Raw genomic sequence first — 57,671 nt, forward strand, 5'->3', positions numbered from 1 at the left:
CTCGGGCATGCAAAAAGACCTCATCCCACGATCGAGTGGAGTTTGGAGCGCCAACGTCATCGGTCCGAAAGGCAGAGGAGCTCGGTCGACCAACTGGGAGCAACGCATCCTCGCCGAGCGCATCCACTGCCAACTCGGTGACGAGCTGATGATACTCAGACCAAAATAGCTTGAAGATCGACGACTGTGCACCCTGTTCGGCACCTGATAGAACGCTCGATAGCCAGCTATATCCCATTGCGCGAAGCGCGAAGAGTCTGGTCTGACAACCCATGAATCTGTCGAGCAGATCAGGATCATCGAACTTGCCTTTGACTGTCAGTAGATCACCAAGCCGATCGAGTTCAGCCTGGAATCTGATCGGAAGTGTCGCCGCCGTCTCGCCTCTCTCAAAGCCCAACAACGTCATGGCAACCGCCCATCCCTGATGAAGTCCACCGACCACATAGGAGAGTTTGGAGCGAGTGCCGGTAAAAAAGACCTCGTTGAACTCAGATTTCCCCGAGATCATACGAATGGGACGAATCTCTACACCGTTGTCGGTGGACGTAGGCATAGAGCTAGCATCAGCAGAGTCATCGGCGCCGGATCCGAGCGGAACCAGCACGAAGGAGATACCTCTATGTTTGGGGGCGTCGGTATCGGTGCGGGCCAGCACAAACATCCAGTTGGCCAGGTGCGCCTCCGAGGTCCAAATCTTTTGGCCATCGAGTATCAACTCTTGGCCATCTATGCGCCCACGGAGCGCCAACGCAGCAAGATCCGAACCAGCGTTCGGCTCAGAGTACCCCTGCGCGAATCGATAGCTACCGTCTACAATCCTTGGCAAAAAGTGGCTTCGCTGCTCCTCGGATCCATGCACTAGCAAGGTATTGCCGAGCATCTGAATCCCGAAATGATCATTTGGTCCACCGGTAGGTACGCCTGCGATAGCGCTCTCTTGGGCTATCACGATCTCACTTTCGACCGTCAGGCCACGACCACCGTACTCCTTGGGCCAGGAGACTGCAAGAAATCCATTTTCATAGAGACGCGTACGCCACCAGGCGATAAATTCGGGAACCGCCTCGATTTCGAGACCGCCAACCCCTACAAAATCCTTCGGAAGCTCGCGGGCTAAGAAGGAGCGGAACTGGCGCCGAAAATCCTCAGCCTCGCTAGATAGAGAGAGGTCCACTGCCAGTTACCCGGCTACCAATACAGGAGCGCAAACCAGGTCCAAGAGGCCGACAACCAAGCTACTGATCATCACCCCGAAGCTTCTTGCCCATCGACTTGAAGCCGCCCTGCTTGAACTGACGGGTTGAGAGATCCTGGAGTGAGGCACGACCTACCCGTCGAAGGTTGCGTTCGAAGTACACCGCAGAGCCCAGCATGATCAAGAAACCGAATGCACCTAGGACAACAGAGATGGTAAAGGTCAAGATAGTAAAGGCGAGGCCAACAACGAACCCAAGCGTGGCCCATTTGAGATTTCTGCCAGAATGTTTGTAGACGGTCTCAGAGCGAACCCGGTCTGCAAACTCAGGGTCGTTCTCGTAGAAGGTCTTTTCAATCTCTTGGAGAATCCGCTGCTCATCCTCATTTAGCGGCATGACTCCTCCTCTCCTCGCATCCAACCTTCACACGTTGTAACACCCATTATTGTAGTCGTTCGCGTTGCCACGGTCTCTAAAACATCGGCCGCATGGCCAGAATTCCAACGCTGGATGCTAGCTAATCTTGTAAATCCTTCAGGAATGGCCATCAACCACTACCCCTTGTTGTCGGAGCGCCTCTACCTCCTCTAAAGATAGTTCGTCAGCTGCACCATAGAGACCAAGTACATCAGCGCTAGCACGTAGTTCGATCACGGTTACCTCCTCAGGTACTTCGTTGATCAGCTCTTCGCTGGATGCCACTCCATGGAGACCCTCTCCAGAAAGCAGTACTCGAGAGGCACCCTGATCGAGAACGCCGGCGATGTCAGCGGCCAACCGCGGACGAATATCCATCCGCACCCATAGCTGACGGCCAGATGATGCAAGCACCCTTGTCACCAGCGCAGCTAGCTCTGATCGTTCATGATGGCCAGGTCCTCGAATCTCGAGCATCTAAGCACCTCCTCGCACCAATCGGAAAAGCTCCGCCTCTCCGGTCCCTCCAACCATTCTGGCCGCCTGACGCGCACGTTCAGCCACCACCCGATCGAGAGAGTCCTGATACCTAGCCAACTGTGCACGATGAGCACGCATAGCGGCGACCTTCTTGTCTACCAGCCCATCGATACCTATCCAAGTGTTTGGCTCCAGCGTTGCAGCGAGTAGCACCTCAAGCTCCTCAACCGGATCACCGGCCTCTGGAAAATAGGCACGTTGGCGCGCTGCAGGAAAGACGGCGTCAAGAACCGCCCATCCGAGTTGACGATGATCACGATGGTTGTAATAGAGATCACCAAAGAAGACCGCAGTCGGATCCCCGGTGAGTACTACCTCTGGACGAAAACTTCTCATGAGCGTTACCAGCCTTCGCCGAAACTCTATCGTATTCTCGAGCTCTCCATCCAGATAGGCGAGCTGGATCACGTCATTGACTCCGAGCACTCGGCCGGCCTCTAGCAGTTCACGAGTCCGCTCTTCAGAGAGACGTCCAGGATCATCGCCGTCCCCTCCTTTGTCCCCTTGGGTGGCCACCGCGAGGATAACATGACACCCTTCGCCCGCCCATCGAGCCAGCGTTCCTCCACAGGCGATCTCTGCATCATCTGGGTGCGCGAAAATAGCAAGCGCGGTATCCGGAATCTTGGTGTATGTGTGCATTCTGTCCTCGATAACTACAGACTCGCAAGAATGCGACTCGCGGCAAGTTCGATGGCGCGATCATCGAGATCATAATGCGTGACAAGACGGACATCACCGGCGGGCAGAACGTTGCAGAGTACGCCGTGCTCATGAAGGCGCGCTAGGTATTGGTGTGGCTCTTGCACCTTCAAAAGGACGATATTGGTTCGCACCCCAAGGACATCGGCAGTCGCGCTCGGCAGTTGAGTCTTTATCGACGCCGCAAGGCTCCTGGCTCGTCGATGATCGTCGGCGAGACGGGACATATTGTGATCGAGGGCATAGAGGCCACCTGCCGCCATGATGCCCGCCTGACGAAGACGTCCACCCAGCCTGGCTCGCTCTATGCGAGCGCGTTCGATAAACTCCTGGGAGCCGGACAGAACCGATCCCATCGGCGCCGCTAACCCCTTCGACAGACAGGTACTCACCGCTATCGCCCCTTGGCAGAGCCCGGCTGGGGTTACATCCAGAGCTACTGCGGCGTTCCACAGTCGCGCGCCATCGATATATATCGGCGTTCCATCAGCCGCCTCAATGATCGCGTTCATGACAGTCTGATCGATCGGAACCCCTCCGCTCGGCATGTGGGTGTTCTCAACGGCGATCAGTCGTATTGGATTATGGAGTCTGCGGTACTGCCTAACCAAGTCGGCCACCTGGTCGGGGTCTGGGTATCCGTGCCTATCGTCTACCGCGAGTAGCTGGATACTCGAGTTCTTCGCGGAGGCACCAGCCTCAAATTGGAGAAGGTGAGCGCGAGCAGACACGATGACCGGATCACCAGGCTGAGTCAACGTGCGCAGAGCAACCTGATTACCCATCGTCCCTGAGGCGACAAAGAGGCCAGCTTCGAAACCAGTGAGGGCAGCGACTCGACGTTCCAAGGCACTGACGGTTGGATCCTCACCATAACCGTCATCACCCACCTCGGCCTCGATCATGAACGCGCGCATCGCTGGGGATGGTTTGGTGACGGTATCGGAGCGGAGGTCAATCACTTGCATCATCCCCACTTTAGGCCCCTCGGCTACCAGCAAGGTGACTTATGCACTAACTTGGTGGGTGTGAATCATGAACTGCTACCACTGGCCCTCGACGCCCTCGCGGAGGCTCGCACCTCACTTGCAACCCAATCCCGACGGGTGATTGATACCAAGTCCTCAGACACCGACCCGGTTACAGCGGCCGACCGAGCGCTGGAACGAGCGATTCGTGAGACCATAGCCAAACAGCGACCCCACGATAGCTTCATCGGTGAGGAGTATGGGCTGACCAGACAAGCCCAGAGTAACACGCGATGGATAGTTGATCCCATCGACGGGACCGTGAACTATAGCTATTCGATACCCTCATACGCGATCTCCATAGCCGCAGAGGTCAACGGACGGATCGAGGTTGGCCTCGTCTTTGACGTCGGCCATAACGAACTCTTCCAAGCCGTGCGTGGCCAGGGAGCGACCTGCAACGGAGAACCGATACGCCCAAGCGACCAGACCGAACTGGCCCAAGCCCTCTGTGGGACCGGGTTTGGCTACAGCGCTGCGACCCGCAAGCTACAGGCACAAGTGCTACTAGAGGTCATAGATGAGATCCGTGACATTCGTCGCTTTGGAGCGGCAGCCATTGACATCTGCTGGGCGGGTGCAGGCAGAATAGACGGTTACTTCGAGACCGGACTCAAGGTATGGGACTACGCCGCCGCCTCACTCGTCGCCACCGAGGCGGGAGCTAACTTTATCACCGATCTGCCTGGAATCGGAGATGACGGACTCACCATCGTCGCCGGGCCAGCACTCTTCGAAGCGCTTCAGGCACGCATCGCTGGGCTCTATCGACAAGCTAACAGCTAGCGCGATGCTCTCCAGTGAGAGGCGGCATGCTCTTTTGCCAGTGGCCGACTCATAAACCGAACCATCGGTCAGCACTTGTGCTGTCACGCTCGGTTTGCACAAGCTCCGCAGCAAGCTAACTAGAGACCAACGTGAGTTCATGTGCGCGCAAGGACCCAAAGCGCAACCGCGTGCGACTTCGCACCGAGTCATCGCTCAGCGCCGACATCATCTCAGTCGAATTCTTATCCTTGGGCTTCGAAATGCTGCTTGAGTTTGGCCAGCGTCCGCACCATCGAGGTGAGGTTACGACTGGGTACACCGAAGAGTTCATAGAGGTACCGCAGTGGAGCCTTGCCCCATTCGAACGACTCAGTGACCCTAGTATCTCCACCGCCTAAGTCTTGGAGCTGGTATCGCCAGACATGACGGCCCGAATGTCGCCAGGCGATCTCGCTGTTCTCTGCAAAGGTCACGACAGTATTGGTGATCGTATAGGGCACGACCATATACATTTTCATCCGAAACTTCGCTCCCGGGTAGAGACGGTCAGGTCCAATCAGCACCTGTCGCACGGTGTTTGAGCCGTCGACGGAGACGTGATTAGCAGGACGGGCAAGGTAGTCAAAGAGCTCGGACGCCTGTGCGTGAATGATGATATCTGTACTCTTGACTCGGTTCACTCCCGGCCTCCTTGATCTTCCTTCTTACGCAAAGTAAAACTGCGATCGTCGATCTCCAAAACCTCGCGGCGAAAGTCATCGACTCCGTCAAAGTTCTTGTAGACACTGGCGAATCGAAGGTAACCCACCTCGTCGAGCGTCCGAAGTTGCTCGAGTATCCGCAGTCCAATCTCGGTCGAGGTAACCTCGGCGAGCGATCGCAACTGTTCTTCAAGTTCTGACACGATCCGATCAACCTCGGTAGCAGTTACCGGCCGATTCTTCAAAGCCGCCAGCATTCCGCGGACGATCTTCTCGCGATCAAACTCTTCGCGCTCGCCTGTTCGCTTTATCACCACCGTTTTGACGCCTGCATAGCGCTCAAAAGTGGTAAAGCGACGTGAACAGCTGCTACATTCGCGACGACGGCGAATCGCCTCGCCATCTTCGACTACTCGAGATTCAATGACTCGCGTATCGTCCGCATTACAATAGGGACATCGCACCTAATTCGGTTTCCTTTACTGGACCTACACCGCTCAGCTTAACCGCTGCGCAGCCGCAATAGCTGGTAAACATATGTACGAGAACATCTGCTACACTAGTGCTAACGAAAGGGGTCCACAAAGTGCCGCGTACAAACGATGATGTGAGGATCGAGATCGTTAGTTTCCTAAAAGAGACCCTCGATCAAAGAGGATACCCACCATCTATCCGTGAGATTGGTGCACACGTTGGCCTCTCCTCTCCTGCGTCAGTCCAACACCATCTTCGGCGGCTCGAAGCCGATGGACTGATCCATCGCGATCCCACTCGCTCTCGTGCGATCTCGCTCTCCAACGAGCCTCCGCGTGCGATCGAGATACCCCTCCTCGCCTCCGTCGGCGCCGGCTATTCGGTTGTCGCCGAGACAAGCGCAAGTGAGATGCTCGCCGTCCCATCTTCGATGCTTGGAAGCGGCGATCACTTCGCGCTCCAGGTTCGCGGCGACTCGATGATCGACGCTGGCATCTTCGATGGCGATTTTGCCATCGTTCGCCAACAGCCGGATGCCAATGACGGAGACATCGTTATCGCCACTGTTGATGACCAGTTCGGAACGATCAAGGTACTCCGCAAGGTCGGAAACAGGGTCCTTCTTGAGGCTCGCAACCGACGCGACCCTAATCTTCAAATCCCCTCTGAGATCACCCAACGTGGCAGAGTCCAGGGCAAGGTAATCGCGCTCTGGCGCAATCTCTGAGCCGCGCTGTCGCTCGGATAACAATCGCACCCTCTGCACTATCTAGCCACTTCAGCGGCTTGCACTCCATCCATGGAGACGGAATTGAGGCCAGATAGGCTGCCGCTGCGGTCTAACGTGCCTGGCACTCTTGCTTCAAACGGGCCGAGAAGACCAATAAGCGCTGATCACCCTCTCCAGGGGTCCTGCCTGCATCCTTTGACGAGTGTACGCCAGCCGCGACTCGCAGCTCACAGAGCACCTGATCTAGCAGATCTACGTCTTCGCAAGGCTAGAGCCACGACACCTAGTATCAGCAATAGCACGACAACCCCACCCAGAACAATGAGTGTCGACGTTAACCTACTACCAGTAGTACTAGATGTACTAAGCAGAACCGGACCCTTGTTCCCTCCCCCACCAGCCAAGCAGGTGGTGCTAGAGGGACAGGCGATGGTGTAGATGATACCAAGCCCTGAGCTATTGTGCTCCAGTCCTGGTGGGAGGGTGACCGAATCCCAGCTGGTGCCGCCATTGGTGGAGCGCAGGAGCACCGCACCTTTGGCGCCTTGGCCACCAGCCAAACACGTCGTGCTAGAGGGACAGGCGATGGTGCCGATCGCTCCAAACACTGACCTAGTGTGCGCATGGAGTCCCAGGTTTGATGGGAGGGTGACCGAATCCCAGCTGGTGCCGCCATTGGTGGAGCGAAGGAGCACCGCACCTTTGGGACCCAAGCCGCCAGCCAAACACGTGGTGCTCGAGGGGCAGTTTATGGTGCGGATCGCATCAAGGTTGTGCCTAGGGAGCTCCGGGCCTGGTGGGAGGGCGACCGAATCCCAGCTGATGCCAGTATCGGTAGAGCGAAGGAGCACCGGACCGTTGGTGCCTTGGCCGCCCGCCAAACACGTAGTGCTAGAGGGACAGGTGATGGTGTAGATGGCACCAAGCCCTGAGCTATCGTGCGCCAGGCCTGGTGGGTGGGCGACCGAATCCCAACTGCTACCAGTATCGGTAGAGCGAAGGAGCACCGCTCCCTTGGGGCTCAAGCCCGCAAGCAAGCAAGTGGTGCTAGAGGGACAGGTGATGGTGATGATCGCTCCAGCGTGGAGCCTACGGAGCCCCAGTCCAGGTGGAAGGGCCACTCGATGCCATGTAACTCCGCCATTGCCGGAGCGAAGGAGAGCTGCGCGCGTAGAACCACCCATACCCCCAGCCAAGCAGGTGGTGCTAGAGGGACAGTTGATCGTCAAGATCTGGGCACCATGACTCAATGGGAGACCGACCGAATGCCAGCTGGTGCCTGAATCGGTAGAGTTAAGCAGAACCGCACCCTTGGGGCCTTCACCTCCGATCCGGCAACTGGTGCTAGAAAAACAGTTGATCGTCGAGATCAGCCCTCCGAGTCCCAATGGGAGGGCAACTCGATGCCATGATGGTGCCTTCGCACTCACAAGAGTGATCGGAGACAGAGCGGCCAGTGACAGGAGCGCACTGACCAGAAGGATCAAGCCAACATCGAGCACCCACAGTAAGTAACGTGGCTTCGACAATGAGCTCTTGCCGGACCGACTAGGACTCCAAGACCCAACCCGCGTTCGATGCATTGAAGTGATTTTCATCTCCGAATTCCCCCATTTAGTCTTGGTACGAGATGCGCACCACGGTTGTGCACTGATCGGCGCACAACCATTACGTCGAGCCGGTTTGGGCTCCGATAATTGAGCGGTTAACCATCCAGGTCTGATTCCCACTCACATGTCCCCAACAAATGTCACTAAATAAGCTAGCGGCACCCGTCTTGAGGTCACATCAAAACTCGTCGAATTAGCTCCACTCACAACTCATCGAAATCTTCGTGCGTGGTCATGGTTCAAGCATGTGACCGCAAAGCTACGCTCGCTTGCTGCCGATAAAGGCGATGCCAGAGATGGGCGGATTAAGCACGTCCATTAGCTGCTCTGCCTTTACATTCGCGAGTGCCATCGCTATCCGCGGATCCTCGGCTGAGGCTCCGATGGCGTAATAGCTATGTTTGCGCTACTAACAGCGGACAGATAACTGTCTAGTTTGGAGCCGTTCTTCGCTCCGGGATCTCCGAGCCAAACGATCAGACACTAGCAGCAACGCTGTCAATCCAACTCGCTAGCGTCTCAAGTGAGCTATGTAGCTTCACCTTCTCGAGTCGCTCGTTGCCGCCATGAGCGAGCAGAGGGTCGCCCGGACCAAAGTTAACCGATGGAACCCCAAGTGAGGAGAGAAAGCTTACGTCCGTCCAACCGAGTTTCGCGCGAACCTGACCCGCCGATTCGATCAACGCCTCGAAACCTTCCTGCACTGGAGCAGCCCCCTCGACAACCTCCTCTGCCTCCAGCAAGTCATCATCACCTAACACCGGTCGCAGCCACTCAAACAGCTGCTCTAGGGCTTGTTCACCGGAAAGATCGGGCGCAAAACGGTAGTTCAACCAGAGCCTCGCTCGATCGGGAACGACATTATTGGCGACAAAACTCTCCACTCGCGTCGGCGACAACGACTCTTGAAAGTGGACACCAGCGAGCAACGGTCGACGACGTTCGAAGTCAGTGGCGCGCGCCAGCAGTTCGCCAACACGATCGATCGCATTGACACCCATCCATGGCCTTGACGTATGCGCACGCCTACCGGCTAGCTCCAATCTAAGCCGTAGGCTACCCTGACAGCCGAGCTCAACAACCCCATCCGTCGGCTCAAGCAGCACTGCGAGGTCGTGGTCGGCCACCATCGCCTCTGCCGGACCGAGAAGATGGAGCCCATTGCGTTCGAAGGCGACCTCCTCACATGGGTAGAAGACCATGGTCATCGGGAGTGCACAATGTCGATCGGCGAGCGAGAGCATCACCGCCAACCCACCCTTCATATCGCAGACGCCAAGGCCGTAGAAGCAATCTGTGTCCTCGTCAACGCCCTGGTCGCCCGGGACGGTATCGAGATGCCCACAGAGCAGCAGCCTCGGTCCAGGTCCTCCATCGCGGTGTGCTATCACGGTGTTTCCTACGCGATCCACTCGCCAGTCGGACTTGGTCGCCAGCCGCGCAACAACGTAGTCGGCGATCGCATCCTCCTCCCCTGAGACCGACGGAATCACCAGCAGGTCACGTAGCGAGGACTCTAGGTCACTCACAGCCCGGCGCCATGGTCACGCAGAATGGCGTTGAGTTCAGTCTTCTCATGGCGCCGACCAGGGTCTAGGCGTGAAACAATCAAGATACAGCTCATACCAAAAACGCCACCAGGCGTCTCGCGCATCCTGGTGCCGGTCACCGCCACCGACCAGGCTGGAATTACACCGCGACCAAGTTCCTCACCAGTGGACAGATCGAAGATCGGAATAGTGGGGGTGACGATAGTGCCGGCGCCGATCACCGCACCTTCACCAACACGGGCACCCTCGACGACCATGGCCCGCGAGCCTACGAAAGCGTCATCCCCAATCACTACCGGCACCGCCTGAGGAGGTTCGAGTACTCCACCGATTCCAACCCCACCCGACAGGTGTACCCGCTCCCCTATCTGTGCACACGAGCCGACGGTCGCCCATGTATCCACCATCGTCTCAGAGCCGACCCATGCACCGACGTTCACATAGCTCGGCATCAGCGTCACCCCTGGCCCAAGATACGAACCAAAACGCGCCGAGGCACCGGGGACGACACGAACCCCCGCTCGTGCATAATCGTGCTTCAACGGGAGTCGATCGACAAACTCAAATGGTCCCAGGTTGTAGGTCGTCAAACCGCGAAGTCGAAAGGATAGCAGGATAGCCTTCTTCACCCACTCGTGGACGACAACGGTGTCCGTCGACTGGTCAAGTTCGGCTACCCGCAACGACCCCTGGTCGAGTTCGGTGAGAACTTCATATACTTGGCGGCGTGCCGCAACATCCTCGGGCGAGAGCGAGCTACGCCGCTCATAGAGTGCCTCGATCTCAGCAGAAAGAACCATAACGGTAAACCTACCCGGCTCACCCCAGTCGCGACGCTAACGTCTCCATCTGTTTGGAGGATATCGTCGCCGATATACGCACGTAACGATGATCACCGTAGTCGGCTCCTGGCGCCGTTACGAGGCCAATCTTGCTTGCGAGCATGGTAGCCAATGCGGTCCCATCATGGTTAAATTCCTCAGTCGCTCGAACCCAGAGGTAGATTCCCCCGTCTGGAAGTGGAACCGGCGTCTCGAGCAAGCTACCAATCCATTGGGCGAGCAGTCGAAGTCGTTCGAGATAACGGCGACGCTGCTCTCCAACATGTTCTTCGTCCGCAAACATCTGCGTCGCCACCGCCTGTACCGGTCCCGGTGGCATGAGTCCAAGCCCACGTCTCAGCTCCGAGATCTCACGGACCAGATCACCATCGCCAGCGTATAGTCCCACCCTGAGTCCTGCAAGATTCGAACGCTTTGACAACGAAAACACGGCGAGGCGACCAGCGACGCCCAACTCAAGTAGCGACGAAGGGTCGCGAGTCCAACCGAAGTCGTGATAACACTCGTCGGAGGCGATGATCACTCCATTGCGCTCCCCGAATCGAGCTGCTCCCGCCAGATCATAGATCGCACCTGTCGGATTATTAGGAGCATTGACCCAGGCTATGAGAGCCCGTCGTGCAACCTCCTCAGGGACTGCCTCGAAATCGAGGCCCCCGTTAGCTAGCAGCGGAACTCGGTAGCTCTCAAGGCCTGCCCATGCTGCGCCAAACGTGTAGCTAGGGTACGCGATCGACGGCACCAAAACAACGTCACGATCTGGTCGACGTCGTACGAGGATCGAAGGAAGGAGCGAGATGAACTCCTTGGAACCGATGGTGGCACCAACTTGATGAAGGTCGAGATCGATCCCTACGAAGCCTCCCAACCACCCGAGCGCCGCCTCCTTGAAGGCCAACGACCCGTCAGAGCGCGGGTAGTGGCGTTCGGCGTCCGAGGATGCCAGGATGCGTGGGACCACTGCAGGGGGTGGATCAACCGGAGACCCGACCGCGGCATCGACCACCTCGAGGCCACTCTCATAGGCAATCTCACGCAGCTGGGCAACCGTCTTGGTTCCTGTCGATGCATACTCGTTCACGGCCCTACCCTAACAGCACCTAGTCAACAATGTTACCGGAAAATTAACAGCACTCAAGACAGCTCATCCGTATCCTCCACCGCCCGATCGGAGACGACACTCTCGATGTGTCTGCGCAAGAGGGCACGAGCGGCATCATCGGCGCGAACTCTAACCTCGATGCCATCATCTTGGTTCTCCTCGGAGAGCACTTCGGCCTCTCTATGGATCTCTGCGAGTATGTCACCGCGGTCGAAGGGGACTCGAAATACCTCGACGCGATTCAACGCCCTGAGACGATCTCCGACAACCGCGAGAAGGTTATTTACACCTTCGCCGGAGGTGACCGAGATGGCGATGCCGTCGGGCAGGTCATCGGAGGCATAGCCAAGATCGATCTTGTTGAGCACAACCAGCTCGGGCACCTCGCTCGCACCGATCTCCGCTAACGTCGCTCGCACCTCGCGCATCTGATCAAGAGCGTGAACGCTGGAGGCGTCGACGACGTGAATCAGGAGATCCGCCTCCGCGACCGCATCTAGAGTCGACCGGAACGCCTCAATTAGCTGATGTGGAAGCTTGCGGATGAAGCCGACGGTATCTGCGAGCAGAATCGTCTCACCACCAGGAAGTTTGAGACGCCTAGTGCGTGGATCAAGGGTTGCAAAGAGACGGTCCTCGACTACCACGTCAGCACCTGTTAGCGCATTTAGCAACGATGACTTCCCTACGTTCGTATAGCCCACCAGTGCAACCTGGGAGTTGCGCCCATGCAGGCGCGATTTGCGCTGCAGCCGGCGTTGTCGCTCGAGTGCCGCCAACTCACGCCGAAGTTGACCGATGCGCTCCTGAATACGGCGACGGTCCTCCTCTAGCTTGGTCTCACCTGGACCGCGGGTACCGATCCGTCCCACCTGCTGGGAGAGGTTGGTTCGCCGCCCGACCAGTCGCGGAAGCCGGTATCGCAAAAGTGCCAGCTCGACTTGAGCCTTCCCCTCTTGACTGCGAGCATTCTGAGCAAAAACATCGAGGATCACTGCAGTGCGATCGATCGCTGTCCGTCCCAATACCTTCTCAAGATTACGCTGCTGTCCAGGGGTAAGTTCGTCATCGAAGACGACAGTGTCGACATCAAAACTCTCCGACAAGACTGCGAGCTCGTCCACCTTGCCCTTGCCTATATAGGTGGCTGGGTCGGGACGCTCGCGAACCTGAATCTCGCGATGGACCACCAGTGCCCCGGCGGTGTCGACGAGACTGGCAAGTTCGTCGAGCTGATCGTTCACCATCTGTCGCTCGCGTCCACTGGTCGCGACACCAACAAGCAAGATACGTTCCTGGAAACTGCGTTCGATAAGGGTCACGAGGAGAACAACCACCCAGCTGGAGTCATATCCGCAATCAACAGTGAGGGGCCTCGCAACCACACCTCGTCGTCGCCACCGATATCGCTAGTAATATCTAACGGCGGCTGATGCGAATCGCTCACGTCCATCGTGAGACGAGTAGCTGGCCCTGGCACAAAGTGGACCATGAGTTCGCCACCGGGGTTCTCTACCGCAGCCAACTCCCTAACCCAACCCAGATGTCGGGCCACGCGAGCAACCGCTACCGACCCAGTCCCACAGGCCATCGTCGGTCCAACGCCGCGTTCGAAGACACGCATTACGCAACCATCTTCACTTCGTACCATCCACTCGACGTTGATACCATCAGTCTCGATCGCCTCCTCCTGATAACGCGCCCCCTCGGTAGCGATATCGACGTCCTCAAGCGCAGCGAGGCTATCGAGGACTATCACGCGGTGTGGATTACCGACGTCAACCAAGAAACTCCCATCGGCCTCTACCGTTAGCACCACGCTACCCATCGTGGTCTCGCCGACCCAGGCCCAATTACTCTTCTCGACGAGTCGATAGTGGCGCAACCCTGCATCGGTGACGATCGACTGAGATGGTGGAAGACCATGGCGAGCAACCAGATAGTGGCCGAGACAGCGCAGCCCGTTGCCACTCATCTCCGCACGAGAACCATCCTGGTTGAATAGATGCATCACTGGTCGATCCTTGTCGGCTAGATCTACCAAGATGAGCCCATCTGCGCCGATCCCATATGACCGGTCTAGCAACGCAGTAATAGCCTCGGCATCCGGCAAAGCACCAACGACCTCACCTATCAGGAAGTCATTTCCCGCTCCGGTAAACTTAACTAGCTCCAAAACTACGCTTCTCCTCTCATGCGTGTAGACCCACTGCTCGTCAACGCTGGACGGCCGCCGCTGGTTACCAGCCATTACTTGCGAATCCCTTCCAGCAGAGTCGGCCACCCCAGGTGGCGATGTCGATAGCCTCACTCCGTGGTCCCCGGTTGGAGCACAACCTTGACTAAGTAGTCGATCGGCGAGCTCGATCCCATGGTCGATACTAGGCACCCAAGTGATGCGCGGGTCCCGTCGCAACCAACTCAACTGCCGCTTCACCAGTCGGCGCGTCCGTCGCGCAATCGTCTCAATAGCCTCATCGAGTGTTACCTGCCCCTCCAGGTAGGCGGTGAGTTCTGCAACACCTATAGCCACACGTGCAGTGCGCGATGGGTTCATCGTTAGCACTCGTGCAACCTCATCGACCCACCCATCGGCGATCTGAGACTCGATACGCGCGCGGATCCGGCGTTCTAGAAGGTCAGCTGGAAGGGCGAGCCCGATCTGCGGATAAAGCTGTGGGCCATCGGTACCCAGCCGATTACCGGCAACGCTCTCTGTGCCGCCACTAGCTAGTGCCACCTCGAGCGCTCGCTGCAACCGACGGCGATTGCGCGGATCCACACCTTCGGTGGCGGCCGGGTCGAGCTGGGAGAGTAGATGGAAGGCGGAGCGGTCGTCGACCTCGTCTAGAAGCCGGGTCTCAAGCCATCCGCGTACGCCAGGCGCACCTCTTGGCGGGACGAATCCATTCACGATAGCGCGAATCCAGAGCGCAGTTCCGCCGACAAAGAGTGGCCTCTGCCACTGATCGCGGAGCCGGGCGAACTCAACCCCTAGATCATGAAGGAACTGGCCGAGAGAGTACTCCACATCCACAGGCACATGAGCCACACAGCGATAGCCGAGCTCCTCGATAACCGCAGCGGCAGGCATAGCTGTAGTTATGGGCAAGCCGTCATAGACGCTAAGTGCATCGACTGCAATCGGAACGAGATCCCGATGACGCAGGGCTATGGCGTTGGCGAGGTCAGTCTTTCCCGACGCCGTCGGCCCCACGATCGCCAACCCATCAATAGTGCCCGTCTGCCCACCAACCTCTGCGATCAAAGATCTACCACCTCTCCCCACCAGCCTAGCCATTAGGATGGATCCAAGACGAAGACCCGACCTCACGAGTCAATCCACAGAGCCCAAGCGCCTCACGGAGCAAGGGCGGAGCTTTAGCTCCAAAGGATTGAAGCAGCGAAGTCGCCGGCCCTGGAAGGAAGCCATGCAACTCAAGCCCGGAACAAGTTGGAATGAACTCTACGCCAAAGCAGCAGCCATCGCCCCACAGGCGTTTACAGACTCGGGTGTTGCAAACTATTGGGGTGGACGTTGGAGAGAGGAGGGTGAGGTCCATCCGGCCACCTCGCCGGTGGACAACTCGCGCATTCATGGACCACTCCTACTTGATACACATCAGGCTGCACACGCCCTCGATAGCTGTGTCAGCGACCACTTCAAGTGGATGAAGGTACCGCTTGCGGAGCGCAAGGCTCGCACTGAGCGTGCAATCGCCAAGATAGTTGAGCACCGCGAGCTACTCGCACTGCTCCTGACATGGGAGATAGGCAAGCCCTACCGTCAAGCCATGGTCTCGGTCGACCGAACGACCTCAGGAGTCGAGTGGTACCTTGGTGAGATCGACAGAATGTTAGAGGGGCGTGGCCCACTTTCGGGACCAGTTTCAAACATCGCTTCATGGAACTATCCATTGTCGGTACTCGCCCATGCCCTCTACGTCCAGATGCTTTCGGGCAACGCAGTTATAGCCAAAGCACCTACCGATGGCGGAGTGGCGGCACTGACGCTGGCGATGTCGTTCGCGATCGACGAGGGCATGCCGGTGACGCTGGTGAGTGGCCTCGGAGGCAAGCTCTCTTCAGTCCTGGTAAGGTCACCCGAGATCGGGGCATTAGCCTTCGTAGGCGGACGAGATACTGGTGGCAAGATCGCCTCAGATCTCGTGCGGACCGACAAGCGACACATGCTCGAACAGGAGGGGCTCAACGCCTGGGGGATCTGGGACTTCTCGCAGTGGGATCTCCTCGCCCCGATGATCAAAAAGGGTTTCGAGTATGCCAAGCAGCGATGCACCGCCTACCCAAGGTACGTCATCCAGCGTCAACTCTTTGATGATTTCCTTGCGATGTATATCCCCATCCTCTCCTCGCTCACCGTCGGTCATCCGCTGGCGGTAGCCAATCCAGATGACCCCATTCCTGACGTTGACTTTGGACCGGTAATCAACACCGCAAAGGCCGCAGAGTTGAGGACCAATATCGACGACGCCATCGAACGAGGTGGTATACCGATCTACCGTGGAAAGCTCGATCCAACCCGGTTCCTCGACGGTCAGGATACGAGTGCCTATGTGGCGCCGGTAGCGATTCTGGACCCTCCTCGCGCCTCCCCGCTCTATCACGCCGAGCCCTTTGGACCGGTGGACACGCTGGTGATCGTCGATACCACTGCCGAGCTGTTGGCCAAGATGAACGTCTCCAACGGCGCCCTGGTATCATCGCTGGCAAGCGATGACCTTGATCTCGCTGCTACCCTAGCCCAAGAGGTGAATGCGTTCAAAGTCGGCATCAACCAGGTCAAATCAAGAGGAGATCGTGAAGAACCCTTCGGAGGACGTGGAGCCTCGTGGAAGGGTGCCTTCGTAGGCGGCGAGTATCTGGTGCAGGCGGTAACTGAAGGTCCGAGCGAGTCTCGACTCTACGGCAACTTCCCTGAATACCAGCGCTATCCCGATCTCGGGTGATTCGACTCGAACGCCTTCGGCTATATAGCGCCGATCTCGAACTCCGCTCACCCTTTCGGTCCTCCGAGAGCACCCAGCGGAGCAAGAGAACCTATCTAGTCGAACTCGAGTCAGACGACGGCGTCACTGGCTGGTCGGAGATCAGCGCCCAGGAGGATCCCTCCTACTGGCCAGAGACCGTCTCTAGCTGCCTCGACGTCATCGAGCACCACCTCGTACCCAGGCTTGGGATCGCACTTGAGTCGCCATTTGACATCGCCCGAGTCTTCGCGTCGATCAGGGGCAACCAGATGGCGCGCGCAAGCATCGAGATGGCACTCTTTGATCTCTGGGCTCACCGCGAAGGAGTTAGCCTTTGGCAGCTCCTCGGAGCCGCCTCCGACCGGACCCACATCACAGCCGGTGTCTCGCTATCGCTCGCAGACGACATCGACGGGCTCCGCGAAGAGCTCGCCATCTACCAACAAGACGGTTATCGTTTCTTCAAAGCCAAGATCGCACCAGGGGCAGATGCGGCGATTCTCGAGCTTTGCGGCACTGAATTCGCGCTCGATCACCTCGTATTAGACGCGAACGGAAGTTACAGCGGCGCTCATGCAGGAGAGCTGGACAGGCTCGATAGCCTTGGGGTGGCGTTGCTAGAACAGCCGCTGACGGAGCGAGATTTCGCCGGCCTAGCAGATACTGCTCGTAGACTCCGGACACCGATCGGACTCGACGAGTCGGTTGGAGGAGTTGACGACATCGTAACGGCCCTGCGACTGGGGATGAGACCCACAATCAACCTCAAGCCGAGTCGAGTCGGCGGCTACGTTGAGTCGCTAAAGATTATTGAACTATGTAAACACGAGGGTCTCCATCTCCGCATCGGCGGCATGTTGGAGACCGGAATAGGGCGAGCGCACAACCTCGCCCTCGCCTCCCATCCAGCCTTTGACCGGGTCGGTGATCTTGCAGCTAGCGATCGCTACTTTGCAAATGACCTCACGGAACCCTTCGTATTGACCGCTAACGGAACGATCGAACGCCCAACTGGAACCGGCTTGGGGCGGGTGCCTGACCCAGCATGGATCTCATCAACCTCTTGTCTGGAGCTGCACATCGGCAGATCATGAGCGCTGCATCATGGCAATTGGACACCATCCAACGCAACGCTCATGATCTGTCAATCGTTTGCCAGGAGAGATACGTGGGCGGTACTGCGGTCTTCTCAACACGGAGGAATCAGTACGTTAACCCAGCTAGCTAGATCGAGGTCTCGTTCGGTTACGGTGCCGACGTCGTGGCTGCTGAGCTCCACTACGATGCTGCGATACTCGACTATTAGCGTAGGATGGTGGTTACGCCAAATCGCCAAGAGCGACACGGCAAGCCCAGCAACGACCACCTTCTCGTATGAGTCGAGTTCTATGCGGCGAACGAGCCTTGATCCATCAAGGCTCCAGCCCTCTGGAATCTGTACCACAAGCGCAGACTAGTCGATCGCCATGAAGCCTGTCTATGCGCTGCCGCGAGTCTACTGATCGTCTCCCATGCTTGCCCAACCACCTCCTGGTGGCCGATGACGCCCGCTCATGGACAAACTATCGAGTCTCGATAACTGGAGCCAGGAACACGTACATCGACAGATCCAGAATTCGCCACTAGGCACGGCTCACGCAGCTATACGACCACTCCAAAGCAATATCTCAAGCGAGCCCCATTCAATGACGAAACCTGGTCCAAGGCGACAATCGAACGAGGAGGATGCGGATGGCTCGTATTGGACGCACCCACGATGCACAGCCTGCGGGCAAGGTGGTCACGCCGACACAAGCGAGCAACATCGAACTGATGGCCGAAGGTATTGGCCAGACCGGCCTACTGGTGGTCGAGGCTGCAACCAAGGTCGAGTCGATCGCAACCAACATCACAAAACAGGTAGAGTTATTCAAAGAGCTCACGCTTGCCGCTCGTGAACTGCGTGACGGAAATCGCTCACTCTCCGATGATGCCGAAGCAGCGGCAGACGCCACACGCAGGATGAACCATGAACTGGCTCAGTCCCGGGAGGAGATGACCGCCTCGCTCGCAGAGGTGAACTACATGATCAAGTGGGTTGGCGATACCAGCACGCAGCTTGAGACCCTTCAACAGGAGATGGAGGACGTCGGCAGAATCGCTCATCACATCGACTCCATAGCTCAACAGACCCACGTTCTCGCACTGAACGCCCACATCGAAGCGGCGCGTGCTGGCACTGGCGCCACCGGCTTTACGGTCATCGCCAACGCGATACGCGATCTAGCGGATCAAGCCATCGATGCGGCGGCATCGATATCTGCAACCTTGGATCCGTTGATTACATCGGTAAACGAGCTCGGGGGCACCACAAAGAGTGCACGTCGTGGTGCCGAGCGAGCCCGCGGAGCTATCGACATCGTCGCGGGATCGATCGAGCGCTCACAGCAGGAGGGCGACGTACTCGATCATCGCGTGGAGGCGATCGCGACCTTCTCGCGGACTATCAACGATAAGGTCGATCTGTTCTCGAGTTCACTCCTGTCACTATTCGAGGGCGTGGAGCACTCCGAGAATGATCTCGGAGCTGCCACGCTCAGTCTCGATAATCTGATGCAACGCACCAACTCTCTCGTTCACCTCAGCGCAAAGATAGGTGTCGAGACTCTAGATACACCCTTCGTGACTGAGGTAGTTCGGTGTGCGCAAGAGATCGAGGTCATATTTGAAGCAGCGATCACCTCTGGCGAACTGAGCATCGATGAACTCTTTGATGAAGACTACCAAGAGATCCCAGATACCAACCCGACCCAACATCTCACTCGCTTTGTGACCTTCGTAGATGCCGCGGTACAGGACCTACTGGAGGAGTTCTTGGAGTTCTCACCGGCGGTCGTCTTTGCCGCAGTAGTCGATCGCAACGGATATCTATCCACCCATAACCTCAAGTATTCATCACCACAGACCTCCGATCCCGTTTGGAACGCAGCACACTGTCGCAATCATCGCTTCTTCGACGACACAACAGGAATCAATGCGGCGCGCAGTCGTAACGACTTTCTCCTCCAGACCTACCGGCGCGACATGGGAGGCGGGGAATATCGGCTCATGAAAGACGCATCTGCTCCAATCTACGTCTCCGGCCTTCACTGGGGAGCTCTCCGCTTAGGCTACGCCCCTCTCGCTGATGATGCCCAATCGCCCGAGCGCCAGAGGGTTCAGAGGGCCTCCAAAATAGCGAAGGCCACAACACCACCATCGGTGGGCGACCGTGGAGAACTCGACGCTCTCATGTCGCCTTGGTGACACACCGATCTCCGGTATCAGCTCAAAAGGGTCACCCCGCAGCTATCGCAGGGCGATGGAATCGCCACTTAACCAGCTGCTCAGGGCCGATCCACACGCCTAATGTGAGACGCCAATATACGGACGCCTGCTATAGGATGGTTCCACAAATCGACACCCTCCATAGCGAGCTGGCAGTTCAGATCCCAGCAACCGATCCAAAACTCGCCCGCCACATCGCCACCATGACAAGCTCGCTAGGCGCCGAACCAAGCCGTCAATCGCGTGCTAGCAGCTCACCATGGAGAAAGTGAGCTCCAGCATCGAAGATGCGAGCGTTGACGTACTCACCTCGATAACGATCGCCATCGAGACCGGCAACGTGAACCAATTTGTTCTGCCGCGTGCGACCAGAGGCGACGGTCGCATCTCGCTTAGATGGGCCATCTACTAAGACCTCTTCGATCCTGCCTACTCGTGCGTGATGCTTGGCCGCCGCACTGCGTTCGGTTACAAGCTTGAGTCGTTCAAATCGCTCTGCAATAACCTCTGGCGCGATAAAACGATCACGCCACTCCCCTGCTTCAGTACCTGGACGTGGAGAGTAGATAAAGGTAAAGGCAGAGTCAAACTCACAACGAGCGACCAACTCTAACGTCGCCTCGAAGTCATCCTCGGTCTCCCCGGGAAACCCGACAATGATATCGGTCGTGACAGCGAGATCCGGGATAATCTCCCTAGCCAACTGCAGCTTCTCGAAGAACCGCTCACCGCGATACCCACGGTGCATAGCCGCCAAGATCCGGTCACTACCAGATTGCAGCGGAAAATGAAGGCTCTCACAAACCATAGGAGATTCAGCCATAGCTTGGAAAGTCTCTTCGCGCATATCCTTTGGGTGAGGGGAGGTAAAGCGAACACGACGTATGCCGTCGACTGCACCTACAGCCCTCAACAGGTCGGCAAAAAGAGGCCGAATTCTTGGAATCGAGTCACTGACATAGACCTGACCGGTCAGGAATCCACGGTCTCCAGACTCGATCTCCTCGCGACGCATGCGTCGCGTAAGATCTCGACCGTATGAGTTCACATTTTGGCCAAGCAAGGTAACTTCGGTGACGCCTTGAGAAGCCAAGCTTCGTACCTCATCAACCACAGCCTGAAATGGTCGGCTCACCTCCCCACCACGCACCTGGGGGACGATGCAAAACGCACAGTTGTTGTCGCATCCGGTCTGGATGGTTACCCAAGCCTTATGGCCGTCGGTCGGTTCAGCTACGAGATCAGCCAACGGATCCAACCCATCGCTAGCCTCGGTAACGTCGATCACATGGCGCTCCCCGTCACTGCGCTCAAGGAGTTGTGCAATCGATCCAAGCGCGTGGGTTCCCACCACTACGTCAACATGAGGCGCCCGTTCGAAGATAGCTGCTTGCTCACCCTGTGCGAGACAGCCAGCAACCACAATACGCATCCCCGGATCGACGGCTCGACGTTCACGCAACTTGTTTACCTGCCCGAAAAAACGGTTGTCAGCGTTCTCTCGTATGGTACAGGTATTGAACACGACCACATCGGCAATCTCTTCAGAGGCGGCTGGAGTCATACCTTGGCGCCTCAGAATTGTCACGATCCGCTCGGAGTCGTTCTCATTCATCTGGCAGCCAAATGTTTTGACGTAAAAACTCTTCATCTGATCGAGGAGTCTAGTTGGCCAACGATCTGTATCGGAGAAGCCAGGCACACCAGCACATGCACTCCACCAACACGATCGCCTCCTGCCAGCGGCGAGCGATCCGTCCAACTTCGAACCAAACCAGCAACCGATAGCGTCCGTTCTCAACAAACGACCGGCGACTAAATCGGGGATGGCTCAAGCAGAGGCTACCCCAAGAGGACCTCCATCGCCTGCTGCAAATAGGCATCGCCCATAGTCGTCAGCTCTAGCCTTGAGCCACGCTCCAAGTCCGCAAACCTACAATGTGCAATCCATCGAATGGAGGCTATTCGGATGTTCTTGTCGGCCATCCAATCGATCAGATTTGCCTCCCAATCTCGCATCATCAACTACTTCGCGGAGGTTATCCGACACTCATCGTACGAAAATGAAGTCGGAGGCATCCGCAACTTGGAGGCACCAATAGAAGATCTCCCCACGCTCTCTAGGAACTTTCGGAGCAAGCTTCTTGGTGAAGGTAGCACTGCTTCGTGAGACAGGCTAGTTACGCAAACGCTGATGCGCGACTACGAGGCGTTCAAGGCCGAGGTGATCGAGAAGCTGAAAACTCGCATCGCTGAGTTGGTGGACCAGGATCGACTCATCGCAGAACTCCGCTGTGAGGTCGCAGAACTTAAGGGCCAACTCACACAACTCCGCCGTCTACTCGGGCGTTACCCGGCCCGCCATGACCGCATCGTCACTGCGGGCTTCGCCGCTAACCCTTTTTTTGACCCGGCGCCGGGCAAGAAGAGGTCCAAGGCTGCCAATCTGCTCGAATGCCTCAATAGTTACCGTGGTGAGGTTCCGCGTTTTGGGACCAACGTCGCAACAGACTTCGACTATAACTAGAGTGAGCGTAATGTTCGTATCCTCACGTTACAGAACAAGATCTCAGGTGGTTGGCGATCCGAAGAAGGGACTCGAGCTTTAGTTCCGAGCACGCTCTTACCTCTCCACTACGAGAAAGCAGAGCCACAACGCAACGGAGGTCCTAACCCAGCTCTTTTGGGGACACTGTTAGATGGCGACGACTGCCGGCCCGTGAACGACTACGAGAGAGATGCCTGATAGTAGCACGCCTTGACCCAGATAAGCAACGCCTCAGCATGGGCCCCGATATCAAAGGGTGTGGGGTTGATGCCTACTCCTCAAGGGCCATGGAACAAGTGACTGGAACGTCTGCAAAGTAGACGGGTCCTGTCCCGCGCAGCAAGGTTGGCGACCAGACCCGCTCCTCCTCGGGGGAGGCAGCGTCGGGGCGTGGTGAGCATACCGGAGCCTAACCACGTCACTAGCCTCTGGCCTCTTCGTCGTGCTCATCGCCATCATGGCACCATCACCGGCTGCTGAGTGGTTGAGGGGCCTGAACGGTTACTCCGGTAAATCTATTCGGCAATCCATCTCGTTGTTCGCACGCCCACGGTGGCCTGCGAACAACTCGACCTGTGCTTCTGGCATGATTTTCAGGTTTGCGTACCCAGTTCATATAAAGATTTAAGGATTATGAGCCGGTGTCAAGAAGTCTATCTTTCGCTCGATAGAGGTGAACTTAACATTCAGGCTGGTTAGTTGTAGTCGCTGAACGATGGGCTTGGAGTCGAAAATGGTTCAAGTTCCTGTTGAGTTGTCCCGATGAAAGCGTAAGACCATAGAGCCTAATGGAGAGAGAGCAAACTGTCCACGTGGACCGCAACGCTAGTGGTGCTTTGAGGTCGTTGGAATATGGAACGCTAGGCTAGTTGTGGGCGTATCCGCAAGCGAGGCACGAGGGCAATTGTCTTCCTCAGGTCGATTCTGCAAGGCTTCCTGAAAGGAGGCGGATCTTGCTGTGGCAGTGGGGCATCGAGGATGAAAAGGCATGGAACCTCCATGTCGAGGGTATTAATGCGCTTTTTTCAGAGTGGGTGAGGCTAGCAACGAAGGCCGTAGAGGACGACGCTTCGTTATTCGGCGACTTATCGCTTGAGTTCCAAACGGCTGACTGGTTCCATTCCCACTTGGAGGCATATCGATTAACGTTTTGCGCGTCTCCGGAGACTCCGGCCTCGCGTGATTCCGCACGTCGAGTTGGCTTTGCGCACATTTACGCTCATGTCCCTCCGTCGGTTTACGTCGGACTGTACAACCTGATGTTCTCTGGCTATCATGCGTTGGAGGCGGATCCTCAAGCTCCCGATCTGCCACCGCTTCTTACGGTACGTCGGCGTTGGCTCTCCGACATGCAGACAGCATTAGATACGTATGCTTCCGCCCTAAGCGGTCTTGTGTCCTCGTGGAGTTCTTTGGCCTCGATTGACCCATTAACGGGTACACTCAACCGTCGTGGACTATGGCAGCACATCACCTCTGATATAGCCAGTCCATCAAGTCCAGCCGCTTTCATCGTATGGGATCTCGACCATTTCAAGACGATCAACGATAGGCATGGGCACCCTGAGGGGGATAGAGTCCTACAACAGTTGGCTGCGCTTGAGCGGAGGCAATCGCGAGTAAACGATGCTCTAGGAAGGTTGGGTGGTGATGAATTCGTCTGGTGGGCACCTGGCCTTCTCGATCGGGTTGCGTTGTGTGAGCGGATACAGGGATTTGCGAGAGTTTTGTATAGGCAAGAAGGTATGACGTTTTCCGCTGGCGTGGCTCGGTATCCCCTTGACGGCACAACGGCAGATCATCTATACGCAGCTGCGGATGCCGCCCTGTATCGCGCTAAGCATGCGGGCCGTCGGCGTTGGTGTATGGCTGGGACCGAAGCCGTCTATCCGACATTACGGAGTTGAGCGACTGAACTGATGAGTTGCTGGCCGGACTTGTGGATGGATTACCGAGTCATAGTTCCATAAGATCAGCTTCCAGTACCGGCGCTCATGGGTCTGACGCGCTGCCCTCCAAGGGTGGTTGGTTCAAGCTGAAGGATGCGCACGTCGCTTAGGCGTTTTTGCGAGAGCAGCGGGTTTACCAATGGCGACTTGCGACTGTACCAGAGCACACATGATGTCCAGCAACGCAAAACTGCCCGAGAATTGGAGTGCCTCAAGGTCCAAAGTCAATATGATCAACCAGCTTCAACCCGGGGTCTTCATGAGTCAAATCCCCGTAGGCATACGATAGCATCACGATAGATACCCAACTATTCATCGAACTGGGTGACCAGCTTGCGATCCGTCGGGGCATAATGATGCGATAGCCGCTAAGGTAGGTCATCACGAAGGGCAGATCCGCCGCCTCAACTAAGCCATCGGAGCCAAGACAAATTATCCCAAGGCAAGCCGACCCGCCCCCTCGGAAGCTGGTGTTGGCTATCCACTCGCAAGCTGGCATGGCAAAAACGTCGACAACCAACAACCTGCAGATCTGAAATTCGCGTCTCTATCTCCGTCGCATGAGTTGCCCTTGAAATTACACATTTATGTCAATGTCCGGACAAAGTCAATCAGATTGCACGAGGAGACAAGACAGTGAAAGGACCGATGACGTTACTTGGTGGCGCAGTATTAGATACCAGCACGACGCCCTTCGTAACACGGCCTGGAGTAGCTCCATGCGCAAGCACGCCGTCGCCTCTCAAGCCAGCAGTACAAGCTCGACTGGAGAGACTACCTCGCAACAGGTGCATCGGGCTAGGTGACCGCTGGTGCTGGCACAACTGCCTACGGCTCTGCGTCGTATAGCTCAAAGGTTGTCGGGTACACCAACCATTGGCGGCGGTGGCGATTACCTGGTAGTTGCTGATGGCAGAATCTATACCTTGAACCAGGGCCCAGATGTGCGTGCAGTTTTGATGTCCGTCACCGTGCAATTACTTGGCCGTAGCTATGCACTATTGCATGTCCGCTAACACGGGTCGTCTCTAGCCGCTCGCCAGCAAACATCCGAGTTGCGCTGCAATGATCGCCAGCGAACAGCGCATCCGGGATCGTCTAGACATGACGAAGGCAGGTGGGCCAAGGATCACCGGACCAACCTGCCGATTCGCAAACTCATTATTTAGAGCAACGTATATCTAAAACCACATCTGCCTAAAGGACGATGACCGCGACTTAGTTCGAGGTCTCCGAGAACGCCTCTTCATCGTCGGCTGGCAGCATCCCATGTGTCAGGCCATCGACTACTGTACCGTTCACCTTTTCGCGGATCTTCTGATCGAGTTCAGCCATCAACTGAGGATTCGCCGCCAGAAACGTCTTTACATTTTCCCGACCCTGGCCAAGCTGCTCACCCTCGTAGGTATACCATGAACCCGACTTCTTGATCAAGCCAAGCTCTACCCCTACGTCTAGAATCGAGCCCTCACGTGAGATACCTTGACCGTACATGATATCGAACTCCGCCTGTCGAAACGGAGGCGCACACTTGTTCTTCACAACCTTGACCCGCGTGCGCGAACCAACCATCTCGGTGCCGTCCTTGATGATCTCCACCTTACGGATATCGAGCCGAACCGATGAGTAGAACTTCAGTGCACGGCCACCCGGAGTCACCTCTGGGGAGCCATACATCACACCGATCTTCTCGCGCAACTGATTGATGAAAATGGCAAGCGTGTTGGTGTGATTCAAATTAGCGGTGAGACGGCGCATCGCCTGCGACATGAGGCGCGCCTGCAGTCCCACATGTGCGTCTCCGATGTCGCCCTCGATCTCCGCGCGCGGTGTGAGTGCGGCGACCGAGTCTATGACGACAACATCGATCGAACCTGACCTGATAAGGACATCACAGATCTCGAGCGCCTGCTCTCCATAGTCAGGTTGGGAGATAAGAAGACCATCGATATCGACACCTATCGCCTGGGCATAAACCGGGTCGAGAGCATGCTCGGCATCGATGTAGGCGCAGTTACCGCCAATGCGCTGCGCCTCCGCTACCACATGCAAGGCAAGCGTCGACTTGCCTGAACTCTCTGGACCAAAAATCTCCACCACCCGTCCACGTGGAAGTCCTCCAACGCCGAGTGCAAGGTCGAGAGCCATCGCCCCAGTCGAGACCGACTCTATCGCCATCTGCGGAGCCTCGCCCATCCGCATGATCGAACCCTTACCAAATTGCTTCTCAATCTGGGCGATAGCTATATCAAGTGCCTTATCCCGTTCCACAGTTCCTCCTCATCAACGCTTACCCATAGACTAGATCGACGCTCTGACAACTAGTACATTTGATCGCATACATTCTTACGCACACAACCTTGACACGCTACTGAGCTTGGCTTGCCTCGTCATCAGACTCCAAGCAAGTACGGGCCTAGGCCGCTTAGAAAGCGGTAAAACCACGTCCAGAGCCACTCAACGTAAGTCGGATCAAGTCGAGCGCGGTGGCCGTCGCGTAGGTACGTATCCTCTCACGATCTCCGAGCAACTGAACCTTTCGTGCCTCCGACCGCCCCCGATAGCTCATTCCAATCCAAACCGTACCAACGGGCTGGTCCTCAAGCATCTCTGGGCCAGCTACTCCGGTGGTCGCGATACCAATATCGCTACCGATCAGCCGTGCCACCCCCTCGGCCATCATTCGTGCTGCATCCTCAGACACCACCGAACTCGCCGTAACCCCGAGCAGCTGCTCTTTGACCGCTGTGGCATAACTCACCACGCCACCACGGAACCACTCCGAAGCTCCAGGAACGCGCACGAGCTGGGAGGCCACCATCCCTCCGGTGAGCGACTCAGCCACAGCAATGCTGACGTGCTCGGCGATCGCTAGTCGAGCGACTACCGACTCGAGGGTATCCTCGTCAACCCCAAATACGTAGTCGCCAAGAAGTTGCCGGGCACGCTCCTCCTCGCGACCGAGCAGCTCAAGAGCCTCGCTCTCGCTGGCGGTACCGACGGTGAAGCGAACCTTAACTCCCTCGATTCCGGAGGCGAGAAAAGCAATGGTTACGTTTGAACCTTCAAGCTCATCGAAGCGCGGTGCCATCAACTCAGCTAGACGTGACTCTCCCAACCCCCAGGTTCGGAGCACTCGTGATCGAATGACGGTGGCGTCGTTGCGTCGAAGCCGCAACTCGGTTAGCACCTCGTTGGCGAGCATATCATCGAGTTCATATGGAACCCCAGGGAGGGCGAATATAACCTTGTCCCCTACAGGAACGATCAAACCAGGCGCCGTGCCTTTGCGCTGCTCTATGACGGTCGCACCCTCTGGAACCATCGCCTGCCGGTAGTTGTTAGCTGACATCGGGCGACCTCTGGCGGCAAAAAGCTCCTCAATAACGGAGCGCACACCGGGATCTTCGTGCAATCGCCGCCCAGATACCTCAGCAATCGCCTCCCTGGTGATATCGTCCTGGGTCGGCCCGAGCCCACCACTCGTGATGACGGCGTCAGCATCTTCGAGCGCGAGTCTGAGTGCAGCTACGATACGATCGTGATTGTCTCCCACCTTGAGTTGAAGGTATGAGGAGAAGCCGTTCGCAGCCAGCGTCTGCCCAATTCGTGCGGAGTTCGAGTCTACGATCTGACCAAGCAATAGCTCGGTGCCAATCGCGACCACGGCTACCTTCAACGAAGCCTACGCCTTGATGCTTTTGGAGTCAAAGAAGTACTGAACCGCACTCACGAGCGCAAGGGCCACGGCAATCCAGGCTAAAAAATTGATGGCCGGGCGGTCATGCTCGCCAATGTAGGGAATAAGCGCGAGGCCAATAACGACAATCTGAACCAACATCTTCAATTTGCCGGGTATCCGCGCTGGAAGGCTCTTGCCAGACGCCAGCACCTGGGTACGATAGACCGACACAACAATCTCTCGAAGTCCCATGATGAGAATTGGCAGACCATCGACACGATGGAGGATAAACAGAGCGCCAAAAGCTGCAAAGACCAGAATCTTATCGGCAAGTGGGTCCAGAAAAGCTCCAGAGCGCGTCACTCCCTGGCGACGAGCGATGTAGCCATCGGCACTATCAGAGAGTGCGAGACCAGCCCACAACCAAAATGGAACTATTGAGGTTGGAGAGGAGACAAGCAACACCACAAATACAGGCGCAAAGCATATCCGCAGCACCGTAATGGCATTCGCGGGCGTTGCTATGGCAGAGGGACCATAGATAAGGCGCTGTGGACTAGACATCTGCGATCAGTTTACTAGCTTTACACAGGGGATGTAGCGCATCAAGCGCTCACTTCTCGCCGAGAGTTATAAGACCTTCGAGATCAACAGCGAGCGAACGAACCCCGTAACCGAGTCCGCTCGAGTCCATCGCCTCCTCCACCCGTTGATGTACTCGTTCGACCCCATCGACATCGGTAAAGCCAACACAGATAGTGCCGGCACCTGACCACGACGCGCCTAAGCATCCCGCCTCCAAAAGCATCGCCAGCAGTTGGCGTGATTCAGGAAAGGCAGCGGCGCGTGCCTCCTGGTGGAGTTGATCCTCAAAGAGCTCGGGGACTAGATCCTCAACATGACCAAGCGATACCGCCAACAGTGCAGCACGAGAGAGGTTAAAAACCGCATCGCCAAACGAGACGGTCTTGGGCAAGAGTCGCCTCGCGGCCTCAGTCGTAAGCCGATCCGGAGGGATGATAACGACAAGCCTCAGCAGTGGATCGACAGCGATACGCCGAATCACCGGTCCGCTAGAGGCCACCAGCGCAGCCACTCCACCGCCATAGTATGAGGCAGCCACGTTTTCAGGATGACTCTCAAAGTCAAGGGCTACCCCCAGAGGATCAGGGTGACCAAGTGCAGCTGCGACCCCTAAGGTCACCGCAGCCGAGGAACCGAGCCCTCGTGCAAGTGGTATCTCCGAATCGATGATCAATCCAACACGGTCGTGGCCGAGCACTTCGATCACTAGTTGATGGATCAGATGGTTACCGACAACCGTCTCCGAGGATCCCTCGCCGTGCAGCTCAACCTCAAAGGAGTCTGCCTGATAAGCCTTAGCAGTCAGAAACAAAGGCACCGCAAGCGCCAATGTATCAAACCCCGGTCCTAGGTTCGCCGATGAACCTGGGACTCGGACACTCTTGAATCCCATCACGTCACATCCCTTGTACTAGAAGTGGGTCAACCTCCACACAATCGACGGATGTGCGACGGCGTTGGCAACCTTCAACGGAACTATCTTAAGCTGCTCGCCCACGGTCAGGGTCGCAGTACCTACCTTGGCCCCCGCAGGCAGTCCATAGACCGACTTCACCAAAGTGGGTGTGAACGACTCCGATAGTCCCGGCCATCCGATCTCAGTCACCGTCTCGGCTGCCACCACAGGATCAGGACGAGCACCGGGCACATCAAGATAGCCGACTACCTGTCCTTTACGTAGGACCGTCTCTTGCCGAGGAATCGACTGCAGCGACTTGGCCATCGCCTTGCCGTCGTTGAGCGCATTCGTCAGCGGCTGCACCCCGCCCACGTCCAAAATGGTACCGAGGCCCAAGAGTTGTGACTGCCCTAGCTTGATCTGCGTAGCCATTGCAAAGTTTCCTGTCAGTATGGATCCGGTCTTTGCACCTACGATGTTGTCGTGACCGAGGACATAGTTTACGTTATAGACCGTACCACAGACTGGCAGGGTCACCTGAGGCATCGACGCTATGTTGGCCAATACTGGATTCGCCATGAACTGGGCCTCGATCTTCAACTGGTCACTGGGTGTGGAGAGCGTTGACGGAGTCACGCCACTCGGATCACCATAATGAGTATGGTGCAGCCCTAGGCTCTGGGCGTAGCTATTCATCTCAGTCACAAACCGACTCACTGAGCCTGCATCCCATTGTGCCAACATGGTAGCTACGTTGTCTGCTGAAGGTATCAGCAGCAACTCAAGCAGCTGCTCTTCAGAGAGGACCTCGCCTGGCTTAATCGCACCGACCGAATCTCCAGCATTCTTATCGTTTAGGTATATCTGATAGTCCGCATTGGTGATAGTCAACTTAGGACCACTCTCTCCAAGCGAGATCGGATGGGCCTTAAGCGTCAGCAGTGCGGTAGTCATCTTAGCGACCGACGCTATCTCCGTCTCGTGGATCGTTCCATGTTGGCCAAGGAGGCCGACACCCATGATCTCAGCAGCTGCCTCAGCCTTGGATGGCCACGCCACCGTCGGTGGTGTTCCCGGGATAGTGGAGGATGATGCGAGCGAAGGCGTATAGGTCGGATTCGGGACTCCACGCACCAATTGGACGATCGATACCAGTCCTAAGATCAGGATCAGGACTAGAACAGCGACGAGAAGACGCCGAAACAACATCGTAGAATTCCGTCCGGAGTAACTCCGACGGCTACCCTTCGTCGACACCCACTGGTCACCGCGCGCCATTCACGTCCTCCATTTTGTTCCGCCTGTATGCGACTTGTCCGTACCTGTCAAGGCCAACCATCATAACCGCCTACAACCGCAATTTGGTGAGAGGAGCATGAATCTATCCGAGCGTTTTACCGAGCAGCAACTAAGCGAACCGACAATACCTGGTGACATCCTCCCCGACCTTACGGACGGGGTCTTCCGGCAATCTTCGATAAACAAGCTCTACGACACTCAGACTAGATGTCGAGCTCTTCAAGCTCCTCAACGGTCACCAGGACTTGACGCTGTTTCGAACCGTCAGCGGGCCCGACGATACCACGATCCTCCAACAGGTCCATAAGTCGACCGGCGCGAGCAAATCCAACCTTGAGCCTTCTTTGCAACATCGACGTCGATCCAGCACCAGTCTCGACGATTAATCGCGCAGCCGTGGAGAAGAGTGGGTCCACCTCAGCAGCGAGGTCACTCTTGGGCCGACCGGTATCCTCTACCTTGTCGAGCTCGTCAAGGTAGGTCGGCGCCCCCTGACGACGCCAATGGCCAACCACAGCGGCTACCTCATGCTCTGACACCCACGGCGCCTGCAGTCGACGTGGTTGCGAGCTGGTGGCGGTCACCATCAAGAGATCACCCTTGCCAACGAGCTTCTCCGCTCCGAGCTGGTCGAGTATGACTCTAGAGTCGGTCTGGGAGGCGACAGCGAACGCAATCCGAGAGGGGACGTTCGTCTTGATAACGCCGGTAATCACATCGACAGACGGTCTCTGTGTGGCGATGACCAGATGCACCCCGACTGCTCGAGCCTTTTGGGCAATACGACAGATCGAGTCCTCCACATCGCGCGGAGCTGCCATCATGAGATCGTTGAGTTCATCGATCACCACCAAAATATACGGAAGCTCTTCTGGTGGCCCTTCGTCTGGATCGTCAGCTCCTGCGGACAGTGCGATGAGCTCGCGATAACCAACGATATCTCGCACCCCCCAGTGAGCGAGAATATCATAACGTCGCTCCATCTCCTCTACCGCCCAATTCAGCGCATGAGCTGCCTTCTTGGGGTCGACCACCACACTAGTCAGTAGGTGAGGCAAGGCGTTATACTGCGATAACTCCACTCGCTTTGGATCGACAAGGATAAGTCGCAACTCCCGCGGGGTGTTACGAACTAGAAGGCTGGTCAACAGCGAGTTAATCAGCGATGACTTGCCCGACCCGGTCGAGCCTGCCACCAGCACGTGAGGCATTGCAGCGATATCGAACACCGCAGCTGTGCCCGAGATATCACGACCAAGCGGCACATCAAGCACCTTGGTCGCACGTTCCATCTGAGGGCTGGCCAACACGTCTCCGAGTGTCACTACCTCACGCACCCGATTAGGCACCTCGACGCCAATGGCGCTCTTACCTGGGATCGGTGCCAGAATTCGGACATCGGTCGCTGCCATCGCATAGGCGATGTCCCGTTGGAGCGCTAGCACTCGTGCAACCTTGACGCCCTCAGCCAATTCGAGTTCGTAGCGCGTTACCGTCGGACCTATCGTCATATTGGCGACCTTAACGGCGACGCCGTGAGAGCCAAGTGCGCTCTCAAGCACCCGACCCCGTCTCTCTAGGTCCCCACGGTCGATCTTGGCACGACTCCCCCGCTTCAACAACGACTGCGAAGGAAGCCGCCACGGTCCATCCTCGCGTACCTGATGCAACGCAGGTTGGGATGCGAGCGCATCGACGAGCATCGGCTCCTCGATCGGTATCGGCTCTGGTGTTATCGAAGACGGTGGCACTCGCTCGCCAACGACCTCCGGGGTATCGACAGGTTCCTGGTCCGGCGGGGCGTCGCCAACTCCCTTGGCGCCCCTGCCTCCTCGAGTACGCTTGGGTTCATCGTGCTGAGAGAGAGAGGAGCGCTTAGCTCTTGGAGCTCGAGTCTCAGATGTGTCACGCTCACGGGTAGCGCCCAGACGCGTTACGATCCAGTCCATCGACTCTCGTGGTTTGAGACCTGCCAGCCCAAGCACGCAGACGATAGCGATAAGGGCGAGGACGATCGTACCGCCGATCGATCCCGCCAGCCTCGTAGCAGCAAAACCTACGATATCACCCACGACTCCGCCATAACGAGACCCCGGTAAAACCAGATTATGGGTTGCACCCAGCTCTACAGCGGCATCGATCGAGGCGATCGCTATGACCACTATGCCCGCGAACAACAGACTAAAGCGTGGCAATCTTCTGTACTTCATCACCACCGCGAAGCCGATCACCGCTGCCACGACATAGACCACCCAGGCCAGGACACCCAGGAGATCATGACCAAGCCCTAACAGCACCCGTCCGAGTCCACCGAAGAGTCCGCTGTAGGCAACAATACCCAAGAGAAGGGCACCGACGGCCCAGACGAGGCCGGTCGCTTCGCGTGACCAGTGAACCTGCGTAGTCGACGATGGCCGCGACCTAGTAGGGCGACCTTTGGTGGATGAGGGCTTCTTCGCCGTATTAGATCTTCCGCGCGACGACGTTGCCACTCACACCTCGATCACAAGTGGGACCACCAACGGTCGGCGCTTGGTCTGCTCACGAACGTACTTGCCTACACGCCGCTTCAACTGATCCTTGAGGTGACTGACACCTTGATCGGGGCGCAACCCAACCACGGTAGCCGAGACGACATCACGAATCGCAAGGAGCAGGCCCTCTTCGCGCTCATCATGGACCCAACCAAATGAGAAGATCTCCGGATCTCCGACCAACTGGCGCCCCTCGGCCATTGTGAGTGCCGCTACCACGATGCCATCAGCCGATAGGCTGCGGCGGTCCCTCAACACACTGGCGTTGATGTCTCCAACCTTGCCATCCACATAGAGGTAGTCTCCCGACCGAGACTCACCCCATGCTAGGCCCTGCTCGCTCAGTAGTACCTCATCACCATCATCACAAATACGAGCCTCGCCAGCCACCGCACCCGTGGTGAGCGCCAGCTGGTGATGTGCAGCAAGATGCCGATACTCACCATGGACTGGTATGAAGAACTCCGGGCGCACCAGTGTGATAAGCAACTCAAGCTCATCGCGTCGGGCGTGGCCGGATGAATGGACCCTACGAACGGACGGATAGATCGCACGCACACCGAGCCTCGCGAGCTGGTTGATGACCCGATATACAGCTGACTCATTGCCAGGAATCGTGTCGGAGGAGAAGATGACGGTATCGCGATCGCCCATCTCAAACCATGGGTCCTTTGCAAAGGCCAACCGATGCAACGCCGACGAATGCTCGCCTTGGCTGCCGGTAGCAATAACACACACCGAGGCAGGGTCTAGATCGTCAATAACCTCGACATCGACAAACCCCTCGAGTGCACCAGCAGGGAACAAGCCAAGCTGATCAGCGAGTTTCACGTTGCGTTGCAATGAGCGCCCAACCAGGCAGATCTTTCGCCCTGAGGCGCGACAGGCCGCCATAATCTGCTGGATTCGATGGAGATGGGATGCAAAACATACGACCGTCAATCTACGGTCCTGATTCTCGGCGAACACCTCGGAGAGTACCAGGCCAACCGAACTCTCAGAGTTCGACGACCCAGGTTCGTCAGCGTTGGTTGAATCTGAAAGGAGTAACCGAACTCCCGCTGCTCCCAGTGTCGCCATACGATCAAGACCAAAAGCCCTGTGGTCGACTGGTGTGCGATCGATCTTGAAGTCGCCGGTATGGAGGATCAACCCCTGTTCGGTCGAGACCACAATAGCTGTTGCACCCGGGATCGAGTGGGTCACGGGAATAAACTCGACATCGAACGGTCCGACCCTCACCGATCCGTAGTCGTCTATCTCGTGATAGCTAATACCCGAGACGCCGGACTGCTCAAGTCGCGAACGAGCGAATGCCAGCGTGACTGGGGACCCATAGATCGGCATAACACGCTCACGCAACAGGTGTGGAAGTGCACCTATATGGTCCTCATGTCCGTGAGTTACAAGTACCCCATGGAGATCTAGATCGGCCTCGATCAGATAGCGATAGTCGGGCAGCACCACATCAACGCCAGGCATATCCGCCTTCGGAAACATGACTCCACAATCGATAACTACCGCATCTCGCCCCTGGGTAATGACCAGACAGTTGCGCCCAATCTCACCCAACCCACCAAGAAACCTCACCGACACCAGCTGTGGAGTAGCCGCGCTGCTATTCATTGATGAGACCTACTCCTTCGTCCGCAAGGTTATCACGTAGCTCATCGTAGAGCTTTCTAGCATCGGCGATTAACTCCTCTGGAGGATCGATCAGTGGTGACCGCGTGTAGCCTGCACAGACCCCAAGATGAGCCATCATTGCTTTGGTTGGTATTGGGTTAGGATAGCGCTCACTGCTCTCAAACTCGTAGCTTGGGACCAGGATGCGATTCAAACGAATCGCTCGTTCGAGGTTACCACCTACGGCAGCATCGACAAGCGCCTGAAAACCAAGCCCAGCCCAGTGCGAAGCCACCGAGACTACGCCAACCGCACCCAAACTGAGAAACGGCATCAGAAGCGAATCATCACCGCAATAGACCTGTGCCCTACCCTCTATCAATCCAGCGAGCTTGCCAAGCCGGGCAACATCTCCCGATGCATCCTTGATCGCCACAATATTTGAGTGCTCCTCCAGCAGCGATAGAAAAGTAGGGATCTCTATCCGACGTCCAGTGCGAGCAGGGATATCGTAGAGCATCACCGGCAAGGCCGTAGCTTGCGCGATTGCACCGAAATGCCGAATCAGTCCGGCCTGTGGAGGTCGATTGTAGTATGGTGTCACAGCCAAAATGCCATCAGCTCCAACCTCCTCCGCGTCCTTGATCAAACGCAATGAGTGGGCAGTGTCATTGGTGGTGGCGCCAGCCAAAACTGGACAATCCACTGCTTGACGAACCAAGTGCCAGAGCTGTCGACGCTCGGCATCCGAAAGCGTCCCAGATTCACCTGTAGACCCGGTGACAACGAGACCATCAGACCCGTTGGCCACCAGCCAACGCGCCAGGTTTACCACACCCTCCTCATCTATCTCTCCATCAACTCCAAACGGCGTACCCATCGCGGTCAACACAGGACCAAATCGCGCCAGCATCAGCGGCTACCTCCACTCTCTCATCACGATAACTCCTGGCACCAGAACTCCTGGCACCAGAACTCCTGGCACCAGAACTCCTGGCACCAGAACTCCTTGCGCACTATCTCCTTGCGCACTATCTCCTGGCGCACTATCTCCTGGCGCACTATCTCCTTGCGAATCACGTCCTGACACAGGCACCCTCTGGTTGCCATCAATCCTGGCCAAGAAAACCATCGATCCCAACGACCAAGCGATCGAGTCCGGTAACTCGATCTACAGCCAACAAAACTCCTGGTACAAATGAAGATCTGTCATGGGAGTCATGACGGATCGTCAGCGTCTGGCTAGCGGTTCCAAAGATAACCTCATGGTGCGCAACAGCCCCACGAAGACGCAGAGAGTGGATGCGTACATCCCCATCAACCACACCACCTCGTGCACCCTCAACTTTTAGATTACTCGTCCTATCTTGAAGAAATCCGGGCTGGTTCGCCACTCTGCGTGCATCGGTAATCCTCATAGCAGTCTCAAGTGACGTTCCAGATGGCGCATCAACCTTCTGGTCGTGATGTGCCTCCACAATCTCCACGCTCTCAAAAAAAGGCGCACACATAGCAGCACAACGCATCATCAGAATGGCACCTATCGAGAAGTTGGAGGCGATCACGCAACCCACACCCTCGAACGCCTCACCTAGGCGTCTCATCTCGTCGTCGGTAAATCCAGTCGTTCCCACCACCGCTGGTATCTGGGCCTGAGCAAGCTTTAGCAGATTATGAAAGGAGGCGCGCGCCTCGGTAAAATCTATTACCACCTCCGGCGCCTCGGAGATCAACGCCTCGACGTCACGACGGGCGATGAGCCCGGCTGCATTCCTTCCGAGCATCTGACCAAGATCAATCCCGGCGAGCTTCGGGTCTACAGCTGCAACCAGCTCATACCCAGGCTCCTCGAGAATCGCGCGACATACGCTGGAACCAACCTTACCACCCGCACCGAGCACTCCAATTCGCATGTCAGTCATGCTAGCGGGAGCTTCAACTAAGCCACGATTGCAGAGTCACAGCCGTCAGCACCTTCGACGGTCTCCATCCTCAAGGTTGCCCTATCGAATCCAATTTAACTGTATGCATCTGCTCGAGCAACCGATCCCAGCTCCGCCTGCACCTCATAGACGAACAAGAATGACGACTGTTGATCTCCCCCAACCTAGAGCCAAATCCAGCAGCCACAACCTTGCGACCCACTGCTACCAAAACATAGCTGACCCGGCACAGAAGGCCGGGTCAGCTTAGATCAACTCTACCAAAATCAGCTAGCCGAGATCGCCGATCTCACGCGCCAGCTCGGTCTCAAAGGAGTCCTCGAATGAGACGCGATTCGACGGTGCAGCAGCCGCAGCTTGCTTGCTGACAGGAGCAGCAGTGCCGGTGGTATCACTAACACTAGAGCTAGCGCCAGTGTTCTCATCGATCAACGACAGAGCCAGCTTGCCTGAAGGATCGATCTCGTCAACTCTGACCGAGATCTCTTGATTGAGCTCCAGTACGTCCTCTACTCGGTCGACACGCTTGCCACGCCCCAACTTGGAGATATGAACAAGACCATCGCGACCGGGAAGAATGTTGACAAAGGCACCGAACTTGGTGATTCCGACCACCTTACCAAGATATACAGCACCCAAGGTAGCCTCAGGTGGATTCAGGATAAGTTCAATGCGTCGCTGAACCTCCTTGACCATCTCGCCATCCTTGGAGCCGATAACGACGCGACCAACGCTGCCATCATCATCAACCGAGATATCACACCCCGTGTCGAGCTGCATGGCGTTGATGTTCTTGCCCTTTGGACCGATGATCTCACCAATCTTATCCATTGGGATCTGGATGGTGACTATGCGAGGCGCCGTCGCGGCTACCTCTGCGCGAGGGGCAGAGATCGTCTGCTCAATGACGTCGATAATCTGCATACGTGCTGTGTGGGCTTGCTTGAGTGCAGAGGCAAGGACATCCGCTGGAATACCATCGATCTTGGTATCTAGCTGCAGTGCCGTGACAAAGTCACGAGTCCCTGCGACCTTGAAATCCATGTCTCCGAAGGCATCCTCAGCTCCGAGAATATCGGTGAGGGTGACGTACTTGCCATCCTCATAGATCAGACCCATAGCAATGCCGCCAACAGGAGCTTTGATCGGAACTCCTGCATCCATGAGCGACAAGGTGGATCCACATACCGAAGCCATCGAGGTCGAGCCGTTGGAGCTTAGTACCTCAGAAACGAGACGCAAAGCATAGCTAAACTCCTCTTCGGAAGGTACAACTGGGGCGAGCGCGCGCTCAGCAAGTAGCCCGTGACCGATCTCTCGACGCTTAGGACCGCGCATAAACCCAGGCTCACCAGAGGCAAATGGCGGCATATTGTAGTGGTGCATGTACCGCTTTGAGTCCTCGATGCCGAGCGTATCGAGCTGCTGATTCATGCGTGGCATCCCAAGAGTACACACGTTGAGCACCTGAGTCTCTCCGCGTTGAAACATCCCAGAACCATGCGCAGTAGGAATAAGTCCAACGGTGGCCGACAAAGGTCGTATCGTTGAGGTATCGCGACCATCGATGCGAACTCCATCGTTGACGATTCGTTCACGTACAACAGCCTTGAGGAGCGAACGAAGCGCAGACTTGATGGCGCCTGCCTGATCCTCGAACTGCGAAGAGAGGGCCTCTTGAACCTCTGCATTGATGCTCTCGATCGCGGTGGCTCGCTCAAGCTTGTCCGCGATGGCATTAGCAGTAACGAGCCTGGCACGAGCCGCGGTTTGAACGGCTTGCGCAATCTCATCGCTGTAGTCCGTTACCGGAGTCCAACTCATCGGCTCTCTTGGGGTAGCCTTGGCGATCAGTTCTTGCTGCAGAGCTATCGACTCAGCTATCCAACGCTTAGCCTCGACAAGTCCGGCTGCGACGACCTCCTCCGTAGGGATGGCACCCTTAGACTCGTAGGCCTTCCAGGTAAACTCCGTGCCTCCAGCCTCAACCATCATGACGGCGACATCGGAGCCGTCACTAGTCATGCGTCCAGCAACGACGAGCTCGAATGAGCTCTCGTCACCCTCTTGATAGGTCGGGAACGGTATCCATCGTCCGTCGGCCGCCAAAGCGATGCGCACCGCTCCTATAGGTCCTTGGAACGGAATACCCGACATCATGAGCGCCGCCGAGGCAGCATTGATAGATAGAACATCGTGCGGATTGATCAAGTCGGCACCGAGAATGGTGACCACCACGTGGACATCGTTACGAAAACCATCAGGGAAGCAAGGACGCAACGGACGATCGATCAATCGACACGTCAAGATGGCCTGATCGCTGGCGCGACCCTCTCGGCGAAAGAACGAACCTGGGATTTTTCCAGCGGCATACATCCTCTCCTCAACGTCCACCGTGAGTGGGAAGAAGTCGATACCATCCTTTGGCTGCTTGCTAGTGGTGGCCGTTGCGAGCACCATGGTATCGCCAAGCTGGGCCACAACAGCTCCATGAGCCTGAGGGGCAAGAAGTCCGGTTTCAAAACGAATCAGGGTATCCATACCCGTGAACTGACGCTCGACACTGATTGCCGACATATTTCTCCTTATTTACGATTGCTGATTCTGAAGCAAACGCGACTAACGGCGCAAGCCAAGACGGGATATCAAAGTACGGTAGCGCTCAACGTCTTGGTCACGCAGGTAGTCGAGAAGTCGTCGACGCCGTCCAATCATCATCATCAGTCCACGGCGCGAGTGATGGTCACCCTTGTGCACCTTGAGATGCTCAGTAAGCTGAGCTATCCTGTCGGTAAGGATGGCGACCTGAACCTCTGGGGAACCGGTATCACCCTCACGAGTCTGATAGCTCGTAATGACATCTTGCTTGGTCGACATACGTAGTCATTCCTCTTCTAGATCTGGACCCGCCAGATTGACGTTTAACTTACAAGTACGGCGACCATCATAGCGGCTCAGAACGAACAAGACGGCCAGGCCTCAACTGCTGCCACTGCATCTTGGACATCACGCTCCATTTGCTGCCGAAAGACGGCTTCAGAGTCAAAGACCTGCTGATCTCGAAGCTTTGCAACGAAAAGGACTGGAATCTCGCGTCCGTAAAGATCCTCATCCGCCCCAACGATAAAGACCTCCAACAGTCGAGCGCCTCCGTCGGGGTAGTACATAGGTCGTGTTCCAAGCGAAATCGCCAATGGATACCGCTGTTCACTAAGGTAGGTGTAACCTGCATATACCGCATCAGGCGGCCTCACAAACCCATCACCTAGACTAACGTTCGCGGTCGGGAAACCGAGGGTGCGACCCCTTCGATCGCCCGATACAACAACCCCTTCGAGCCCAAAAGGGTGTCCTAGCAGAAGGTTGGCAAGATCTAAACGACCCTCCTGCACGAGAGATCGAATCAGTGTCGCCGAGACGACTGTGGAGGCTTCGAGCGGTGTTGAGTCGTCTACCTCCCCGACGGTCAACAGACGCGAACCATGCACTGTGAACCCAAGACTCGTTCCCTGTTGCTCGAGGTCGGCTATCGAGCCTGCACCTTTGGCGCCGTAACTGAAGTTCTCCCCGACGTAGACCGCCACCGCTGACAGCGTATCGCCCAACACCTGCTCAACGAACTCGGCTGGTGGTTGGGCTGCCCGCTCTTGGTCGAAATGGAGAAGATAGAGCACATCAACGCCAAAGGACTGGAGCAGTCGATGACGAATCAGCGGACCCATCAGCAGACGCGGTGCACGATCGGGCGCAAACACCCTCATCGGATGTTGATCAAAAGTGACCACCACCAGAGGCAAGGATCGTCTTTCAGCCTCAGCACGAGCCTCTTTCAGTAGCTGGAGATGGCCCCGATGGAGTCCATCAAACGCGCCGATGGTGACCACCGATCCGTCGAGAGAATACGACGGTGACGTCGAACTCAGAACCTCTATCATTGAGCCACCTCTTCTGGTACAACTCGCAATGGCATCAGCCTATCGGCCTCACCTCTATAGATTCCTACAAGTCGCTGGTACTCAGGTTCCGGTCCGGCAGCAAGGACGACTACCTGTTCAAAGGCGGTGAGCTCTCTCGGCCGGTCGAGTGGGTGACCATGGCGTGCCATCCTGAGGATCTCCTCATCTATCTCGTAGCGCCCGAAGCTTGGGAAAACTGCCGATAGGCTTAACCGATCCTCTCGCTCGATCGACATCGGGTCCTTGGCAGCATCTAGAGTAACCTCTCCGATCGACTCCCTTCGAAGCGATGACAGCGTCGCTCCCGTCTCCAGAAGCTCACCAAGATCCCTGGCGATAGAACGAATATACGTTCCTGAAGAACAAGCAATTCGTAGCTCGACATCGAGGAATGGACCCGACCTAGTAAGGCCGAGGAGCTCAATATCGTGGATCACCACCGAACGGCGCTCTAATGTCACCTCTGAACCAGCGCGGGCGAGCTCATATGCGCGTACTCCATTAACTTTGAGAGCGCTAAATGCTGGTGGGAGCTGTTGAATCGGGCCCTTGAACCTTTGGAGTGCTCGCCGCACCACTTCGGCGTCAACTCCGGCAGGCACCGGCCGAAAACCCTGGATTGACCCGGTGATGTCGAGGCTGTCGGTTCTCAATCCACAACGCACTACTCCGCGATAGACCTTGTCAGCGCCGAGCACAAAAGCAAGCAAACGAGACCAAGATCCGACGGCAACGATCAATAGACCAGAGGCTAGAGGGTCAAGGGTTCCACTATGACCTGCTTTACGCACCTTGAGCTGCCGTTTGGCGATACTCAGCGCCAGCTGGGAGGTTATGCCAACCGGCTTATCGATGGCGTAAAACCCACCTGCCTCAGCCACCCGGTTACCCAAGCTGTTGATGGTGACGACGGAGGACGGCCTCAATCTCCTCAGATGCTGCCAAGACATCATCGACGACGAACTGCAGCTGCGGGGTACGCTTCATCCTCACCTGGCGCGCGATAGCCGCCTGTAGCTCGATGCGATGTTCATCAAGGGCGAGCTCCGCCTCTTCGGGAAGCGAGGCGAAAAAGACCAACGCGGAGCGCAGATCCGGGCGAACTCGCACCTCGGTGATGGTTAGCAGCTCTACTCGGTCATCGATATCGCCAATTCGCTCCAGCTCCCAGGCTACTACCTCCTGTAATAGCCGAGATACTCGATCGACTCTCTCATACCTGTGCGAACCCCTTGTAGCCATTCGTCAGCTACTCCCTAGCGATCTCACGAAGCTCAAAGGTCTCGATCAAGTCACCGGCGTGCAGATCCTGAAAGTCAGATAGTCCGACGCCACACTCGAAGCCTGCATTGACCTCGCGGACATCATCCTTGAATCTCCGCAGCGAAACAACGTTTCCCTTCCAGAGAATCACACCATCACGCAGGAAACGTACATGCGAACCCCGGGTGATGACGCCGGAACGGACATAACAACCCGCAATCGCGCCGACCCTTGGAATCCTGAAGACCTCGCGCACCTCGGCCTCGCCAGTTACGATCTCTTCGTACTCTGGCTTGAGCATACCGACAACAGCCGCCTCAATATCCTCAATCACCTTGTAGATGATCTCGTAGGTGCGGACTTCGACGTGGGCTAGCTCTGCCGCCTCGCGAGCCCGTCGATCTGGACGCACGTTGAATCCAATGACAAGCGCGTCAGAGGCAGCCGCTAGGGCCACATCGTTCTCGGTCACACCGCCGACGGCCTTGTGGATGATAGCAAGGCCGACTTCGTCACGACCTAGCTTGCCAAGAGCGTCTGCGAGCGCCTCAAGACTACCCTGTACGTCCGCCTTTAGAATGATGTTCAGCACAGGAACATCACCCTTTTGAATCTGCTCGAACAGATCCTCTAGCTTGATACCGGAGCTTCCGATGGCCCGATTCGCATTTGCTGCTAGCCGTAGTCGCTGCTCACGTGACTCGGCAACCTCTCTTGCGCTCGCGATCTCGTTGGTAACTCGGAACTGGTCGCCAGCACTTGGTACCTCTGAGAAACCAAGGACCTGCACAGGAACCGACGGTCCAGCGATGTCGACCTTGTTTCCACGATCATCAACCAGTGCCTTGGCCTTGCCCCAGGCTTGACCCGCAACCATGGAGTCACCGACTCGGAGCGTACCCGACTGAACGAGTATCGTGGCCACAGGCCCTCGTCCGACATCGAGGTGGCCCTCAAGAACAGTGCCGCGCGCATGACCGGTTGGGTTGGCGTCCAACTCCAACACCTCAGCCAACACCAATATCTGCTCAAGCAGGTCGTCAATCCCCAAGTTCTGCAACGCTGAGATCTCGACGACTATCGTGTCTCCACCCCACTTCTCCGGCACAAGATTGTACTCAGACAACTGTTGGAGCACTCTGTTGGGATCGGCGTCAGCTCGATCGATCTTATTTAGCGCGACGATAATCGGAACTCCAGCTGCCTTGGCATGATCGATCGCCTCAATAGTCTGTGGCATGACACCATCGTCAGCAGCGACCACCAGGATGACGATATCGGTCACCCCAGCTCCACGTGCACGCATAGCGGTAAACGCCTCGTGTCCAGGTGTATCGATGAAGGTCACCTGTCCGCCGTCGAGTTCAACCTGATAGGCGCCGATATGCTGAGTGATTCCCCCTGCCTCACCGGCTACCACATTTGAGTTGCGGATTCGGTCGAGCAGTAAAGTCTTTCCGTGGTCTACATGTCCCATAACAGTGACGACAGGCGGACGAGCCACTACTGCGTGCTCATCCTCGGTGTCATCGACGTCTAGATAACGCGCCGCGAGCATCGCCTCCTGCTCTTGACCAGCGTCAACCATGCGAATCTCTGCGCCAAGTTCAGCGGCATAGAGCTCGATCATCTCGTCTGATAACGACTGAGTCGCGGTCACCATCTCGCCTTGGAGCAGCAAGAATCTGATCAGATCTCCGGCTGAGCGGTTGAGTTTGGGACCAACCTCTTGAGCTGTGGAACCACGCTCGATAATAACTTCATGATCTGGTATCGGTGCATTCGAAGGAACGTAACTCGATACCGTCGTAGGCTCGAGCTCTTCGTACTCTTTACGAGACACTCGCTTCTTGGACTTAGGACCACCACGGCCACGACCACGAGGTGCCGGCATCGGCCCCCCTGGACCACGCGCAGGGGCACCCCTACCTCCACCTCGGGGTGGGGGTGAACCGCGGAACCCTCCCGGAGTGGATGGACCTGAGCCTGTGCCCGGACCGGTACGCGCACCAGCCTGATCGCTACGTGGCGGACGATCATTTGGTCCCGTCGGACGGGCCGGGCGATCGTCGGGTCGACCAGTTCTCGGCATCGGCGGTCTCCCTCCCTCACGTGGAGGGCGAGCCGGTCGACGACCGCGAGGATCAGGGTTAGCCGCTGGGCGAGGTGGTGGCGGAATCGGGCGCCCCGAGAATGAAGTGAGTGGCTGGGGTTTACGAGCCGGAGGAGGTGGCACCGGCTGTCCAGACGGCGAAACCGGCGCGGCCTTCGGACGTGGAATCGCCTGTTGTTCGGTAGCCTCACGGGCAAGCTTGCCAGCGTTAGCAATCGCTACACGTTCGGCCTCTTCGCGCTTGGCAGACTCTTGCGCAATCACTGCAGCAAGGTCTCTCTTGTCCTCCTCGTCCTGAGGTTTTGCCTCTACGTGTTCCACGGGGGCTTCAGATGGAGCGGTCACGGGAGGCGCAGCAACAGCCTCTTCTGGCTCCGAGGGGGTACTCTGTGCCTCAGACCCATAGATGCCGATTCCCTCACGCTGGGCACGCCGACGTACGCGATCCGCGTGAGCCTCCTCAACACTAGAAGAGTGCGATTTGACATCTATCCCAAGCGCAAGACACAAGTCAAGTGCCTCCTTGTTGGAGAGGTTCAACTCCTTCGCAATCTCATAAACTCGTAACTTCTTAGCCAACGACGAAACCTGACCTCCACTGTATCGACTCAACGCCCACGTCGCCTGAGTCACTTGCAATCTCTATCATGCCCTACTTCAGGCGCCAAAGGAGTCCTTTAACCCAGCCAGTCTAGCCGGAGAAATGGCAGTCCTTAGTGCCTTCGATAAACGACCGCCCTTGAGGGCCTCATCGACACACGCCGGAGAACCAGCGCACACCCATGCCCCTCTACCGTTCTTGGCGCCAAGACGTACATCGTCCTCGTGCCACGCGAGCCGGATCAGCTGCGACGTTGGGCGCCGCTGTCGGCAACCAACACACATCCTCACAACGACTCGCCTACTACGAGCCATCATCACTCCTCCAGGGAGACCTCACCGTCGGCCGCCGGGCTATCCGTCTCAGCTTCATCATCGACAGCTTCCAGGTCGTCCGTCTTGTCTCGATCATCGACTCCTGCCGGATCGCCATCCTCGTCCAATACGTCGCCATCAAGCGATTCGGCGAAGTAGTCGCTATCCCGAGCAGCCTCACGATCAAGCGCTGCCACCTCGCTCTCGGCACGCACGTCGATGTGCAGCCCACTGAGTCGCGCGGCCAAGCGAGCGTTCTGCCCCTCCCGACCGATAGCGAGCGAGAGTTGGTCGTCTCCAACCACGATGAGTGCAGAGCGAGCGAGCTCATCAATACGCACCTCAAGGGCGTAAGCGGGCTGTATAGCGCGCTCAAGATACTCGACAACATCCTCCGAGAAGGGGACGATATCAAGTTTTTCACCCATCAGCTCGTTGGTGACCATCCTCACCCTAGAGCCACGGGAGCCTACACAGGCACCGACTGGGTCTACCCCGTCATCATTAGACCAGACGGCTACCTTGCTACGGTGACCAGGCTCCCTGGCGATCGCCTTGATCTCAACAACGCCAGAGGCAATCTCTGGAACCTCCAGTTCAAAGAGTCGCTTTACCAAGCCTGGGTGTGTTCTCGACACCACGATCTGGGGGCCCTTGGCGGTCTTGCGCACCTCGACGATATAAGCCTTAATCCGCTGCCCTATCGAGTAACGCTCATTTGGAGGGCACTCGGTGTGGGGCATGATCGCCTCGATCTTACCAAGGTCCAGGAGCGTAAAACGGGTGTCCATCTGCGACACGACGCCGGTAACGACGTCGCCTTCTCGACCTGCGTACTCCTCGTACTTCAAGTCGCGTTCTGCGTCGCGGATCTTTTGGAACATAACCTGCTTAGCTGTCTGCGCTGCAATTCGACCAAAATCCTTTGGCGTGTCTTCCCACTCGCGCACCACGTTGCCGTCGTCATCAAGTTCTTGCCCGAAAACCCGAATCTCACCATTATCTGGATCGATCTCCACATACGCCTCATCGGCTGCACCAGGCATTCGCTTATAAGCTGCCACCAAGGCGTTCGCTAATGATTCGAGTAGAGTCTCTATCGTCAGGCCCTTCTCCCGCGCAATCACCTCGAGAGCATCCATAAAATCCTGATTGTCACGCGCCACCGACCTGCCTCCTTCCATCCTTCTTTGAACTGTTGGCACCCCACTGAAAGAGGGTCGTAGCCTTATCAACCTCACGCAACGAGAAGCTCCGAGAGCTACCATCCACCTCTACCTCGATACGAGGCTCTGTCTCATCAACAACTCGCACCAACACCCCTTCGACAACGCCTTCACTCGACGTGAATCTAACGGTGCGTCCAATGGCCCATCGAAAGTGCGCAAGTCGCACTAGCGGCCGTTCAAGACCTGGGCTGGAGACCTCTAACGTGTAGCTATCTTCAGCCAAATCCTCGATATCATCGAGTGCCATCGAAACTAGCTTCGAGGCCTGAGCAATCTCGTCAAGCGAGGGGGAAGATGCATCAAAGTGTTCCAACCGTAGATCCAACACTCGTGCACGCCAAGTCGCCGATAGCACCTGTAAATCCATCGGAGCGACCACCGGATCGAGGAGTTCGATGAATGCTTGACCAGATAGCATGCATCCTCCTTTCACCTATCGACTTGAACAAAAAACGTGGGCTCACGCCCACGCAGTCCCAATACTACGAATAATCCTTCATCAGTATAGCCGTTACTATCGTCGTTCAGATGCGAGCTCTCTGCCGAGTGCAACAACGGTCTCCACTACCCCTTCGAGGGCGACTTCAATGGTTCTGTCGTGGATCCGCTCTCGCACCTCCACAACACCCTTAGCTAGGGATCGCGCACCCACGATACAAAAAATTGGTGAACCGATGAGCTCGAGGTCACGCATGGCTACCCCGACCGAGACGTTGCGATCCTCCATAATCACCGACAACCCTGCCTCGGAGATCGAAGCATGCAGTCGCTCGCTGATTGCGGTAACCTCATTGTCCTTAGTCGCACCCACCCCAACAATACTGACAACAAATGGAGCGACTTCAAGCGGCCAAACCACTGCATCACCATCAGGCGAACCGTACTGTTGGGCGACTACGGCCGGGACTCTAGTTACTCCGATACCGTAACAACCCATCCAATACGGCAGTTCCTCGCCAGACACGGAGTGAAAACGTGCGTGAGGAAGCACCGCAGAGTAGGTCAACCCAAGTTGAAAGGTATGGCCCACCTCGACCGAACGGACAAGTGACAAGGAGGCACCACACCGCGGGCATGGATCTCCATCCTCAACCACGACGAGATTCTCGAAGCGATCTACACTAAAATCCACACCTAACCGAAGGCCCACGACATGAGAGCCGTGTTCGTTAGACCCACTTGCCCAACTTGGCCGAGTACGTACCAAGGGATCAGCAAGAACCTGCACGCGAGGCGACTGACCCTGAGGTCCTATATAGCCCTTGGCGAAACCAGCCATCTGGGTGTCGTCGGCTAGACGCATCCCGTGAGGAACGTTCAGCGTCCGATCCCCAGGAAGTAACGCGAGCACCGGTCGGTCTGCCTCATCGATTAAAAGCATCGACTTGAGCATGCCGCCTATCTCCACGTCGACCCCTAGTGCCTGCAGTGCCGCGATCGCGCTCTCGATACCTGGTGCATTGGGTGTTGAATACGTCTTCGGCTCTACCTCAAGATCTACCTTGACGGGCTCGCGGTCTCCAGCCCGCGCCGCCTCGATATTTGCCTGATAACCACAGCTCGCGCAACAGGCAAAGTGATCCTCACCGATGGTGGAGGCGACCATAAACTCGTGGTTCACATCTCCACCGATAGAGCCGGCATCCGCCTCGACAGGCTCAGCCTGCAGCCCAAGTCGCGCGAAAATAGCGAGATATGCATCGTAGAACTTTTGATAGGAGGAACGCATCGCATCCCGGTCAACATCAAAGGAGTAGCCATCGGCCATGATGAACTCACGGGTTCTCATGAGCCCAAAACGTGCGCGAGGTTCATCACGGAATTTCGTCTGCAGTTGATAGACAAGCTTCGGGAGATCGCGATAGCTCTCGATGTCAGGACTCATCGCCTCAATAACCGCTTCTTCGTGAGTGGGTCCAAGAACGAATGAGCCAGACTTGCCCTCGACTCCAAAAAGGACATCGGCCATTTTATCGATCCGCCCCGTCGCCCGCCAGATCTCTACCGGCTGGAGCGCCGGCAAGAGCAACTCCGCGGCGCCCGCCCGATCAAGCTCCTCCTCGATGATTCGCTCGACATTACGGAGAAGTCTGTAGCCCAACGGAAGGAAACTGTAGACGCCACTCGTCAACCGACGGATATAGTTGCCACGCAGCAACAGCTTGTGGGAAGCCGCCTCAGCATCCTGAGGGGTCTCTCGCAGACTCTTGAAGACGAGTTCGGATGTTCGCATGGATTCCAAGGCTAGCAGACACCTCAGTCCATGGACGACATCCTCTCGCGTTCTTACAGACCGGGCCTACGCTTGCCTTTGATCAGCGGCGCTTTTTGTTTAGCCGCGCCTCGACTCCCTCTAGCATGATGGCCTGCGCCTCCTCGACGAGTGCCTCTACCATTCTTGCCTCTGGGACTACCTCGACGATCTTTCCTTTGATAAAGAGATGTCCTTTCCCCTTACCGGCGGCGATGCCAATATCGGCCTCGCGTGCCTCTCCAGGTCCATTGACGTTACACCCCATGACTGCGACCTGTAACGGGAGACCAAGTTTCTCAAGTTCTCTCTGGGCCTCAGTGGCCACTGCCACCACGTCGATCTCGGCTCTTCCACAGCTCGGACAAGCTATGAAATCAAGCCCTTTGCGCTCTCGCAATCCGAGTGACTCTAGAAGTTGACGCCCGGCGCGCGCCTCCTCGATCGGATCCGCTGTGAGCGAGTAACGAATCGTATCGCCAATCCCCTCTGCCAACAGAGTAGCTATCCCAGCGGTCGCCTTTATAAGACCACCAGGCAGAGGGCCAGCTTCGGTGACCCCAAGGTGCAACGGATGATCTACCTTCTCGGCTAGCAAGCGATAGGCCGCGATCATAAGTGCTACATTCGAAGCCTTCACCGAGAAGGCTACGTCATCGAAGCCAACCTCGTGGAAGAGCTCGAGTTCATGGAGCGCCGAGGCGACCATGGCCTCAGCGGTGATTCCTCCAAACTCCTTAGCAAAATCAGGGTGGAGAGAACCGGCGTTGACACCGATCCTGATCGGGACGCCACGTGCCCCTGCCTCTCTCGCTACCAGCTTGATCTCCTCTGGTTTGCGCAGATTACCCGGATTCAACCTGAGTGCGGCTACGCCCGACTCAAGGGCAGCAAGTGCCATCTCGACATGAAAATGAATATCGGCGACGATCGGCACCGGAGAGCGTGGAACGATTTGGCGGAGCCCATCAGCTGCGTCCTGAGAGTTGCAGGTGCAGCGGACGATCTCGGCACCGGCAGCTGCCAGCGAGTAGATCTGAACCAGGGTTCCCTCTACATCAGCGGTCTTGGTCGTCGTCATCGACTGGACTGAGATAGGGCTGTCGCCACCAACGGTTACCTTGCCGACCTGGACGGCCCTCGAAACTCGACGCTTCGCCAACGTTACCTGTTCACGTGTCATTGCAGCTCACTTTCATCATAATCCTAGCCAAATGGGTTAAAGATTGGATGGGTGATATCGAGATATAGCGAGGTCACGCCGATCAATAGAATGATAGCCAACACCGCATAGGTAACTGGCATTAGCTTCATCACGTCTGCGTGATAACGGCGATTCTTTCTCGAACGGATGCGTTCATAGATCGCTATCACCACATGACCGCCGTCAAGCGGCAAGAAGGGAAAGAGGTTGAACACGCCAACAAACACGTTTATCAAGAACAACAGCTCCAAGACTGCTGCGATACCAGCCCGCACAGCGTCGTTAGCTAGATAGACGATGCCTACTGGGGATTCAAAGCGCGACTGCGATCGAGCGGAGGTGGGACTCGACGACGGGTGGACCACCTCTTGAGCATAGGTGGCGATGCCATGTGGTGAAAAGTGTGAAAGGATCCCAGCTACCGAGCTCCATGCGTATGAACCCAATCCAGTCACCGCATGGCCCGCACCTGCTACCAAAGAGTCGGTAACTGTCTTGGTGGTAGACTCTATAGTTACCCCAATCACTCCAGATCCATGAAGCGACTTGTAAACCGGATCGGTTCGAGCCAGTACCGAAGCGCTCACCGGTACCACAGTCCTGTATAGAACCTTCGACCCGACTCGTAGCGTCAGATGGACAGGCTTGTTAGCGCTCGTCTCGATAATCTTGCCGAAGGTGGAGGTGCTAGGGTGATGAATCCCATTCACAGCCAACACAGTGGATCCGGCCGGGATGTGGGCTTGATAGGCCGGTGAAACAACATGTGGAGCCTTGGCTACCGAGGCGATATAAGTCCCTCCATTGCTGACCGCGAACCCAACACCAGACAGCAACACCCACAAGATTGCGAACGCCATTATAAAGTGCATCAAAGAGCCTGCTACGCTGACCAAGATGCGACGAGGAAAGGTCGACTGTCGATATGTTCGTGCTTCATCTTGAGGTGGCACCTCCTCGACGTTGGTCATGCCTGCAATGCGGACATAACCTCCAACTATCAGTGCCTTGATCCCATACTCAATCCCGCCTACCTTGAACGACCAGATTCTAGGCCCAAATCCGATAAAGAACTCGGTCACCTTCATTCCGGATAGGCGAGCAGTGATATAGTGACCGAACTCATGCAGGATAATCATCGCCGCAATTGCTGCGACCACTACCAGCGTGGATAGCGCGTGGACATGCGCTGCGAACGCAATGATGGCAGCAATAACAATCAGGAACTCAATCAAGCGTCGACCAGAGAATGAACGCGCCTCCGCCAGACTCGGTTCTGGATTCTCTGAGGTATCGGCGCCGTCTACAGTATCGATACTAGGCATTGGCATATACCTTGACCAGGTCAGTGGCCGTGCTTCTGGCTCTTTGGTCTAGTTCGACAACCTCATCAATACTCATCGGCGTGCATGCCTCGTATCCTGCCATCGCAGATGCTACCGTATCGTAGATCTGTGACCAACCAATTCTGCCAGCTAGAAACGCCTCTACCGCCACCTCATTGGCCGCATTCATCCAACACGGTGCACCGCCGCCATCCCTACCTGCGGCAAATGCCAACCCAAGGCCCGGGAAGCGCACGAGGTCAACATCCTCGAAGGTGAGCGTCCTAGATCCGGCCCAGGACATGGATCCATGGGCCAGTGGACTACGATCCGGGTGATAGAGCGCCAAAGATATAGGAAGTCTCATGTCAGGCATAGAGAGCTGAGCGAGCGTTGTTCCATCAGTGAATTCAACCATCGAATGGACCAAAGATTCCGGATGCACGACTACTGCTATCTGTTCATAGTCGACCCCAAACAGGTAGTGAGCCTCGATCACCTCTAACCCCTTGTTGAATAGCGTGGATGAGTCCACACTTATCTTTGGTCCCATGGACCAAGTAGGATGGGCGAGCGCATCTTGGACAGTCACCGTCTTCAACGACTCGGCGTCGAACTCGCGGAATGGGCCACCTGACGCAGTAATCACCAGACGCGCCAGACCAGGCAGACGGTCGCGTGATCGCCCCAAGAGCTGGAAGATAGCCGAGTGTTCTGAATCAACGGGGATCAACTCGCCTCCTCGCCCCAACAAGGAGAGCACAAGTTCACCAGCGGCAATGAGCGACTCCTTGTTAGCGAGCCCGAGACGTAATCCCGCTAGGAGTGCACGTTCGGTGACCCTTATCCCAGCAAAACCGGTCACCCCGTTGATGACAATCTCTGCAGCCGTCAGCGCATCGAGCAGCTCGTCACCTGTCACCACTTCAATCCCTGAGTCAAGCAGCGAGCGGAGCTCCTTGGCCGCCGCCTCATCATCTAGACCCACCACGGCTGGGCGAAACTCGCGCGCCTGATCGAGAATTCCGTCAACATCGGAGTGCGCTCCGAGGACAGCAACCCGAAACCTGTCTGGATCCTGCCGCACAAGATCAAGCGTCTGGCGGCCGATGGAACCGGTCGAACCCATTACGGCAAGTGATTTCATACCAAACCTCTAATGCATCACCTTAAGTGCAGACTCAGAAACAGATAAAAAGCGACTGGCAGCACGATGAGTATGCCGTCAATCCGATCCAGCATACCGCCATGACCAGGAAGCAATCGTGAGGAGTCCTTTGCAGAGACCGATCGCTTCAACGCAGACTCAGCTAAGTCTCCTACTGGGGCAATGATCGCAACGGCAAGTCCAATCAGTAATCCAGCTGTGAGCGTGAACGGGTGGATAAGCGGAAGCACCAAACCAGCTACCAAAACTGTAGCCACTCCGCCAATAATCACCCCCTCAATGGTCTTACCAGGAGAGATGGCAGGAGCCAACTTATGTTTGCCGAATAGAGAACCGCCAAAAAAGGCGAATACATCCGCCGTGGTGGTACACAGGAGAGTGCCGACTAGGAGTCCCAATCCACCAGCCCCGAAAAGTGAGTGTCTGAGCATCAGACCAGCAAAAGAACCAAACAAGCCAACCCAGACGACCATCACCATCGTGGTAGTAATTCCGGCGACGAACTGTTCGCCCCGGTGCTGTACCATAAACCAGATGAGCGAGACCAAAATCGCAGCTACGATCACCAGCACAATGGCGTCCTCGCCAGCCAAGTAAGCGCCGATAACTAGGGCGACGACGGCAAGAAGTCCAACAAGGGCAGCAGGGCGGTACCCACCCTTACGAAGAAGGTTATAGCCCTCGGCCGCAGCAGTTGTGACAGCCACTACCACAACCACCAACGTTGAGACCGTTCCCAATTTCAGCGCCAGGAGCAAGACGATTGCAAGCACGATACCAGTAACCGTACGCACTACTTTTACGCGCTCGGTAGGCCCACCAGTATGTTCGGTCCGCTCCTCCAGACTCGCTTGGGGGGTGGAGTTGTCTCCATCAATTGGTTTAGTAGTGCTTCGGGATCTGTCCGCAGAGCCCCGTACCCGTCTCTGGGATCGACCCCGCGATGACACCACCTCATGGCGAGATGGTCGTCGCGGCCTATCCCTGATGGACGACTCATCGGCTCCATCAGTTACGCGACCACTCAGTGTAGATGCATCGCTGGCCCCAGTCTCATCGCTGGCCCCAGTCTCATCGCTGGCCCCAGTCTCATCGCTAGTCACGCGGATATCGCTAGACCGATGCGTCTCACGAGCAACCCGATGTGGAGACCCTCTCCGTTCATCCAGATGAGCTTGAAGAGCATCGATATACTCCTGGTCTCGGTCGTGGACTCCGCCAACACCCTCTACGCCTGCTGAGCCATCCTCTGCAGCTGGGCTTGGGTTCCTGGACCTAATACGTAACGCCTCAAGTGTCGCATCATCGATAGACCCTCGCTCGATCGGGATCAAGAAATCATCCCTCTCCTCTGGCTGGTGCAATCTTCCTTGATGGCGCGCATCTTGAGTCTCGTCCTCTAATGCATCGAAGTTTCCAGGCGCTCTACCATGCAATGGTGGCAAAGGCTCGCCTGCCAGCTCCTCGATCACCCGTGGTATCTCGCCCGTCGCCGGTTCACGCCAACCAGGAAGCTCAAGCGTTAGATCCTCCTCGGGCGTCGGCGGATCCCCATCAACTCGAGCGCGCTCTCTGGCCAACGCATCGCTATCCAACGATAATGTGGCATCCTGATCGGGACCAGCCAATAATGGCTGATCAACAAAGCCATCGCCGAGCGATAGCGTGAGATCCTCATCGGTCTCGTCGCCAGGCTGGGGTTCACTCGACGCATCAAAGAGAGAACCATCTGACTCCCCCTTGGACCTCTGTCGATGACGTTCCTGGCCCTCACCCATTGCTACGGCCCCTCTCAGACCTCAAGTAGATCGCGCTCTTTGGCCTCCAAAGCCTTGTCTAATTCAGCAATATAGTGCGAAGTGACCTGCTCGAGCTGCTTCTCGAGATCAGAAAGGTCGTCAGTGGTCAGTGAACCCTGCTTCTGCCAGCTCTCAAACTGATGCCGTGCACTCCGTCGAATAGCCCTTATTGCAACCTTTCCCTCCTCGGATCGGGTGCGAACTACCTTGATCAACTCCTTGCGACGCTCCTCCGTAGGGGGCTGCAGAGTAATGCGGATCGTGGAACCGTCATTAGTAGGATTGGCACCAAGGTCGGAGTTTCGAATTGCTGTCTCAATAGCTCCAAGGCTCCCTCGATCGTATGGATTGATCACCAAGGTACGGGCATCAGAGACACCGATCCCGGCTATTGTCATCAGCGGCGTCGTCGATCCGTAGTAATCCACCGCGAGGTGTTCAACCAGCGCCGGAGCCGCTCGGCCGGTTCTCACCGCGGCGAACTCCTCTTCGGTATGTTCAAGAGCCTTTGCCATTTTGGTCTTCGTTTCGGCAATCACCAAGTCAGTATCAACTTCTTCAGCCATCAGTCAACCACCGTTCCTATTTCGCCTCGCCAGGCGCGAGCTATATTTCCTGGGCTCGTCACGTCAAAGACAATCACCCGAATGCCATGATCCTTGCAGAAGGTTACCGCTGTCATGTCCATCACGTTCAGGTCTCGTGAGATAACATCCATATACCCAACATGATCATACTTCGTAGCACTCGGATCAAGTCGTGGGTCCGCTGAATAGATCCCGTTTACCCCGGAATGAGTACCCTTCATCATCGTCTGAGCACCGATCTCAGCTGCTCTTAAGGCAGCCGCTGTGTCGGTGGTAAAAAACGGGTTGCCGGTCCCTGCGGCGAAGATGACGATGCGCCCCTTCTCGAGATGGCGAACCGCTCTGCGTCTTATATAAGGCTCAGCAAGCTCCGACATGTTGATGGCACTCTGCAATCTCACTGGCTGCCCCAACGCCTCGATCGCGCTCTGTAGTGCTAAGGCGTTCATAACAGTGGCGAGCATCCCAATGTTGTCAGAGGTGGGGGCGTCGATACCGATGTCAACACCATAGGTACCTCGCCAAATATTTCCACCACCAACGACAAGAGCAATCTCAACACCGAGTTCAGATCGAAGCCCTACCAACTCCTTTGCCAGCTGCGTCAACACTGCGGCGTCGAGGGGTCCAGTCGACGGATCCCCAAGTGCCTCACCCGAGATCTTGAGGAGAATCCGACACCGGTCACCTATCACCTGCGTCGACGCCAACTCGCTACTCGCCAACGACAAGCTGAGCGAAGGCGACGAGTGAGGCCTGTCCAAGCACTTCGCGGACTCGATGCTTCTCGTCCTTCACGAACGGTTGCTCCAACAGACAGATGGATTTAAAGAAACCATCGAGTCTCCCAGTTACGATCTTTTCGATCGCAGCCTCTGGCTTTCCTTCGTTCCTGGTCATCGTCTCAAGCGTCTCTCGCTCTTGGGCCACCAAAGCGGCGGGTACATCCTCGATAGCTAGGTAACTCGGTCGAGCGAAGGCAACATGCAAGGCAAGGTCATGCGCGAGTTCCTCGGAGCCATTCTTGAGTTGCACCAAAACGCCATTTACACCACGATCAGCCTGAACATGGAGGTAACCCGATACCTCTTCTCCTTCACCTGCCTGAAGTCGTACCACCCGGCCGAGCGAGATATTCTCCTTAAGCGTTATCGTAAGCGAAGCAATCATCTCGGTGTACTCACCGACAGCTTGCTCTCCGCGTTCGGCGACAGCTGCCGCAATCTCGTTGACGGTGTTGACAAAATCAGCCGACTTGGCGACGAAGTCAGTCTCGCACTTGAGTTCAACTAACACCCCCACTTGGCGATCGACCATAGATAGGGCGATTGCACCTTCGCTGTTCTCTCTGTCAGCACGCTTTGCGGCAGACACAACCCCGCGTTCTCGCAACAACTGCGCAGCACGCTCGGCATCCCCACCGGTCTCTTCGAGAGTTCTCTTTGCGTCGAGAATACCTGCACCGGTAAGCTTGCGCAGTGCCTGCACGTCTGCAGCCTTGATATCAGCCACGATTGGCCTTCCTTTCTCGTTTTTCTGTCAGTTACAAACTTGCTATACGGCAGCTGGGGCTGGGGCTGGTACCGGCTCCGCCTGACCTGCCTTCGACTTGCCTTCGATGATGGCCGTTGCCATGAGGCGAGTAAATAGTTCGCAAGACCGAATTGCATCGTCATTCCCAGGCATGATATGGTCAACAAGTTCAGGGTCGCAGTTGGTATCGACCACTGCAATGACCGGAATGCCAAGTCGAGCTGCCTCCGTCAGTGCCAGGTGTTCCTTGACGGTGTCGATTACGAATAGCGCATCAGGCAGTCTCGTCATGTTACGCACGCCACCCAGGTTGAGGTCGAGCTTGGTGAGTTCACGCTGCAAAAGCAACGCCTCCTTCTTCGGCATAGCCTCAAAATCTCCCTGAACCTTCATCTGCTCGTACTCCTGGAGCTTTCGCACTCGCGAGGCGATAGTTGGAAAATTGGTCAACATGCCACCCAACCACCGATGACTTACGTAAGGCATGCCCGCCATCTTGGCGTACTGTGCAATCGCATCTTGTGCTTGCTTTTTGGTGCCGACGAAAAGTACGTTGCCACCGCGAGCAGACAACGAACGTACGAATCGAAACGACTCGTCAATTCCTCGAAGCGTCTGGCGTAGGTCGAGGAGGTAAATCCCATTGCGCTTGTCGAAGATGAATGGCTTCATCTTTGGGTTCCATCGCTTGGCTTGATGCCCGAAATGAACTCCGGCCTCAAGAAGCTGCGACATCGTTACTAGTGGTTTATCTGGCATGATCCTCCCATCGGTTGAACTGAGGAGCGCCCTCGCGACAAACGCCGACCGTGGGTCGGGCACTCCCGTTACTTGCTCGAATTTGAGCCTCAGCTAGCCTAGTCGCGACTTAAGATCAGAGCCGCCGATGTTTGATCGTCTCTCCAGAGATGATCAGCTCTCACCTACGCAGCAGAGAAAACACCACCATTAGTCAAAAAGACAGGTTCCGTTAGCCAACGTCGCCGAGCTTGCCGCGGAGTTGAAGTACAGCCTTCGAGTGGATTTGACACACCCGACTCTCCGTAACCCCAAGGATCTGCCCAATCTCGGCCAAGGTGAAGCCTTCGTAGTAGTACAACGTCAGCACCATTTTTTCGCGGTCGCCGAGTCGATTGATCGCGTCAACTAGCATCCGGCGAGTCTCCTCTTGCTCGAAAGAGCCGTTAGCACTCTCTTTGCGGTCGGCAATTGTGTCGCCGAGGGTCATCCCCTCGCTTCGCTCTCCACCAAGCACGACCTCGTCTAAGGCAGCAATGCCCAGAAACGAAATCTTTGAGAAGATC

At 56.5% G+C, this 57,671-nt stretch carries 53 protein-coding genes (2 of these 53 cut by a window edge); 8 read left to right on the forward strand and 45 right to left on the reverse strand.

The genetic code is table 11. The features are described 5' to 3' along the window. From FEAC_RS03885 to FEAC_RS03905, 5 genes are all read right to left on the reverse strand, one after another. A protein-coding gene (locus FEAC_RS03885) for an acyl-CoA dehydrogenase family protein (RefSeq protein ID WP_035388765.1) crosses the window boundary here: on the reverse strand, window positions 1-1,177 show its 5' portion. The gene continues 89 nt to the left of window position 1, outside the view; the window shows 1,177 of its 1,266 coding nt (coding positions 1-1,177); the start codon lies at window positions 1,175-1,177; the stop codon falls past the left edge of the window. 61 nt (window positions 1,178-1,238) lie between these two features. Continuing rightward, entirely contained in the window at window positions 1,239-1,595 is a 357-nt protein-coding gene (locus FEAC_RS03890; protein ID WP_052565493.1) for a DUF3040 domain-containing protein, read from the reverse strand. Between the two features lie 138 nt (window positions 1,596-1,733). Then, window positions 1,734-2,093 carry a hypothetical protein gene (locus tag FEAC_RS03895; RefSeq protein WP_035388766.1) on the reverse strand — a complete coding sequence of 120 codons (360 nt, stop codon included), beginning with the start codon at window positions 2,091-2,093 and terminating at the stop codon, window positions 1,734-1,736. Further along, complete coding sequence (locus FEAC_RS03900; protein WP_052565495.1) at window positions 2,094-2,798, reverse strand: PIG-L deacetylase family protein; 705 nt, start codon at window positions 2,796-2,798, stop codon at window positions 2,094-2,096. 14 nt (window positions 2,799-2,812) lie between these two features. Continuing rightward, on the reverse strand, window positions 2,813-3,829 hold the full coding sequence (locus tag FEAC_RS03905; RefSeq protein ID WP_236684603.1) for a threonine aldolase family protein: 1,017 nt from the start codon (window positions 3,827-3,829) through the stop codon (window positions 2,813-2,815). 57 nt (window positions 3,830-3,886) lie between these two features. Here FEAC_RS03905 and FEAC_RS03910 point away from each other — a divergent pair, with 57 nt between their 5' ends. Next, window positions 3,887-4,672 carry an inositol monophosphatase family protein gene (locus FEAC_RS03910; protein WP_201773834.1) on the forward strand — a complete coding sequence of 262 codons (786 nt, stop codon included), beginning with the start codon at window positions 3,887-3,889 and terminating at the stop codon, window positions 4,670-4,672. 224 nt (window positions 4,673-4,896) lie between these two features. Here FEAC_RS03910 and FEAC_RS03915 read toward each other — a convergent pair whose 3' ends face one another. Further along, window positions 4,897-5,334: an SRPBCC family protein gene (locus FEAC_RS03915; RefSeq protein WP_035388768.1), complete on the reverse strand. Its 438-nt coding sequence runs from the start codon at window positions 5,332-5,334 to the stop codon at window positions 4,897-4,899. Next, window positions 5,331-5,819 (reverse strand): transcriptional regulator NrdR, encoded by a 489-nt coding sequence (nrdR, locus tag FEAC_RS03920; RefSeq protein ID WP_035388769.1) that lies wholly within the window; start codon window positions 5,817-5,819, stop codon window positions 5,331-5,333. The genes FEAC_RS03915 and nrdR overlap by 4 nt, the downstream gene beginning before the upstream one ends. 122 nt (window positions 5,820-5,941) lie before the next feature. Here nrdR and lexA point away from each other — a divergent pair, with 122 nt between their 5' ends. Continuing rightward, the gene (gene lexA / locus FEAC_RS03925) at window positions 5,942-6,556 is read left to right on the forward strand and encodes a transcriptional repressor LexA (RefSeq protein WP_035388770.1); all 615 of its coding nucleotides are present in this window, start codon (window positions 5,942-5,944) and stop codon (window positions 6,554-6,556) included. 230 nt (window positions 6,557-6,786) lie between these two features. Here the strand turns inward: lexA and FEAC_RS03930 are convergent, their stop codons facing one another. The 6 genes from FEAC_RS03930 to miaA all read right to left on the reverse strand — a co-directional run bounded on the left by FEAC_RS03930 (window position 6,787) and on the right by miaA (window position 14,964). Next, on the reverse strand, window positions 6,787-8,157 hold the full coding sequence (locus FEAC_RS03930; RefSeq protein WP_152623071.1) for a WD40/YVTN/BNR-like repeat-containing protein: 1,371 nt from the start codon (window positions 8,155-8,157) through the stop codon (window positions 6,787-6,789). 488 nt (window positions 8,158-8,645) lie between these two features. Further along, window positions 8,646-9,698 (reverse strand): succinyl-diaminopimelate desuccinylase, encoded by a 1,053-nt coding sequence (gene dapE / locus FEAC_RS03935; protein WP_035388772.1) that lies wholly within the window; start codon window positions 9,696-9,698, stop codon window positions 8,646-8,648. Further along, on the reverse strand, window positions 9,695-10,519 hold the full coding sequence (locus FEAC_RS03940; RefSeq protein ID WP_035388773.1) for a 2,3,4,5-tetrahydropyridine-2,6-dicarboxylate N-succinyltransferase: 825 nt from the start codon (window positions 10,517-10,519) through the stop codon (window positions 9,695-9,697). The genes dapE and FEAC_RS03940 overlap by 4 nt, the downstream gene beginning before the upstream one ends. 19 nt (window positions 10,520-10,538) lie before the next feature. Further along, a complete protein-coding gene (locus FEAC_RS03945; protein ID WP_035388774.1) occupies window positions 10,539-11,642 on the reverse strand; it encodes a pyridoxal phosphate-dependent aminotransferase in 1,104 nt (367 codons plus the stop codon). A 53-nt stretch (window positions 11,643-11,695) separates the two neighbouring features. Continuing rightward, a complete protein-coding gene (gene hflX, locus FEAC_RS03950; protein ID WP_035388775.1) occupies window positions 11,696-12,985 on the reverse strand; it encodes a GTPase HflX in 1,290 nt (429 codons plus the stop codon). Further along, window positions 12,982-14,964, reverse strand: a complete 1,983-nt coding sequence (gene miaA / locus FEAC_RS03955; RefSeq protein WP_035388776.1) for a tRNA (adenosine(37)-N6)-dimethylallyltransferase MiaA — start codon at window positions 14,962-14,964, stop codon at window positions 12,982-12,984. The genes hflX and miaA overlap by 4 nt, the downstream gene beginning before the upstream one ends. Before the next feature lie 130 nt (window positions 14,965-15,094). On the opposite strand from miaA, the gene FEAC_RS03960 reads away from it, so the two are divergent. After that, window positions 15,095-16,633 carry an aldehyde dehydrogenase family protein gene (locus FEAC_RS03960; RefSeq protein WP_035388777.1) on the forward strand — a complete coding sequence of 513 codons (1,539 nt, stop codon included), beginning with the start codon at window positions 15,095-15,097 and terminating at the stop codon, window positions 16,631-16,633. Then, entirely contained in the window at window positions 16,630-17,748 is a 1,119-nt protein-coding gene (menC, locus tag FEAC_RS03965) for an o-succinylbenzoate synthase (RefSeq protein WP_052565501.1), read from the forward strand. Before FEAC_RS03960 ends, menC begins: the two co-directional genes overlap by 4 nt. Before the next feature lie 95 nt (window positions 17,749-17,843). Here the strand turns inward: menC and FEAC_RS03970 are convergent, their stop codons facing one another. Continuing rightward, window positions 17,844-18,098, reverse strand: coding sequence for a 4a-hydroxytetrahydrobiopterin dehydratase (locus FEAC_RS03970; protein ID WP_035388778.1), 255 nt, complete (start codon window positions 18,096-18,098; stop codon window positions 17,844-17,846). Between the two features lie 287 nt (window positions 18,099-18,385). Between FEAC_RS03970 and FEAC_RS03975 the strand changes: the two genes are divergently transcribed. Beyond that, window positions 18,386-19,939 carry a methyl-accepting chemotaxis protein gene (locus tag FEAC_RS03975; RefSeq protein WP_052565503.1) on the forward strand — a complete coding sequence of 518 codons (1,554 nt, stop codon included), beginning with the start codon at window positions 18,386-18,388 and terminating at the stop codon, window positions 19,937-19,939. Between the two features lie 256 nt (window positions 19,940-20,195). Here the strand turns inward: FEAC_RS03975 and FEAC_RS03980 are convergent, their stop codons facing one another. Continuing rightward, window positions 20,196-21,611 (reverse strand): MiaB/RimO family radical SAM methylthiotransferase, encoded by a 1,416-nt coding sequence (locus tag FEAC_RS03980; protein ID WP_035388828.1) that lies wholly within the window; start codon window positions 21,609-21,611, stop codon window positions 20,196-20,198. A gap of 543 nt (window positions 21,612-22,154) precedes the next feature. On the opposite strand from FEAC_RS03980, the gene FEAC_RS03990 reads away from it, so the two are divergent. Then, window positions 22,155-22,487, forward strand: a complete 333-nt coding sequence (locus FEAC_RS03990) for a hypothetical protein (RefSeq protein WP_035388780.1) — start codon at window positions 22,155-22,157, stop codon at window positions 22,485-22,487. Window positions 22,488-23,461: 974 nt separating this feature from the next. Then, window positions 23,462-24,415 carry a GGDEF domain-containing protein gene (locus FEAC_RS03995; protein ID WP_052565505.1) on the forward strand — a complete coding sequence of 318 codons (954 nt, stop codon included), beginning with the start codon at window positions 23,462-23,464 and terminating at the stop codon, window positions 24,413-24,415. Between the two features lie 253 nt (window positions 24,416-24,668). On the opposite strand, the gene FEAC_RS04000 is transcribed toward FEAC_RS03995, so the two are convergent. After that, the gene (locus FEAC_RS04000) at window positions 24,669-24,956 is read right to left on the reverse strand and encodes a hypothetical protein (protein ID WP_035388781.1); all 288 of its coding nucleotides are present in this window, start codon (window positions 24,954-24,956) and stop codon (window positions 24,669-24,671) included. A 313-nt stretch (window positions 24,957-25,269) separates the two neighbouring features. Here FEAC_RS04000 and FEAC_RS04005 point away from each other — a divergent pair, with 313 nt between their 5' ends. Continuing rightward, on the forward strand, window positions 25,270-25,473 hold the full coding sequence (locus FEAC_RS04005; protein ID WP_035388782.1) for a hypothetical protein: 204 nt from the start codon (window positions 25,270-25,272) through the stop codon (window positions 25,471-25,473). A 202-nt stretch (window positions 25,474-25,675) separates the two neighbouring features. Here the strand turns inward: FEAC_RS04005 and recA are convergent, their stop codons facing one another. The 29 genes from recA to whiG all read right to left on the reverse strand — a co-directional run. After that, complete coding sequence (gene recA / locus FEAC_RS04010; protein WP_035388783.1) at window positions 25,676-26,728, reverse strand: recombinase RecA; 1,053 nt, start codon at window positions 26,726-26,728, stop codon at window positions 25,676-25,678. Between the two features lie 154 nt (window positions 26,729-26,882). Beyond that, window positions 26,883-28,136 carry a competence/damage-inducible protein A gene (locus tag FEAC_RS04015; RefSeq protein ID WP_035388784.1) on the reverse strand — a complete coding sequence of 418 codons (1,254 nt, stop codon included), beginning with the start codon at window positions 28,134-28,136 and terminating at the stop codon, window positions 26,883-26,885. Between the two features lie 6 nt (window positions 28,137-28,142). Beyond that, window positions 28,143-28,703 (reverse strand): CDP-alcohol phosphatidyltransferase family protein, encoded by a 561-nt coding sequence (locus tag FEAC_RS04020; RefSeq protein ID WP_052565509.1) that lies wholly within the window; start codon window positions 28,701-28,703, stop codon window positions 28,143-28,145. A gap of 49 nt (window positions 28,704-28,752) precedes the next feature. Further along, entirely contained in the window at window positions 28,753-29,616 is an 864-nt protein-coding gene (locus FEAC_RS04025) for a homoserine kinase (RefSeq protein WP_052565510.1), read from the reverse strand. 18 nt (window positions 29,617-29,634) lie between these two features. Next, on the reverse strand, window positions 29,635-30,900 hold the full coding sequence (locus FEAC_RS04030) for a D-alanyl-D-alanine carboxypeptidase family protein (protein WP_052565512.1): 1,266 nt from the start codon (window positions 30,898-30,900) through the stop codon (window positions 29,635-29,637). A 224-nt stretch (window positions 30,901-31,124) separates the two neighbouring features. Continuing rightward, the gene (locus FEAC_RS04035) at window positions 31,125-33,413 is read right to left on the reverse strand and encodes a DNA translocase FtsK (protein ID WP_052565514.1); all 2,289 of its coding nucleotides are present in this window, start codon (window positions 33,411-33,413) and stop codon (window positions 31,125-31,127) included. Continuing rightward, complete coding sequence (locus FEAC_RS04040; RefSeq protein WP_035388785.1) at window positions 33,414-35,081, reverse strand: ribonuclease J; 1,668 nt, start codon at window positions 35,079-35,081, stop codon at window positions 33,414-33,416. Then, window positions 35,074-35,994: a 4-hydroxy-tetrahydrodipicolinate synthase gene (gene dapA, locus FEAC_RS04045; protein WP_035388786.1), complete on the reverse strand. Its 921-nt coding sequence runs from the start codon at window positions 35,992-35,994 to the stop codon at window positions 35,074-35,076. The genes FEAC_RS04040 and dapA overlap by 8 nt, the downstream gene beginning before the upstream one ends. Window positions 35,995-36,017: 23 nt before the next feature. Continuing rightward, on the reverse strand, window positions 36,018-36,143 hold the full coding sequence (locus FEAC_RS16065; RefSeq protein WP_269078248.1) for a hypothetical protein: 126 nt from the start codon (window positions 36,141-36,143) through the stop codon (window positions 36,018-36,020). Between the two features lie 47 nt (window positions 36,144-36,190). After that, window positions 36,191-36,994 carry a 4-hydroxy-tetrahydrodipicolinate reductase gene (dapB, locus tag FEAC_RS04050; RefSeq protein WP_035388787.1) on the reverse strand — a complete coding sequence of 268 codons (804 nt, stop codon included), beginning with the start codon at window positions 36,992-36,994 and terminating at the stop codon, window positions 36,191-36,193. A gap of 300 nt (window positions 36,995-37,294) precedes the next feature. Next, window positions 37,295-39,601, reverse strand: a complete 2,307-nt coding sequence (locus FEAC_RS04055; protein ID WP_052565516.1) for a polyribonucleotide nucleotidyltransferase — start codon at window positions 39,599-39,601, stop codon at window positions 37,295-37,297. Window positions 39,602-39,643: 42 nt separating this feature from the next. Next, complete coding sequence (rpsO, locus tag FEAC_RS04060; protein ID WP_035388788.1) at window positions 39,644-39,901, reverse strand: 30S ribosomal protein S15; 258 nt, start codon at window positions 39,899-39,901, stop codon at window positions 39,644-39,646. 77 nt (window positions 39,902-39,978) lie between these two features. Beyond that, complete coding sequence (gene ribF, locus FEAC_RS04065) at window positions 39,979-40,959, reverse strand: riboflavin biosynthesis protein RibF (RefSeq protein ID WP_052565517.1); 981 nt, start codon at window positions 40,957-40,959, stop codon at window positions 39,979-39,981. Continuing rightward, window positions 40,956-41,861: a tRNA pseudouridine(55) synthase TruB gene (gene truB, locus FEAC_RS04070; protein WP_160290327.1), complete on the reverse strand. Its 906-nt coding sequence runs from the start codon at window positions 41,859-41,861 to the stop codon at window positions 40,956-40,958. The genes ribF and truB overlap by 4 nt, the downstream gene beginning before the upstream one ends. Window positions 41,862-41,865: 4 nt before the next feature. Further along, on the reverse strand, window positions 41,866-42,222 hold the full coding sequence (locus tag FEAC_RS04075) for a ribosome-binding factor A (protein WP_035388789.1): 357 nt from the start codon (window positions 42,220-42,222) through the stop codon (window positions 41,866-41,868). Window positions 42,223-42,229: 7 nt separating this feature from the next. Continuing rightward, entirely contained in the window at window positions 42,230-44,968 is a 2,739-nt protein-coding gene (gene infB / locus FEAC_RS04080) for a translation initiation factor IF-2 (RefSeq protein WP_052565549.1), read from the reverse strand. 45 nt (window positions 44,969-45,013) lie between these two features. Beyond that, the gene (locus FEAC_RS04085; protein WP_035388790.1) at window positions 45,014-45,271 is read right to left on the reverse strand and encodes a YlxR family protein; all 258 of its coding nucleotides are present in this window, start codon (window positions 45,269-45,271) and stop codon (window positions 45,014-45,016) included. Window positions 45,272-45,273: 2 nt separating this feature from the next. Continuing rightward, complete coding sequence (nusA, locus tag FEAC_RS04090) at window positions 45,274-46,437, reverse strand: transcription termination factor NusA (RefSeq protein WP_081900988.1); 1,164 nt, start codon at window positions 46,435-46,437, stop codon at window positions 45,274-45,276. Next, entirely contained in the window at window positions 46,427-46,918 is a 492-nt protein-coding gene (locus FEAC_RS04095; protein WP_052565520.1) for a ribosome maturation factor RimP, read from the reverse strand. The genes nusA and FEAC_RS04095 overlap by 11 nt, the downstream gene beginning before the upstream one ends. A gap of 96 nt (window positions 46,919-47,014) precedes the next feature. Next, complete coding sequence (locus FEAC_RS04100) at window positions 47,015-48,733, reverse strand: proline--tRNA ligase (RefSeq protein ID WP_035388791.1); 1,719 nt, start codon at window positions 48,731-48,733, stop codon at window positions 47,015-47,017. 82 nt (window positions 48,734-48,815) lie between these two features. Further along, window positions 48,816-49,934 carry a flavodoxin-dependent (E)-4-hydroxy-3-methylbut-2-enyl-diphosphate synthase gene (ispG, locus tag FEAC_RS04105; RefSeq protein WP_035388792.1) on the reverse strand — a complete coding sequence of 373 codons (1,119 nt, stop codon included), beginning with the start codon at window positions 49,932-49,934 and terminating at the stop codon, window positions 48,816-48,818. A gap of 23 nt (window positions 49,935-49,957) precedes the next feature. Next, the gene (locus tag FEAC_RS04110) at window positions 49,958-51,280 is read right to left on the reverse strand and encodes a M50 family metallopeptidase (protein ID WP_035388793.1); all 1,323 of its coding nucleotides are present in this window, start codon (window positions 51,278-51,280) and stop codon (window positions 49,958-49,960) included. Beyond that, complete coding sequence (dxr, locus tag FEAC_RS04115; RefSeq protein WP_035388794.1) at window positions 51,273-52,427, reverse strand: 1-deoxy-D-xylulose-5-phosphate reductoisomerase; 1,155 nt, start codon at window positions 52,425-52,427, stop codon at window positions 51,273-51,275. The genes FEAC_RS04110 and dxr overlap by 8 nt, the downstream gene beginning before the upstream one ends. 17 nt (window positions 52,428-52,444) lie before the next feature. Continuing rightward, the gene (locus FEAC_RS04120) at window positions 52,445-54,226 is read right to left on the reverse strand and encodes a phosphatidate cytidylyltransferase (RefSeq protein ID WP_035388795.1); all 1,782 of its coding nucleotides are present in this window, start codon (window positions 54,224-54,226) and stop codon (window positions 52,445-52,447) included. Window positions 54,227-54,240: 14 nt separating this feature from the next. Then, on the reverse strand, window positions 54,241-54,813 hold the full coding sequence (gene frr, locus FEAC_RS04125) for a ribosome recycling factor (RefSeq protein ID WP_035388796.1): 573 nt from the start codon (window positions 54,811-54,813) through the stop codon (window positions 54,241-54,243). Further along, a complete protein-coding gene (gene pyrH / locus FEAC_RS04130) occupies window positions 54,813-55,544 on the reverse strand; it encodes a UMP kinase (protein ID WP_236684599.1) in 732 nt (243 codons plus the stop codon). The genes frr and pyrH overlap by 1 nt, the downstream gene beginning before the upstream one ends. Before the next feature lie 4 nt (window positions 55,545-55,548). Continuing rightward, window positions 55,549-56,346 carry a translation elongation factor Ts gene (gene tsf / locus FEAC_RS04135; protein ID WP_035388797.1) on the reverse strand — a complete coding sequence of 266 codons (798 nt, stop codon included), beginning with the start codon at window positions 56,344-56,346 and terminating at the stop codon, window positions 55,549-55,551. A gap of 42 nt (window positions 56,347-56,388) precedes the next feature. Continuing rightward, on the reverse strand, window positions 56,389-57,126 hold the full coding sequence (rpsB, locus tag FEAC_RS04140) for a 30S ribosomal protein S2 (RefSeq protein ID WP_035388798.1): 738 nt from the start codon (window positions 57,124-57,126) through the stop codon (window positions 56,389-56,391). A gap of 211 nt (window positions 57,127-57,337) precedes the next feature. Continuing rightward, window positions 57,338-57,671, reverse strand: partial view of an RNA polymerase sigma factor WhiG gene (gene whiG / locus FEAC_RS04145; RefSeq protein ID WP_035388799.1) — the end only. Its footprint extends 428 nt past the window's final position; 334 of the gene's 762 nt are visible here — the last part of the coding sequence; its start codon lies beyond the right edge, outside the window; its stop codon occupies window positions 57,338-57,340.

Source organism: Ferrimicrobium acidiphilum DSM 19497, assembly GCF_000949255.1.
GTDB lineage: Bacteria > Actinomycetota > Acidimicrobiia > Acidimicrobiales > Acidimicrobiaceae > Ferrimicrobium > Ferrimicrobium acidiphilum.

Coding starts and splice junctions, on each gene's coding strand:
- miaA (WP_035388776.1), bottom strand. CDS start 14,964: ATGGCTAGGCTGGTGGGGAGAGGTGGTAGATCTTTGATCGCAGAGGTT.
- FEAC_RS04085 (WP_035388790.1), bottom strand. CDS start 45,271: ATGGCTCGTAGTAGGCGAGTCGTTGTGAGGATGTGTGTTGGTTGCCGA.
- FEAC_RS04030 (WP_052565512.1), bottom strand. CDS start 30,900: ATGGCGCGCGGTGACCAGTGGGTGTCGACGAAGGGTAGCCGTCGGAGT.
- FEAC_RS04120 (WP_035388795.1), bottom strand. CDS start 54,226: ATGGGTGAGGGCCAGGAACGTCATCGACAGAGGTCCAAGGGGGAGTCA.
- FEAC_RS03930 (WP_152623071.1), bottom strand. CDS start 8,157: ATGAAAATCACTTCAATGCATCGAACGCGGGTTGGGTCTTGGAGTCCT.
- FEAC_RS04020 (WP_052565509.1), bottom strand. CDS start 28,703: ATGTCTAGTCCACAGCGCCTTATCTATGGTCCCTCTGCCATAGCAACG.
- FEAC_RS03900 (WP_052565495.1), bottom strand. CDS start 2,798: ATGCACACATACACCAAGATTCCGGATACCGCGCTTGCTATTTTCGCG.
- FEAC_RS04100 (WP_035388791.1), bottom strand. CDS start 48,733: ATGCGAACATCCGAACTCGTCTTCAAGAGTCTGCGAGAGACCCCTCAG.
- FEAC_RS04075 (WP_035388789.1), bottom strand. CDS start 42,222: ATGGCTACAAGGGGTTCGCACAGGTATGAGAGAGTCGATCGAGTATCT.
- FEAC_RS04040 (WP_035388785.1), bottom strand. CDS start 35,081: ATGAATAGCAGCGCGGCTACTCCACAGCTGGTGTCGGTGAGGTTTCTT.
- rpsO (WP_035388788.1), bottom strand. CDS start 39,901: ATGTCGACCAAGCAAGATGTCATTACGAGCTATCAGACTCGTGAGGGT.
- dapA (WP_035388786.1), bottom strand. CDS start 35,994: ATGCTGGCGCGATTTGGTCCTGTGTTGACCGCGATGGGTACGCCGTTT.
- FEAC_RS03980 (WP_035388828.1), bottom strand. CDS start 21,611: ATGAAGAGTTTTTACGTCAAAACATTTGGCTGCCAGATGAATGAGAAC.
- FEAC_RS03940 (WP_035388773.1), bottom strand. CDS start 10,519: ATGGTTCTTTCTGCTGAGATCGAGGCACTCTATGAGCGGCGTAGCTCG.
- FEAC_RS04025 (WP_052565510.1), bottom strand. CDS start 29,616: ATGGGATTCAAGAGTGTCCGAGTCCCAGGTTCATCGGCGAACCTAGGA.
- ispG (WP_035388792.1), bottom strand. CDS start 49,934: ATGACACGTGAACAGGTAACGTTGGCGAAGCGTCGAGTTTCGAGGGCC.
- rpsB (WP_035388798.1), bottom strand. CDS start 57,126: ATGCCAGATAAACCACTAGTAACGATGTCGCAGCTTCTTGAGGCCGGA.
- FEAC_RS03990 (WP_035388780.1), top strand. CDS start 22,155: ATGCGCGACTACGAGGCGTTCAAGGCCGAGGTGATCGAGAAGCTGAAA.
- FEAC_RS03895 (WP_035388766.1), bottom strand. CDS start 2,093: ATGCTCGAGATTCGAGGACCTGGCCATCATGAACGATCAGAGCTAGCT.
- FEAC_RS04055 (WP_052565516.1), bottom strand. CDS start 39,601: ATGTCGGCAATCAGTGTCGAGCGTCAGTTCACGGGTATGGATACCCTG.
- FEAC_RS04095 (WP_052565520.1), bottom strand. CDS start 46,918: ATGCTATCTGGTCAAGCATTCATCGAACTCCTCGATCCGGTGGTCGCT.
- frr (WP_035388796.1), bottom strand. CDS start 54,813: ATGGCTGAAGAAGTTGATACTGACTTGGTGATTGCCGAAACGAAGACC.
- ribF (WP_052565517.1), bottom strand. CDS start 40,959: ATGATAGAGGTTCTGAGTTCGACGTCACCGTCGTATTCTCTCGACGGA.
- FEAC_RS03905 (WP_236684603.1), bottom strand. CDS start 3,829: ATGATGCAAGTGATTGACCTCCGCTCCGATACCGTCACCAAACCATCC.
- FEAC_RS03975 (WP_052565503.1), top strand. CDS start 18,386: ATGGCTCGTATTGGACGCACCCACGATGCACAGCCTGCGGGCAAGGTG.
- dapB (WP_035388787.1), bottom strand. CDS start 36,994: ATGCGAATTGGAGTGCTCGGTGCGGGTGGTAAGGTTGGTTCCAGCGTA.
- FEAC_RS03960 (WP_035388777.1), top strand. CDS start 15,095: ATGCAACTCAAGCCCGGAACAAGTTGGAATGAACTCTACGCCAAAGCA.
- dxr (WP_035388794.1), bottom strand. CDS start 52,427: ATGAAATCACTTGCCGTAATGGGTTCGACCGGTTCCATCGGCCGCCAG.
- FEAC_RS03890 (WP_052565493.1), bottom strand. CDS start 1,595: ATGCCGCTAAATGAGGATGAGCAGCGGATTCTCCAAGAGATTGAAAAG.
- FEAC_RS04110 (WP_035388793.1), bottom strand. CDS start 51,280: ATGCCTAGTATCGATACTGTAGACGGCGCCGATACCTCAGAGAATCCA.
- FEAC_RS04000 (WP_035388781.1), bottom strand. CDS start 24,956: ATGCCAGCTTGCGAGTGGATAGCCAACACCAGCTTCCGAGGGGGCGGG.